This is a genomic window from Nostoc sp., from assembly GCF_036916655.1.
Lineage (GTDB): Bacteria > Cyanobacteriota > Cyanobacteriia > Cyanobacteriales > Nostocaceae > Nostoc.
Genome location: NZ_JBALFY010000066.1, coordinates 1 through 57,671, shown reverse-complemented (window position 1 = coordinate 57,671; position 57,671 = coordinate 1). Strand labels below are relative to the sequence as shown.

Genomic DNA, 57,671 nt, shown 5'->3' with positions numbered 1-57,671 from the left:
GTCGGGGATTTAAGTTTTCACCAATGATTATTCTGACTGTTGTACTTGTATAGGTGCAGATATAAACTTAGGGACTGACAAATCAAAATATCCAATTACAGCAAATTGGAATCAAACGTGCCACAAATAAAAGCAATACTGGGCTTTGTTTTATGATTTATTTTTGTAGCGGGTTTGATCAAAAACTGCTGTAACTCTTGTGGGGTGGGCATCTTGCCCGCCCAGTCCATAAGGTGAACAAGATCCACTCCACAATATTTGGATAATTTATTTCTTGGAGTTCTCTTAATCAAAAAACCTCTCCCTGGTTTTACTACGCAAAACCGTCCCTCTCCGACTCGGAGAGGGACAGACTTGAACTTTAGTTCAAGGCAGGGAGAGGTTCGTCGAACTCACGTTAAATAGATTAGGACTAACATTTCACGAAATTCGCGATCCAAATAATTGCTCTCTAATTCTTTCCCCTCTGCTCCCTTTTGCCTATTGATATTAACCTGAAAGTAGAATTGTATTACATGAAGTTACATTTGTAGGGACAATTCCTGTAGACGCAAAGTAGCTTCCTACAGGATATTGTCTCTACTCTAAAAGCAATCTTTTCGGCTATTGTTTGCGTAAGTCCCATAGATAAATGAGCAGTAATCAGAATAACTTGACTTGTAATAAATTTTTAGGAATTTAGCCTGATACAGGTAGGGAAAACACGTATATGTAAGCAGTATGAGTAGTACTGACTCCAGCTATTGAGTACGAGTACTTGCTCAGAAGGAGATTTGCAAGGAGTCAACACCATTGATCGCATTTTGGAACTAGTAGATCCAGAAGTAGCAGAAATGTTTAAAATGAACTGTTTTTTAAACCTGGAGATGCCATTGAAATAAACGATATTTCTATACTACTAAAACCCCTGTGAGTAATGCGAAATTAAAAGTTTCTCATTTCTCTGCTCTTGTGTTTGGTGAAATGGTATCTTTATTTCTGTCGTTCTTTACTAGTTAATGCGGTCTGCGATTGCCCAAATACCCAATAAAAAGCTTATCCTGCTTTTCTAGCAACAAACATCTACGTAATTAAAGTCTCTCAAATATATAAAATAGCGAGGTAAAAACACACTTAGAAGTAGACAATGAATTAGTTAAATCATGAAAATTTAAAATTCTTTCATGAAAAAAATATAAATTCATTGAGAAAAAGTTTCTAAATAATCATCTTATGGAATCCAAGATGTTTTATTATATGTATGACTAGTAACTAATCTTTCGGTTCCTAGCACGAGCAACAAAACCCTGTGGCTACGCGATTCAGTCGAAATTAATCGCAGCTTTTTGTGTCATATTATTCGTAGAAAAAGATAGATAGGACTTAAATTTAGGAGGAAGAATGAAAATATCATCAAACCTTGATTTAGTCAGAATAGAAAGTATTTAAATAGTGTCCTTTATGCAATCCCGAACACACGATTTTATTCCGAAAGCAAAAAATAGTGATATGATGAGGAACAATATTTGAAAAACAACAGGTATTTTGAAATTGGAATTATTTGCTCTACTTGATGTCTATTATTTTCCTTCAAACCAACAGATGATAATGCCGAGACATCACTGGAGGTTGTGAACGGTATGATAGTTCACAAAGAGCTATGTAGCTCAACCTCTAAATATGGCTACACCTGGTAAGCGATTTATTTTTAGACCACTCCCAATTATTTCTAGTAACCTATGTACTACAAATAATTCGCCAAAGCTGAAAAATCCATCTTTTACTAGTAACAGATATCCCAGATAAACTGCACAAACTAGTTTTTACTCCGAGTCGGCATAGTGCCATAATTAGGTGTAAGCTGTTTGAGATTGTTACTCTTAAAAGACGAAAAAAATCCAGAAAACTGAAAAGCTTTGTAGATTAATTGCAACATAGTTGACTTTTGGGAGATAAACCGCCGTTAAGCTTGATTTGGTGGTATCTGTAATTTTCCGGTTAGATGCAGAGACAGTTATAGTCACAACTACCGAATCTGCTTTTCTACCAGAAAATATGCGAAAATTGTAGTTTGTGCTACCACCGATATCATCGTTATCGCATACTAATATAATCTGAAGTAAAGACAGCCTTCAGCCAGGTGTATACTACTTATTTTCACTCGATTAAAAATTTGTAAACGTGCTATTCAATTGTCTGTAATATGAGTAACGACATAGATCTGATCAAACGTCTTGGCCCCAGTGCGATGGATCAGATCATGCTTTATCTGGCTTTTAGTGCCATGCGGACGAGTGGGCACAGGCATGGGGCATTCTTAGACGCAGCCGCAACAGCAGCAAAGTGTGCAATTTACATGACCTATCTAGAGCAGGGACAAAACCTGCGAATGACAGGGCATCTGCATCACTTAGAGCCGAAACGAGTAAAAATTATTGTAGAAGAAGTCAGACAGGCATTAACAGAAGGCAAGCTGTTAAAAATGCTGGGTTCTGATGAACCCCGCTATCTGATTCAATTACCTTACGTCTGGCTAGAAAAATATCCTTGGCAACCGGGGCGATCGCGCGTTCCTGGTAGCAGTCTGACAAGCGAAGAAAAAAGACAGATAGAGCAGAAACTACCAAGTAATCTACCTGATGCTCAGTTAGTTAGCTCCTTTGAGTTTCTGGATCTGATCGAGTTTTTGCACAAGCGATCGCAAGAAGACTTACCACTCGAACACCAAATGCCTTTAAGTGAAGCTTTGGGTGAGCATATCAAGCGCCGTCTGCTTTACTCAGGAACAGTAACACGCATTGATTCTCCTTGGGGAATGCCCTTCTACGCACTTACCCGTCTTTCTTACACCCCAGCAGACGATCAAGAACGCACTAACATCCTGGTAGAAGATACCGCTCGGTATTTTCGTATGATGAAAAATTGGGCAGAACGGCAACGAAACGCCATGCGCTTACTGGAAGAACTTGATATCCTCCCAGAAAAAATGGAGCAGGCTATGGAAGAATTAGATGAAGTTATCCGTGCCTGGGCAGATAAATATCACCAAGATGGCGGGATTGCAGTCATTTTACAAACAGTTTTTGGCGAAAGAGAAGACTAGTGCAATGTAGCGGAAGTTTGTCTGTCTTTAACAAGGGGCTTAAGCCCCTTGTTTAGTATCGCCTCAATCAATTACAAAAGACTGTAATTTAATTAGTGCGCGGCTGCGTTGGTACAATCGGTTGTGATGGTATAACCGGTTGTGTTGGCACAACTGGTTGCGTTGGAAATGGCGTAGTCTCGATACTCGGACTTGACCCCGCAGGACTTAGAGTCGCAGGTATAGATGAAGATGAAGCGCCAAGAACGCTGTCACTAGCATCGATACAAGTATCTAACACCTGGGTCGGGGGAAGGTCGATTTTACTACGCAACCCAACCACACACTGACCAAAACGCACAGGTAACAAACTACGACCACAGTAATTTAAAGCTTCTGGATTAACTGCTTCTTTAGTAATTGAGCTAACACCGACTACACAAGTAGCTAACTCCTCAGGACGGCGGGCCTTTCCACAAGAAGAAAGCGCATCTGTCGCGGCAATTTGGGTCTGTTTCTCAATTTTAACCACGCAAGCAGCCAAATCCCTGGGACGCAGTGCCTTTGCACAAGCTGGGGATGCCGCTTCTCCCGTGACACCCACACTCAAAAGTCCAGCGGCACAGACACTATAATCATTAGTGTAAGAGGCAGCAACAGCCACATTAGGCAAGATTGTTGTCAACCATCCAGCTACAGCCAAAACTGGTACTATTAAAATCCTAGAGGTGGAATTGCTTTGTTTGTTCTTAGCTTTATTAACCACTTTTTTGCTCATTGACATTGCCAATTCTCCAAACACCCAAAGTTATGCTAACTCAAATCTCTTAAAAATCCTCTGTAATCTAAGAATTTCGGCGGTAGTAAAGTATAGACATAATTAATTATGTCGAAAATTGTGTTAATATAACTGTTTGAAAGATAAGTAGGCAACGTAAAAAGTATTTCAGAGTAAGAATACTGCGTAAACCAATCTGATGATTGAGTAGCCTACGAAACTAAATAAACACAAAAAACTTATTGGCAGGAGTACGGCGGGGCACGTCGGAATTCAAGCTTGGATGCTAGTACGTCGGCTTTACCGACTTAAACAACTGGCGCAAAAAAGATGCCTCTACATTGGTAGGATACGTCATACCAAGGCAAGCAGTCTCAAAAAACCAAGAATCCCCTGATTTTTAATCGGTGGAATGTCAAAATGGAATGTCTGAGTAAAGTTTAAACAGGATTAGATTAAGGAAACTCATGTCCCGATATAGAGGGCCACGCCTCAGAATTGTCCGTCGCTTGGGCGACTTACCAGGATTAACTCGTAAAAGCGCCAGACGCGCTTACCCACCTGGTCAACATGGTCAGAACCGCAAAAAGCGCTCTGAGTATGCCATCCGTTTAGAAGAAAAGCAAAAGCTCCGCTTCAACTACGGTTTGACTGAAAAGCAATTGCTCCGCTATGTACGGAAAGCCAGACGGGTTACTGGTTCTACCGGACAAGTGCTACTGCAATTGCTAGAAATGCGCTTGGATAATACCGTTTTCCGCTTGGGTATAGCCCCGACTATCCCCGCAGCTCGTCAATTGGTAAATCATGGTCACGTAACTGTTAACGGTCGTGTGGTGAATATTGCCAGCTACCAATGCCGTCCTGGTGAAGTAATTGCAGTTAGGGATCGGGCACAATCTAGGAAGTTGGTGGAAGCTAACTTGCAATATCCCGGTTTGGCAAACCTCCCCAGTCATTTGGAGTTTGACAAAAATAAGTTGGTTGGTAAAGTCAACAGCGTTATTGAGCGCGAATGGGTGGCATTACAAGTTAATGAACTACTTGTGGTGGAATACTACTCACGACAAGCGTAATAGTCATTTGTCTTTAGTCATTTGTCCCTAGTTATTTGCAAAGGACAAATGACCAATGACTAACCACCAATTTGCGACATGGTGCGAGTATATGTACCTGTAACGCCAGAATCACGCCCTTTAAAGTTAATTTCTGACTTGATTCCGAGTAAATGTCTGACCTGTTCTTGTAATTGAGCGGTGCTGACACCAGAACGTAGGGCAGTTTTTAAATCTATTTGACCAGTTTCATTTAATAAACAGGGACGCAGCCAGCCATCGGCACTCAGGCGCATCCGGTTACAACGATCGCAAAAACATTCCGACATCTGACTAATAAATCCTAGTGTCCCCTTCGCACCAGGAATTTGAAAGACATCAGCAGGGCCAGCGCCACGAACTTGAGATTCTGTCAAGCCCCAGCGATCGCGAATGCGTTCTCGTAAATCGGCTGAAGATACCCAACCGCGATCGCCAAATAAATGCACATTACCAATAGGCATAAACTCAATAAATCGAACGTGCCACTGTTTATCAATTGTCAGGGCGGCTAAATCCAGAACTTCGTGGTCATTAACACCAGGAATCACCACTACATTTAGCTTCAGGGGGTCGAATCCGACTTGATGGGCAGCCTGAATTCCCTGCCAAACTTGTCGCCAACGAGAACGCCCCTGATTACCAATAATTTGATCAAAAATGTCGGGATCAAGAGAGTCCAGACTAATATTAATTCGTCGCAAGCCAGCATTGTAGAGGTTTTGTGCCATCGGAGCCAGCAAAAAACCGTTGGTAGTCATTGAGATATCTTGAGTTTGGGGGAGAGTTGCGATCGCACCGACTAAATCCACCACACGCGGACGCAATAAGGGTTCACCCCCAGTCAAACGAAACCGATTAAAGCCGACTGGAATAAATACTTCTTGAATTAAGGTGAGTAGTTCTTCATCACTCAATAACTGTTGCTTAAGAATATAGTCCAGTTCTACTCCCTCTGGCATACAGTACTGACAACGAAAATTGCAGCGATCGATTAAGCTAATGCGGAGGTAATCTACCTGGTTCATCGTTTTATTTTTATAAGAAGAATTCAGAACTCAGGAGTCAGAATTCAGTATGAATTTTGTAGGAGTGGGTAATGAATATTGGTTAAAACCGTACAACTCTTAGAGACGCTACCGCGTGTAGCAAGATCCCCGTAGGAGTACGTCCCGCTACGCGCTTTCGCCCCTGCTGGGCGAAAAAAATTAAAATATTCTCGCCTTAAAACTCTATCCCTTTATGGATAGAGAATTCTGAATTCTGAATTCTGAATTCTGACTCCTGTTTTATTGTCTCTGATCAATTAAAGACTTTACAAAGGTGGTTTACCCCTTCTTACTATATTTGTTGTAACTCAAAATACCGTACTCCCCCTTAAGTATGAGTCCACAGATTGTGGCATAATAAGCCGATCGCATCCACTAGTTAGTCATCAATCGTGCAAGACACCGACTCCATTAATGACCTTGCTGCTGCCCTACTACAGCCAGCCGATATCAGCTTTGAACTGCCCGATCCAGAAGATGAACAGATTCTAGAGTCAGATTTTCAACAGCAGCTAGAAATAGCTTGGCAGGTATGCGATCGCTTTGATTTGCAAACTGAAATCTGGCGGGGAAGAATTTTACGGGCGATCCGCGACAGAGAAAAAGTGGGTGGTGACGGACGCGGTACTGGCTTTCTGCGATGGCTAAAAGAGCGGGAAATCAGCAAAAGTCAAGCTTATGCTTGGATTCAATTGGCGAATAGTGCCGATACTCTGATTGAAGACGGTAAACTTGACCCCGGTTCTGTGAACAATTTCAGCAAACGGGCATTTGTTGAAACCTCTAAAGCATCCCCAGAAGTGCAACAGATGGTGAGTGAAGCCGCCCAAAAAGGCGATCGCATCACTAGGCGCGAAGTCCGTCAACTCAGCGATGAATGGACAGCCATGTCCTCAGATTTATTACCAGAAGCAGTTAAAGAAAAAGCCGCAGATAACACCCTTCCCCCGCGCTACATTGCCCCTCTGGTGAAGGAAATGGAAAAACTGCCAGAATCGCATCAAAAGTTTATTCAAAAGGAAATAGCTGCCAATCCCGATGTAGATACCTTGAAACAGGTAACTACCGAAGCGCGTAACTTGGCGAAATATCTCAAAGGGGCGGCTCAAGTTCAAGCGCTGACGAAGGAAGATGTTGATATTGAAACAGCCTTAGAAGAAGCGCAAAGAGTCGGCTGTTTGAGCATTGCTGCTGATTTGGTCAATCAAGCATCACAAATTGAACAAACGATCGCAAAATTGTACATGACTTGGAAACGCATCGGTAATTTAGCAGATCGATTATATGTAGATACTGGCGCAAGTACACCCAACTTGCGATCGCTCCTCACTTGCTTAGAACCTCTGGGTGGTGAAATCATGGAATTGCAACTTAGTGGTGCGACTGAACACACTATTCGTTTGCAAATTCAGGAGACCAGTTAGGGCAATACTGTTCGGTTAAGACAAGAGACGCAATGAATCGCCGTCTTTACTATACTCAGTGCTGTTAGCGGTAGCGGGGCATTTAGCCCGTGCTGAGTAAGAAGAGGAGTACCCAGTACTTTCGCACTTGGGTTTTTGCCCTGCCCCTTGTGGGCGGTCTTTCAACTCAGCACTCAGCACTCGTCACTCAGCACTCTTCATAAGATATCTGGATTTTCCCCTAGTTCTCTTAATCTAGCCGCTAAACGAGCCGCCTGTGCAACTGCGGCTTCTGTCTGTATAGCTGCGGCTTTTGCTTGTGCAATTGCAGCTTCTTCTGGTAACAAAACCAAATTGCCAGCCACATCGTAAAACCGCAACCATATTGCCGTTTCTCTATCTATTGTTCCCTCAATTGTCCCCAACCATAAACCTAAACGCTTAGACCATAGCCATCCGCGATCGTTTGGGGTCAAAGGCTGATACTGCTGGTTATCATCTAAATGCCACCCTTGCAAAGAATTAGGATCAAAGGGATCGTAAACAAAATAATCTGAGGTACGGAAAGTTTGCTCGTAAAGATTTTTCTTAATACCCTTGTCTATTGCTGCCGTAGATGGTGACATTAATTCTACGATGACATCAGGATAACGACCATTTTCTTCCCAGACTACCCAGCCTTGTCTTGAGTTATTGCCGTCAACGTTTAGCACTGCAAAGAAATCTGGGCCTCGGAAATCACGGTTACGAACTTGGGTACTGCTGTAGTAAATAAACATATTGCCCCCAGTGAAGAAATCATTGCGGTCAGCCCAAGCTTGTTGCAATGACCGAATCAACACATTCATAGCAATGCGGTGGCGATTTGATTCCAAGGGTTCACCATCATCAAAAATTAAATCTGTAGGTGGCATGGGGGGTTCCCAGTCCACAATGGCTGCTGGATTTGTCTCAGTAGTCATGAGCGATCGCCTTTCTCAGAAAGCCTTAGATTTCTATCATAATCTGCTGAGAGCTTCCTGAATTAAGGCGCACAGATGGAGAAGAATTCAGGAGTCAGAATTCAGAATACTCTAGCCATGAAGGGATACAGTTTTAACTTGTTGTTTAAAATTCAATCCTAGTTTCGCCCACAAGGGGCGAAAGCGCGTAGCGGGACGTACCCCTACGGGGATCTTGCTACGCGGTAGCGTCTCTAAGAGTTGTACGATTTTAGACCAATATTCATTACCCAGTCGTACAGAATTCATACTGTTAGCGGATAGCTAAGGTTTAGCCCATTCTGACTCCTGAATTCTGAGTTCTGAATTCTTCTTATAAATTATTCTTGACCCAATCTCGAAAATTACGCATAGCTTGACTTCTACCAATTGTTAAACACTGCTGAACATACTCATTGACTAATTCAACAATTGGAATATTAGGAAAATTAGGACTAGATTGAGATTTAATATATTTTCCCTCTTGTAATAATAAAATTTCTAAACCTTGTTGTGTATGTCGCCAAAGTTCAGGAACTCCTAAAATTTCATAATTATCAAATCTAGTGCGAGAAGTAATATCAATTTCGATTGCTAAGTCTGGTGGTGGATCTATATTTAAATCAATGCGATTTTTCCCAATGATTGCAGCTTGATTTTGAATATAAAAACTGGTATCTGGTTCTACTGCTTGCCCCATTCTCTCATTTTTTAGTGTTGTGGAACCAAAAGGCTCAAAATCAATTTGGAGTTTGTCTAATAAAACTCTTACTAACTCACCAATATATTCTTTATCTTTTTCGTGTTCTGGTAGGGGAAGCATAATTTCTAACCAGCCATGACTATAAGAAATACGTGCGGCCCGCCTTTCTCCCATTTCTGTTAAAATATTTTCTAACTGCTGCCAACTAATATCTTGGAGCAACATTTGTTGACCAGGTTTTACAATAATTTGTTGCAGTTTTAAAAGCATATCACCTCAGAGAGTTGATGTAGCAATGATTATATGTATGAGATGGAATTTCCAAATCAACTTTCTTAAAGTATATCGCCTCTGAATATGAGTTTAGTAATTAGCAAAAATCAATAGTTGGAAAAATATTTTTATCATTAATTTTTCCTTGTTAAAGGAATACGGATGGTAAACTCTGTACCATATCCGGGGGTAGAGTCAACTTCAATAGTTCCTGCATGTTTGTCTACAACAATTTGATAGGCGATCGCCATTCCTAATCCGATTCCTTTGCCTACTGGTTTTGTAGTAAACATGTGGTCAAATACCCGATGCTTCACATTCTCGCACATCCCAATACCATTATCGGAAATTTGAACCATCGCGTAATTACTTGATTTGTCAATTTGGGTTTGGATCTTAATTTGATTAGGGTTGGTTTTAAGTTCTTCAATACTCCGTTTTTGGCTAGCTTCTTCCAAGGCATCGATTGCATTTACCAGAACATTCATAAACACCTGATTCAGGCTGCCTGCGTAACATTCTACTAGGGGTAAATCACCGTATTTCTTCACGATCTGAATTTCTGGTAGATTGGGTGTGGCTGTGAGACGACGATTCAGAATCATCAGAGTGTTATCTAATCCTTGATGAATATCTACAAATTTCATATCTGCTTCATCAAGGCGCGAGAAATTACGCAGTGACAGCACAATTTCACGAATCCGCTTAGTTCCCACTTGCATTGATGCCATTAGCTTGGGTAAATCTTCTGCCAGAAACTCAATATCAAGGTCTTGGGAGCGATCGCGAATTTCCGGTGTAGGATTTGGGTAGGTTTGTTCATAAAGCTTTAGTAAATCGAGGATGCCTTGGCTGTATTCATTGGCATGGTTGAGGTTGGCATGAATAAAATTAGCAGGATTATTAATTTCGTGTGCCACCCCAGCAACCAATTGTCCTAGACTAGACATTTTTTCGGTTTGGATGAGTTGAGATTGGGTATTTTGTAATTCTTTCAAGGTTTTGCTGAGTTGCTGCGCCTGCTGGCTAGAAATCAAAGCGCGATCGCGAATCTGTTCATATAGTTGCACCTGTCGCCATGCACCGATCAACCCCACCACCAGCAATCCTCCCAAAACCGTAGCTAACAGGTTCAACGCCTGCAATGGCGATTCAATATTTTCTTGTGGCACAATCAACGCTACTGACCAATTTGCCTCTCTGAGGGGTGTGTAAGCAACATAGCTCCATTTACCATCCAATTGAGTTAATTTAATGTTTGTACGTTTAGCCACCATTTGTTGAGTAATTTCAACTAACTTGGGATTGGGTGAATTGAGAAAACTTTGGGCGGCTTTTTCGGGTGTGCCGATTAGTTCTATATTGGGATGGGCAATAGGAACTCCTTGAGAATTCAGTGCAAAGGCATAGCTACCTTTACCTTGATGTAAATTGCTGATTACCTCAACTACCCGATTAATTTCAATCCCTCCCAACAACACACCTGCTGGCTTTGTACCTGTTTTGGCAAAAATTGGCGAACTAATCTGAACCTGTAACCGATTGCTTGTGCGGCCAATAATTGGATCGGCGGCTACCGTTTCACCCGCCATACTCCGCTGAAAAAATTCTCGATCTTTAACATTGGGACGACCCCCTTGAGTATTAATTAATGCACCATCCCGTGCTATCAAAGCCATGAGCAAAAACGTTTGCAGCCGCTTCACCTCAGATTGCAAGTAAGGTTCCATCACAGACCAATCTAGCGATCGCACCACTGGAGAATTTGCCAAAGTTTTAATTTCTGTCTTCCGAATAGCTAACCAATTATCAATATCATTTTGACCTTGCTGTGTTTTTAACAGTACTTGCTCTTTCAGACTATCAAGCAATAATCCCTTAACAATCTTGTAACTAGTGATTGCGGTGGCGCTAATACTAATGGACAGAATCACCACAATTGATAACAATATTATGCTTCGCGAATGGTATTTCAATGAGTAGTAATCTTTATCAGTTTTATCATACCGTCGTGGCATGATTTCCAACCATACTTTCCGCATTTTAAGTATCATTATTGCTTGATTCCAAGTTAAAATTCAAAAGGCAAAAATCAATAGTGCTGATTAAACCAAAAATTACTTAGCACTGGCTCAACGCCCCGCTACCGCTAACAAAACTCATTACTCATCACTCATTACTCATTACTCATTACTCATTACTCATTACTGTTGTTGAGTAGAGATTTGAATAACAAACTCTGTGCCCTTTCCAAGTTCGGAAGTGCAGGAGAGTGAACCGCCATGTCCTTCCACCACAATTTGACGAGCGATCGCTAATCCTAACCCAGTGCCTTTTCCTACAGGTTTGGTAGTGAATAGATGGTCAAATACTTTTTGTTTAACTTGTGGTGACATTCCTACCCCATTATCAGCAATCTTAATCAAAATGTGCTGACCTGAGTCTGCTAAACGAGTTTCAATGGTGATGCAATTGGGGTTAGCGAGAATCGCTTCCAAACTATGCTCTGAATTGTATTGTTCAAGTGCATCAATGGCATTTGCTAACAAGTTCATAAATACCTGATTAAGTTGTCCAGCAAAGCATTTTACGAGGGGGAGTTTGCCGTAATTCCTAACTACCTCAATTGCCGGACGGTTTTCGTTAGATTTTAAACGGTGTCTGAGAATCAGAATAGTGCTGTCAATACCTTCGTGAATATCAAAGGGAACTTTATAATCCTTATCGGCGCGGGAGAAGGTTCGCAAACTGGTACTAATACTGCGGATACGGCTAACACCCAATTTCATCGAATCTAGCAATTTAGGTAAATCTTCGCGTAAATAATTCAAATCGATGGCATCAATTTCATCTTGAATATCTGAACCAGGATTAGGAAATTTCTCTTGATAAAGGTTAATTAGTCCAAATAAATCTCTAACATAATCTTTAGCTGGTTCTAAGTTGCCAGCAATGAAGCCCACAGGATTATTGATTTCATGGGCAACACCTGCTACCAAATTACCAAGGGCAGACATTTTTTCACCTTGTACCAATTGCAATTGCATTGTTTGGAGTTCTTGCAAAGCTTGTTCTAATTGTTGCTTTTGCTCTTGCAGCAATTGTTGTGCTTCATGACGTTCGGTGATGTCTTCAGACGTGCCAAGGATGCCAAAAATATTTCCTTCTCGATCTCGTAAGGGAATTTTATTTGTATTCGACCATGTTTGTTTTTCGTCGACTTTTTGGATGGTTTCAATAATGTTTAGTTCAGCTTGTCCAGATTCCAAAATGCGGCGATCGCGCTCTACATAATAATCTGATTTTCCCCGAATCCAGGGAAGGTCGTAGTCTGTTTTACCAATAACATTTTCTGGCACTCCTACACCCGAAATTTCAGCAAATTTCTGGTTACATCCTAAATAAACACTATTGCGGTCTTTCCAGAAAACATACTGAGGGATATTGTCGATAATTAACCGCAAGCATTCTTCAGTCTGCCCAAGATTTTCGAGGGTATCTTGTGCTTGCTGATAAAGTCGGGCATTTTCTAGGGAGATTGCAGCTTGAGTACATAACAGATTGAGAATTTCAACGCGATCGCTTGTAAATGCCCCTGTAGTAAGATTATTTTCTAAATATAAAATTCCCAACAGTTTGCCTTGATGCAAAATCGGCGTACACAGCAAGCTTTTGGGTTGCTGACGAATGATGTAGGGGTCAGCTATTAGCACCGGATGCACTGTTGCATTGATGATGACGGTAGGTTGTAGGCTGCGTTTGACGGTGTAAATTAGGCTATGGGGAACGTCTGCGCTATCTTCTACAAAAATGGACTGTAGAACGGTTGATAGTTCCCCAATTTTGGCAGTGGCCTCAATTAGCAATCTATCTTCTTTAAGAAGTAGTAACGCACACTTATCTGCACCTGCATTTTCAATCACCACTTGCAACAGCTTCGTAAGTAATTTATCTAGTTCAATTTCACTAGAAAGAGTCTGAGAAGCTTTGAGAACTGCTGCCAAATCTAGCATTATTGATGCACTACTGCTAGAAGTTACTGATTTATTAATACTTGGGTGTAAGGTAGCAATGCTGTTAACATTTGCGATCGTCTCATTGGGCGTGAATAGCGATAATCTTTCAGAGTCGCTTCGGGAACGCGTCTGTTGTAAGATAGGAGCCAGCAATTGTGGATAACGCTGTTCTAGTTCATCAACTTTAGTTTTAGCGCCCCAGCGAGTGTAACAATAGTAAGCATTAATCAAATATTCTTGGGCAATGCGTTCTTTACCCCATTCTAAATAAAACTTGGCTGCGAGTTCATTGGCGAGAGCTTCTTCGTTGAGGTATTCGTTTTCTTTGGCTTTGGCAATGGCGCGATCGTATGATTCAATTGCATCCATATACTTGCCAGAAATTCTCGCTATTTCGGCAGATAATAATAGATATCGATGTAGAAAGTTTTTTGGGCAATTATTCGCCCAGTTTTTCTGGGTTTGTTGATGCTCTCGAATAATATCCCAATACTGTTTTTTCTTCTCTAATGTTGCATTAGGATAGAGAGCTAACAAGCTGAGGGGATAATAGAAATGATACTGAATAATTGGAAAAAAGCCAGAGTTGACTGCAAGAGTTTTATCAGCTTCTTCTGCCGCTTTCACAGCATCTTCATAACGACCATAAAGGTACGACAATTGAATTTTGAGAAAGCAGTACCAATTAATTCCATGCTCAAAGTTATTCTTCTGTCTCCAAACTTCTATGTAGGGAGTATCATCACTATTGTAATCATCTAATAAATCGGTACTTTGAGATATATCTTGCAAGTTTAGTAGAAACTGCCGTTGTAAAGTAAAAGCATACAGCATATTTGTATCATTTACCTGCTGCACATAGCTCAGATATTTTTCAGTCTCGGCGTAGACATCTGAGAGGCGATCGCCCTTAATTAACATTGCCCAAATCAGAAACGAAACTGCCCAGACACCAAACACCAAATTTCCAGTTTCTTGACATACTTGGAATGATTGCTGAGAAAGTGGCAAATTTGTTTTTAAGTGCTGATTATAAGGATTAATCGTATGTGCAAAGATATTATTCGTCTTAAAAATAAATTGGGTACTATTGAAGTGACGATCGAGTTTTAGTGCTAATGTACCGAACTCATAAGCAGTTTGATAGTTTCCTTGATTTGCCAAATTCATTCCATACAGACAATAAGCAAAACCAGAGCTTTCTGCATTCCCATATTTCAACGATAAACCGATCATTAATAAAGGAGCCAAGCAACTGAGATGTTGATCTCCTCCCATATAAGCGGCTGCCCAAACATCAGCTAAAAGTCCCATGCAGACCTTCTTTTCTGGATCTGTCATCTCAGGCAAATCGAATAAATCTCCTATCTGAACTGTTTGAAGTTTAGTCTTTAATTCTTGAAGTTCAGTTTCGATGGCAGCTTGCTGTTCTTCAAAAGTAACAGGCAAAGGCATCCCCATGATGCTCAAACCTTTCAACCCAGCTTTAAAGCCAGCTTCGATATTTTCGCCCTGAGTCATTTTCAGGTACATCTGAATTCCATAAATATCTGCTTTTTCAAACTTATCTTGGCTATGATTTAAAGCCAGGTTGAATAATGTCTCAGCTTGGTTAAAGTTGCCAGTTAGATATTCACATTCCGCCGATTCTCGATATAATTCAAACGTTAGTTGATAATTAGTTAGCCAACTGTCCTCTATTAGCAATTCTCTGCCTAATGTAAAATATTTCACGGCTGCTCGATAAGCAGTAGAAGCTTTGGCTTTTTTTCCAGCAATTAGATTCAGTTGAGCAAGTTCATATTTCTGGGATTGTTCATCAATTATATCAATTCCCTCATTTAACTGATTAACAATATCAAAAATATTGGCTTCAAGGTCTTCAGTTGGTGTACTGCTTAAGAGTAATTGCCCAATTTTTAGATGAGTTGCTTTTCTTTGTGATTCAGGAATTAAAGAATAGGCAGCTTGCTGAACCCGATCGTGGAGAAATTTGTAAGAGCAGGAATCAGCAAAACTATGTTGCTGAAATTCTGAATTCCGAATCCTGAATTCGGAACTATCTTGATAAAACTTGTAAACTTCATTGGTAGGAATAATCAACCCATCTTGCACAGCCTTCCAAAAGTCTGCGGCTGTTTCTAGCTGGGATTTTTCATAGACGATCGCTAATGCCGCTAAATCAAATTTGTTTCCTACACAAGCTGCTAATTTCAAAACTTCTTGAGTTTCGGTTGATAACTTCTGAAGTTGAATTGCCATAAACTCTACTACATCATCGGTCAAAGCGAGCGATCGCACCTGAGCAATATCACATTCCCACCCCCCTTTACTTCCCCCCTTAGCAAGGGGGGACTGAGGGGGGTTAAATGTAATTAGTTGATCTTGATGTAGCGCTTTGAGAAACTGGGTGCTGAAAAAAGGATTGCCTTTGGTTTTGCTCAACACTAACTCTGTTAACGGTGCAGCTAATGCTAGGGAGCAACTCAATGTATCTGCAACCAAATGATTGATAGAAATCTGCTCAAGGGGAGCTAAAGTAATCGTATTGACTGTAGCATCTAACTTCTGAATCTCTTCTAAAGTCAGCATTAGCGGATGTACTGGGTTGACTTCGTTATCTCGATAAGCACCAATTAAGAGTAGATAGCCGATGTCAACTTCGCTCATTAACAAGTGCATTAACTTTAAAGAAGCAGCATCTACCCATTGCAAGTCATCAATAAAAATTACCAATGGATGCTCTGATGCCGTGAAAACTTGAGTGAATTTCAAGAACAGCAAATTGAAGCGATTTTGTGCCGCACTCCCAGAAAGTTCCGGTGCAGGAGGCTGTTTCCCAATCATACTTTCTAGTTCTGGAATCACCTCAATCATCACTTGTCCGTTCTCACCCAAAGCAGAGAGAATTTTAGATTTCCATTGCTCGAATTGAGCGTCAGTTTCACTCAGCAGTTGCCCAATTAAGTCTCGGAAGGCTTGTACAAAAGCAGAGAAGGGAATGTTGCGCTGGAATTGGTCAAATTTACCTTTAATGAAATAACCCCGTTGCCTGACAATTGGCTTGTGGACTTCGTTAACTACAGCAGTTTTACCAATCCCAGAAAAGCCTGCTATCAGAATAATTTCACTGCTTCCCTGACTGACTCTCTCGAAAGCATCTAATAAACTTTGAACTTCAGCTTGGCGACCGTAGAGTTTTTCTGGGATGATGAAGCGATCGCAAATATCTCTTTGGGCAATCGGGAAACTCTCAATTCTACCCGTGTTCTTCAGTTGCTCCAAACATTTTTCTAAATCATACTTTAGCCCTAATGCACTCTGATAGCGGTCTTCAGCATTTTTCGCCATCAATTTCATCACAATGTCACAAAGAACCTGCGGAATTTCCTCTTCCCTCCCGCCCTCTGCCCCCTGCCCCCTGCCTCCTAATTGATCCGGTTGCTTGGCGATATGACAGTGAACCAACTCCATCGGATCGTGAGACTGAAAGGGTAGGTGTCCAGCCAGCAGTTCAAAGAAGGTAATACCAAGGGAGTAGTAATCACTGCGATAATCAATTCCGCGATTCATCCGCCCGGTTTGTTCCGGGGAAAGGTAAGCGAGAGTACCTTCTAAGACATTAGGACTGTAAATTTCCTGAGTTTCTCTGGGTAAAAGAGAAGCAATGCTAAAGTCAATTAACTTGACTTGCTTGGTTTCTGGGTTAATGAGGATGTTGGCAGGCTTAATGTCTTTGTGGATAATCCGATGATGATAGAGTCCATCAAGAATATTGCTCAGAGCGATCGCAACATCCAAGAACTCTGTCAAAGTATATTGGTTGTCTCCCATTTCCCTGTTCATCCAATCTCTGAGGGAAATGCCGCCAAAATCCTCCATCACCAAAGCATAGCTGTTGCGGTAAGGTTCCAGACTGTAGGGACGAACAATACCAGGTAGATCAATATTTTTAGCGATCGTGTACTGATTACGGAATAACAGCAGTTCGTTGAAGGTGGGATATTCTTGCTGAAATAGTTTGATCACAACCGGAAGTTGATCGGCCTCTCGAATTCCACGGTAAACCAAGGTTCTAGAGCCTGCATAAAGTTGCTCACTAATTCGATAGTTCAAAAGCTTGTCCATCGGCTCAACTGCTTTATTCATAACTCGATCAACTCTTGTGAAATCAGCTATTTATTTAAAGTAGTCTGCCCAAAAACCAGCTTTTTCTAACTCAGTTTTCTTTTAGGCGTTGCATTTAGCCTGCGTGATATATCATCTGTAGCTTCTCAAGCAAAACTCCCACTATTTCCGGTAAAATCAAGTTCTGAGGACTGTGGATTCGGGAGAAACTTGGGGTGCCTACACTTGGCGTTAACATTGACCACATTGCCACCATCCGGCAAGCACGGCGGACGGTAGAACCAGATCCCGTAGCAGCGGCGGTGCTGGCAGAACTAGGCGGTGCAGATGGGATTACAGTACATCTGCGCGAAGATCGGCGGCATATCCAAGATCGGGATGTGCGGATATTGCGGCAAACAGTGCGATCGCATCTGAATTTAGAAATGGCCGCTACAGAAGAAATGCTTGCGATCGCTCTCGATATCAAACCAGATTACGTGACTTTAGTCCCCGAAAAACGCGAAGAAGTCACAACAGAAGGCGGATTAGATATCATCGGGAAAATTGCTAGAATAGGTGAAATCGTCGATAAATTGCAAAGCGCTAATATTCCAGTTAGTTTATTTATCGATGCCGAGCCATCACAAATCGAAGCATCTGTCAAGGTACAGGCGCAGTTTATTGAATTGCACACCGGACAATACGCTGAGGCTAAAGATGAAACAAATCGCCACCGAGAATTAGCCGTATTAGCTAAAGGTTGTGAACAAGCGATTCAAGCTGGATTGCGAGTCAACGCTGGACACGGACTCACCTATTGGAACGTCTATCCCGTGGCTGCGCTTCCAGGCATGGAAGAACTGAATATTGGTCATACCATCATCAGTCGGGCAGCATTAGTAGGTATAGAAAGGGCAGTCCGCGAGATGAAAGAAGCTATAAGGGGGAATGGGGCATAGGGCACAAGAGCAGAGGGGCAGAGGGGCAGAGGGGCAGACGGTAAACTTACTGCAACTTCTCCCCTGCTCCCTAGCTCCCCTGCTCCCCTGCTCCCTAGCTCCCCTGCTCCCCTGCTCCCCTGCTCCCTGTCCCCTGCTCCCTGTCCCCTGCTTTAAAAAGAGGGTTGTCACTGCGAAATCTAGAAATTGGCATCAAATCTTCAGCAAAAACTTCTATGAGCGCAACACAATCTAACAACCTGCCGCTTTGGGTACAGGATCGAGATCAGGTGATAGCAGAAAGCACTGATGTCGAGTGGCGCTATCAGACACCGCCTGATTACTCCCGTTCAAAAGAGAATCTCGCGAAAGAAAGTATCTACAATCACCTTGAAGGTACACTAGAAGCGATCGTGCAAAACTTAGTGCGAACCTTAGAGATGGAGGTATCCTTCAAATCTAACCCACAGCAGTGGTTATCTATTGTGAATGACAAGTTTCGCGTGAGTACCAATGGCGGAGTAGAATATACCGCAGCAGATTTATCAGCCCAAGGTACTTACAATCTATTTATGGCTGATTCAGAGCATTACAAGGCTTCAGAAGAAAGCTTTGAATCATCCGCAAAACTCTTCCACACAACATTTCCCCAAGGATTTCCTTGGGAAGTAATGGAAGTTTACTCAGGGCCACCGAATGTAACATTCAAATGGCGGCATTGGGGACATTTTAAAGGAGAATACAAAGACTATGCACCGACTGGAGAGACAGTAGAAATTATCGGCATGACTATTGCAAAAGTTACCGATGACTTGAAGGTTATTTCCTTAGAACACTACTTTGACAATAGTCTGTTCTTGGAAAAGCTAACATCTGGTGGCAAACAGACAAATGCTGAAAACCAGAAAAGTGCCTGTCCGTTTAGTTCTTGGTTCAAGAAATCCCAAAAAAGTTAGTTTTTAAGGGTGCAGAGTGCAGTACTCTGTACCCTTAATTTATTCACATAGTAACTACAAAGGATGAAAATGCAAACATATTATTACGTTTTGGCTAGTCAACGTTTTCTTCTCCAAGAAGAACCGATACAGGAAGTTCTCAAAGAGCGCACCCGTAACTACCACGAACAAGAAAAACAAATAGATTTTTGGTTAGTTGAGCAACCAGCTTTCTTGGAAGCACCACAATTTAAAGAGCTAAAGGCGAAGTGTCCTCAACCAGCAGTGGCGATTATTTCTACTAATCCCCAATTTATTACTTGGTTAAAACTGCGTTTAGAGTACGTCATCACTGGAGAATTCCAGGCTCCTTCTGAGGCAATACCAGATGCTTTGGCATCGTTGGCTACCGTATCTTAGTGATTGGGCATGGGGCATAGAGAAGAGACAAGGTAGGCAAGGAAGAGGGGGGAGATAAGGGAGAGACTTGTCCCCTTGTCCCCACTCCTCATTCCCTAATTTTATTTTTGAGTAACAAAATATATTTTTTTTGATACTCTTTTTATACCTATACTGAACTAACTAAGTTTTGATCTTTTTTCTTATAAAATCTTCTAAGATACCTTGATTTACATAATCTAACTTTTGTGCATAGATTTCAGACTTTACCAAGTGTTTTAGGATTAGCAATTGCAGGGTTGATTGGTGGCACGAGTTCTGTCTTTGCCCAACAAACCATTCCCCTTTGTCAACCACCAAATCCAGGCGAGTATCTTTTATTAGTAGTCAGTCCTACAGCGAATAATCAAAAGCAGTTACGTAGTGCCTTACCACCTGAACTTAAAACTATCACCTGCAAATATCTCAACGAAACTGTGACGCGAGTAGGTGGCTTTAACAAAATCGATGATGCTAATCGTTGGGCAAGATATGTCAGTAATATTGTTGGCTTGTCTGCCATAATTACCACTCGACCAACAACAGCAGATGTGCAAGCCGTACAACCACAGGCACAGCGACAGCCACAGCCACCTCAGCAGACAGTTAGCTATAATCCTCAAGCTTTAGGAGAGGGTTATGCAGTGTTGGTAGATTATTACAACCGCCCAGAACTCGTAAATAGTGTGCAGCAAGCAGTTGGAGGTAACGTCGGCTTTGTTTCTTATGGACAACGCCCTTACTTGTTGGCAGTTTACACTACTAACCAAAGTGAAGCTTACAACACATTGCAGAAGCTTAACAATGGCGGTTTTGTTGCCAGCATTGTAGATAGTCGTAAGGTGATTCTGCTGCGCTCAACTGTGCGATTGTAGTCATTAGTCATTAGTCATTAGTCATTAGTCATTGGCTAATAAACTGTAGACTATTGACTAATAAGCAGACCTCGCTAACCAATATATGGTTATACCCAAAGCTGCTCCAGCGATTACCTGAACTGGTGTATGTCCGAGTAATTCTTTGAGACGGTCTTGGCTAAAGTCTGGTTTTTCATGAAATAATTCATCAATCATTTGATTGAGAATACGAGCTTGTTTGCCAGCCGCTTGGCGAACTCCGGCTGCATCATACATGACAATAATGGCAAAAATCATCGCAACGGCAAAGTCAGGAGATGCCCAACCCAGTGTTTGCCCGACACCAGCAGCTAGAGCCGTAACTAGAGCCGAATGGGCACTAGGCATACCTCCGGTTGTTACCAAAACACGTATATTCAGTTTGCGATTTTTGATGATTTCGATTACGAGCTTTAATGCTTGAGCAATTAAACAAGCTACCAGAGCAACCAGCAGCACGCGGTTGTCTAAAATGTTGCCTATGTCCTGCATGGTATTTTGGTTAGGTTAGTAAATATTAGCAGCAGTTGTTGGTTGAGGAAACATTTAGATTCAACCCAAAATCCCAAATTAACCTAGTAGTAGATCGCGGTGGAAACAGACCAACTCTTCAAAATCACCTCAAAGCTTAATGGATCAGCTTTTTGAATTTTGAATGAGTAAATTTTGAATTCCGTTGGGCGGTGTCGTACAGCATAGCGTCAATAAACCACCCATTTTCAATCAATGAAACGCTTGTGGTATAGGAATTACGAATTCCCCAAAACGTTACTAGTTATTACGGCTGGTAATAAAATGAGCGATCGCTTGGAGTGGTTTGGCTCTGTCTCCAAACGGTTCCAATTCTACACAAGCTGCTTTAACTAGCTCTTGGGCTTTTAAGCGCGATTCCTCAAGTCCCCAAAGGCTGGGATAGGTCACTTTCTTAGCTTTTTGGTCTTTACCAGCTGTTTTACCTAATTGCTCTTGGGTAGAAGTGATATCCAGAATATCATCGATGATTTGGAATGCTAGCCCAATATTTTGAGCATAACGGGTCAGTCGTTGCACATCTTCGGGTGATGCCTCAGTTATGATCCCACCACAAACTACAGAAGCTTCTAAAAGGGCGGCTGTTTTGTGTTTATGAATAAAATTTAGTGTTTCTAGAGAAATATCAGATTTCCCTTCCGACTCTAAATCGACAACTTGACCGCCGACCAAACCAGCGGCCCCCAGCGCCCGACCAAGACGGACAACTACTTGTAAGACTAGCTCTCTGGGAACACTTTGGGGGGTTTGAAGGGCAACAAATTCAAAAGCGAGAGCCAACAAGCCATCCCCAGCCAAAATCGCGACATCTTCGCCATAGACTTTATGATTCGTCAGCTTCCCACGACGGTAATCGTCATTATCCATCGCTGGGAGGTCGTCATGAATCAACGACATTGTATGGATCATCTCCACAGCACAGGCCGTCGGCATAGCCATCTCGATGGTTCCACCCATCATTTCACAAGTAGCAAGGCAAAGAATGGGACGTACACGCTTACCTCCAGCTAATAACGAGTAGCGCATCGCCTCATAAATCTTTTCTGGATAAATGACTGGGATAGACCGATCCAAAGCATTATCACAAAGCTTTTGCCGCTCTTTGAGATAGGCTGCTAAGTTAAATGCGGTTTCCTCTGGTGGTGTTTTTTGAACGTTATCAGTTGCTACCATGCTTTAATTCCTGACATTTTGGGATTTTTGTCTTATACGTCACAATTTTAAGGTGCTGTGGGGCTGAAAAAAATGAAGAGTTAGGAGTTAGGAGTTAATAACTCTTAACTTTTAATTTTTAACTTTTAACTGATCACTCTCTTTTTTCTTTTGCCGTTCTGACATAGCTAGCAAATGTATTTTCCAACAATATGGCAACAGTCATCGGGCCAACACCGCCAGGAACAGGAGTGATAAATCCTGCTACATCAGCGGTTGATTCAAAATCAACATCGCCAATGAGGCGACTTTTGCCATTAGCATCGGTGACGCGATTCATCCCCACATCTACCACAACTGCGCCCGGTTTCACCATGTCAGCAGAGATTAGTCCAGGACGACCTACTGCTGCAATTAGAATATCAGCATTTTGGGTGATGGTTTTGAGATCGTGCGATCGCGAGTGAGCGATCGTAACTGTGGCATCAGCTTCTAATAGCATCAGCGCCATCGGTTTACCCACCAAAATACTGCGTCCCACCACTACTGCCTGTTTTCCCTGCAAAGGAATCTCATAAGCCTCTAAAAGCCGCATTACACCAGCCGGAGTACAGCTACGTAAACCCGTTTCTCCCCGTACTAGTCGCCCCAAGTTAACTGGGTGCAGTCCATCAGCATCTTTATCGGGATCAATTTGATGCAGCAGAGTCACAGCATCCAAGTGGTTAGGTAAGGGCAACTGTACAAGAATGCCATCCACCCGTTCGTCGTGGTTGAGTGCAGCAATAACCTCTTCTAACTCTCCCAGGGTAGTTTGGGCAGGAAAATGCTTACCAAAAGAAGCGATCCCAACTTTAGCGCAGGCTTTTTCTTTATTACGTACATAAGCGGCTGACGCTGGGTTGTCACCAACCATCAACACTGCTAAACCAGGAGGTCGTCCAATTTTTGGTTGTAATTCTGTAATGGCGACAGAAAGTTCTTGCTGAATTTTGGCAGCTAAAGTTTTACCATCAAGGAGTTTGGCAGTTTTTGTTTCCATAAAAATTCCCAGCTATATTCGCTTGTTGTCCAAAGTCCAAAGTAAAAATATTGATTATTGCATCTTGACTTTCGACTATTATTGTGTTGCTGTTTGATGTCGTAGCGTTTCTCTCACAGTAAATTCATAATGTTTATTTTCTCAGATTAACGGCATCATCTGAAGAATAAAGAATTAGGGAGTGGGGTGAAGAGGCAGGGGAGCAGGGAGCAGGGGGCAAGGGCGAGAATAAGAAAATTATATTGCCTCTGCTCCCTTCCACCTGCCCCTCTGCTTCTTCACAATGCCCAAAATAAATAAATCGGTGGCTTTCATGCAAAAAACGAGAAATTTTCCCCTTTCGTTCTTGTGCGGGCACAGTATTTTTCCTTACCGCTTAGGATTGACTTGTTTCCTCGTAGCGGGACTTTGTAGTTGTGGTAACTTGACATCACCTAGCTTAAGTAAGACTGGCTTAAAATTTGGGACAAATGTCACTCCAATTGGAGAAATTAAACCAAAACAAGACAATCAGGCTATAGTTTACATCCAAGGTCAAGTGGAAAAGCAAGCTCCTCTGATCAAACAGTGGGCTTATGAAATTAATGACTCAACCGGCAAAATTTGGGTTGTCACCAATCAAAAGAATCTGGGTGAGGGTTCACAAGTGGTAATTAAGGGTAAAGTTCGCTACCGAAGTATTCCTTTAGCTGGCAAAGAATTGGGGGAAGTTTACTTAGAAGAAGAATAATCAACAATTAAAAATAAATATATGAACAATCAACAGGTACACGTAGCGATCGCAATTCTCTATCAAAAAAACAAGTTTCTCATGCAGCTACGTGACAATATCCCTGGTATTCTCTACCCTGGTTACTGGGCACTGTTTGGCGGACACATCGAACCTGGTGAAACACCGGATGTAGCAGTAAAACGAGAAATATTAGAAGAAATCGGCTATGATTTACCACCCTTTGTTGAATTTGGCTGTTATCCCAACGAAAGAGTTGTCCGTCATGTCTTTCATGCTCCACTCTTGGTGGAATTAAATCAACTGGTTCTTAACGAGGGTTGGGATATGGCGTTGTTTACCCCAGAAGATATCCGTCAAGGTAACTGTTATTCACAAAATGCTGGCGAAATCCGACCTTTAGGGGCAATGCATCAGAAAATTATGTTGGATTTTATTGAGAAAAATCCAACATAATTTGGGTATTGGGCATGGGGCATTGAAAAGATGCAGAGGTGCGGGGAGTGGAGGGGAAAATTCTTCTCCCTTGCTCCCTGCTCCCCACTCCCCAAACTGCCACAATAAACTTAGAACTCTTATCGGGTCATCACTAATGCAATCAGCAAACAAACTGCCGCGATGGTTAACTATCGGATTGGCATTTCCTATTGCCATTCTCAACGGCTGGCTATTGATCCAGGTTATACAATATTTTCAACCCTTAGTTAGCATTATTGCCGCCGCCATCCTACTGGCTTTTGTCTTGAATTATCCAATCCAGTTTCTTCAGGAACAAGGGGTAAAACCCAACTTAGCGATCGGGGGAGTTTTGCTTTTGACTCTGGTGATTTTAGTAGCTTTAGGCATCACCTTGGTTCCCCTGATTATTCAACAGCTCGTTGAACTGGCTAATATTTTACCCAGTTGGATTGATTCTGGTACTCAGCAGCTACAAGCTTTTCAGGATTGGGCCTTAAGTCAACAGCAACTTCCGATTAATTTAAGTGGTCTATTTACCCAAGTTCTAGAACGATTATCTAACCAGCTTCAGTCCTTCACTGGTAGAATTCTTGGTTTTGCCGTCGATACCATCGGTATTGTCCTCAATGTACTGTTGGCAGTAGTGCTGACTATCTACCTAATATTGAACGGGGAACGTCTTTGGGACGGAATTTTTCAGTGGTTTCCCCCTAACATTGGGTTCAAAGTGCGGGAAGTACTGCGAGAAGATTTCCACAATTACTTCATCGGTCAAGCAACATTGGGAGCTGTGTTAGGGGTGACAATTACGCTGGCGTTTTTAGCGCTGCAAGTCCCCTTGGCTCTACTTTTTGGCATCGGTATTGGCTTATTTTCACTCTTCCCCTTTGGTACGGGAGTTGGTATTACCATAGTAAGTTTGTTAGTAGCGCTGCAAAACTTTTGGTTAGGGGTGGAAGTCTTAGGTGTCGCTGTTGCGATCGACCAAGTTAACTCTAATATTATTGCACCTCGAATTCTCAGCAATTTGACCGGTTTAAATCCTGTATGGGTGGTAATTTCTTTATTACTAGGAGCAAAGTTGGGAGGAGTTTTAGGCTTGTTAGTTGCGATCCCCATTGCCAGTTTTATCAAGGATATAACAGATAGCTGGCGGGCTGGAGAATTTAATAAAATAGATGATATTGAGTCAGAACCTATGGCGATAACAACTGAAAGAGCCGGAACTTACAGCTAAATTTGAATCATCCAAATTAACTAAAAAGCTGGTGATTTTTTCCAGAGATCAACCATAAAATCCTGATTTATGATGCCAACAAACAAGAAGCTATTACTTCTTATGTAACTCACGTTAAATTAATCTTCTAAAATCTGGATTTCATCAAGTTGATTAATCACTACATCTGCACCTCGGACATTATCTGACTTACCTACCCAAGTGATACCAATACAACCTGCGGCTTTAGCATTACGCGCCATTTGCATATCACCAACTGAATCACCCACCATCAATGTAGCGCCTGGTTCGACTCCCAAGGCTTGACAAGCTTGCAAAAATAGCACCGGATCTGGTTTACTCGGCCCTTCATCTACGCCCATTTCTAACTGGATATAATCGCTTAACTGGTGATTGGCTACAAAATTACGTACTTCTTCAGTTGTCGCAGCTGAGAGGATGCCAAGTTTCAAACCCCCTTCTTGTAGATATTTCAACAAGTCTAAGCTACCTACAAACAGTGGTGAAGGAGTTTGTCCAATGTATTTTTCCGCTTCATCCAAAGCTTGACGGGCTATTTTTAAGCACTCAAACCATCCTCTGCCAGTTTCGGCAATATATGCCGCAGCCGCAACTTCTGTTTCACGACGGCTTGCTACTGATACTAAACCTGCGGGATCTAGAAGATTGCCATTGATGCCAAATGCCATTAACAGGGGTTCCCCAGTTCCAGGGATTTGAGCATCTATTAACCTTGCTGCTTTTTGTGCTAGCGATCGCAAATACGTTTCTGAATCTTCTAGAGTACCGTTTTTATCAAACAAAATTGCCTGGATATTATCAAAAGTGATATTTCTACATTTAATGGTTGCCATAATATTTAACTTCTAACTACTGCCAATTCTTTATTTTTACCGATTCTCCACATAAAAAAAGAGGGGAAAACCCTCTTTATAAAATGATTTGATACTCTTACTTAAAAATAAGTAAAACTATAAAAAATCTATTATTCTTCAATAGCTGCTGGAATTTCTTCTTCAGTTTCCGTCGCTGCTGGAATTTCCTTTTCAATTTCCGCAACTACTGAATTTTCTTCTTCAAGTTCTGCTGCTGGTGGAATCTCTTCTTCAAGTTCTGCTGCTGGTGGAATCTCTTCGTCTGCTACAGTTTCCGCAGGTGCGGCAGGTGCAGCAGTAGCACCTTGCTGCTTGGCTAATAGCTGTTCGCGATACTTAGCAGCCATTTCTTCTGCTTTATCATAGACCAAATCCCGGTTCTTAATCATGTCGCCGGGTTCGGGTTCTAGTTGCTTGGTAGATAGGGAAATCCGACCTCTTTCTGCATCCAAGTCAATGATCATAACTTTCACTTCATCATTGACATTGAACACGCTATGAGGTGTATCAATATGTTCGTGAGAAATCTCAGAAATATGTAGTAGACCACTGACGCCGCCAATGTCGATGAAAGCACCGTATGGCTTAATACCACGAACAGTACCAATTACTACTTCGCCGACTTCTAGGCGGTTCATCTTACGCTCAACCAACGCCCGACGGTGAGATAGAACGAGGCGATTACGTTCTTCATCCACCTCTAGGAATTTCAACGGCAGATCCTCGCCGACCAATTCTTCTTTAGGTTTGCGGGTACTAATGTGGGAACCTGGGATAAAGCCACGTAATCCCTCAATCCGTACCAATGCTCCGCCGCGATTGGTTGCAAATACGCCAGAACGTACAGTAGCATCTTCTGCTTGCAACTGTCGCACGCGCTCCCAAGCCCGCATATACTCAATACGGCGAATGGAAAGGGTTAATTGTCCATCTTCGTTTTCATCGGTAAGGATGAAAAATTCCCGCGTTTCGTTTGACTGTAATACTTCTTCCGGGCTATCTACCCGGTTAATAGACATTTCTTGTATAGGTATATATGCTGCGGTTTTAGCACCAATGTCAATCAGAGCGCCGCGCGGCTCTATACTGAAAACTGTTCCTGGGACAACATCGCCAGGGCTAAAATGATAATCGTATTTGTCAAGTAGAGCAGCGAAATCTTCGTGAGTGAATCCAATTTCTGTAGCGGTTAAATTCTGATTGACCATGCTGATTTGTTCCTGGTTCTAGTCTCCGTAAAGGTTGTGCGACAAGGGCGATGTACCATGTAAGCAGTTCTATTGCCAGCCTACACAAAACATCCATTTTCATCCTAGCGCAGAAAAGCTAGTATTAACACATATCTACTCCCAAGATTGGAAATTATATCACAATATGAAAATGATTGGTTATTTACTTAGTAGTTAACGTGCGCCTTCCTTGGAAACTCACGTTAAATTAATGGAACAATGGGCGAGTTTGTAACCAAATTACAGCAGTTTTTATGTATTTGAACCACATCTCTCGTAAGGGCACAGCAATGCTCATTGGTGTCAAATTAACGCGAAATCGCTTGTCCGCCGGAAATTGAAATTCCCGTCTCATAGCTAAAGTCATCTGTTGATGACTAAATATCGCCAAAAATCTTCAGTCTACTTCAAGAGACTTAAGCTATTAGCCCGAAAATAAATTTTCGGGCGGGCATGGAAGCCAACAGATAAGCTATTTCCAGCTTAATTTGACACCAATGAGCAATGCTGTGCCCCTACCGTTTGGTCTATTATTCAGCCATTCTTTAGATATCAAGTAGACATTAAACTAAAATCTATTAAATGTTTGCTTGCTGACGTTGATATAATGACCAATACAAACCCTTTTGTTGCAACAACTGTGAGTGAGTACCACGTTCAGCAATCACACCTTGCTCTAATACCAAAATCAAATCAGCACGTTTGAGGGGGGCAAAGCGGTGAGCAATCAGGAACACGGTACGATTAGCGGAAATTTTTTGCAGGTTTTGCAATACTTGTTGTTCAGTTTCACTATCCAAAGCGCTGGTAGCTTCATCCAAAACTAAAATCGGCGCTTGAGAAAGAAATAGTCTTGCTAGGGCAATACGTTGTCTCTGTCCACCAGATAAAGCAGTACCGCGTTCACCAACATTGGTTTCGTAACCGTAGGGTAATTGACTGATGAAGTCGTGTGCTACTGCTAGTCTTGCCGCCTCTACTACTTGCTCTGCGGTAATGTCGGGACTACCGAGAGTGATATTTTCCAAAATGGAACCGTTGAATAAAAAGTCTTCTTGAAGAACGACACTAACTTGTTGCCGCAGTGAGGCTAAGTCGGCACTTTTTATATCAAAACCGTCAATGAGGATACGTCCTGATTCAATTTGATAGAGGCGTTGCAAAAGTTTAGACAAGGTACTTTTACCAGAACCGCTACGTCCGACAATGCCGACAAATTGCCCTGGTTCGGCATTGAAGGATATTCCCCGCAGAATGGCTTCAAAGTTTGGCCGGTAGCGGAAAAATACTTGCTCGAAGGTGATTTGTCCTTTCAGAGGTGGTAAAACTAGACCAGTTCCCAGTTCTGCTTCTGGGGAGACGTTGAGAATATCACCAATGCGATCTACAGAAAGTAGTACTTGTTGGAGGTTTTGCCACAATTGTACTAAACGCAAAAGTGGGCCTGTGACTCTCCCAGACAGCATTTGAAAGGCAACTAGCTGTCCAATTGTGAGCTTTTGTTCGATGACTAACTTAGCGCCAAACCAGAGAATCAGCATGGTGGACAAATTAGTGAGAAAATCACCAATGTTGCTGCTGATATTGGAGGTAGTGGAGGCTTTAAAACCTGTGCGAATGAAGCGAGCAAATAAGCCTTCCCAGCGATCGCGCGCTACTGGTTCGGCTGCATGGGCTTTAACAGAGTGAATTCCAGTGATTGTCTCTACTAGAAAGGATTGACTATCGGCACTCCGGTTAAAAGTTTCGTTGAGCCAGTTACGCAGAATGGGGGTTGAAACGATAGTTAATGTAGCAAATAGCGGCAGTACTGCTAAGGCAACAAAGGTAAGTGGGACGTTATAGTAAAACATCAATACCAGATACACCACAGTAAAGATGCTATCTAGAATTACTGTTAATGCTGTACCTGTGAGAAACTGACGAATTTGTTCGAGTTCCTGGACTCGTGCTACTGTGTCTCCGACGCGCCGCGACTCAAAATAAGCTAATGGCAGACGCATCAGATGGCGAAATAGCTGTGCTGATAAACTCAAATCCAGCCGCCGAGCTGTATGGGTAAAGATGAATAGGCGCAGAATACCCAATATGGACTCAAATACGGCTACGCATAAAAGTGCGATCGCCATGACATCAAGAGTCGGCAAACTCCCCTGCACCATCACTTTATCAATGACGACTTGCGTAATTAGGGGTGTTGTTAACCCCAAAAGCTGCAAGGTAAAAGATGCCAACAATACTTCTACGAGTAAGCCCTTATACTTCCAAACTGCTGGGGTGAACCAATTAAGGTTAAATTTTTCTTGCCGAGATACAAGTTCTACTTGCCATAATTGTCCATCCCAAGAGGCTTCAACTATCGACTGTGGCAAGCTTTCACAAGTTCTTTCGGGATTGAGAGGATTAGCGATAATTAAGCGATCGCCCTTAACCCCATAAGCCACCACCCAGGATGGACTCTGGGGTGAATCAGAATTCCACAGCAGTAAAGCTGGAAATGACAACTGTCGCAACTCAACCCAACTCACTTGTAATCGCCGCAATACTAACCCTAATTTTTCTGCTGCTTCCACAACCTGTTTTGGGCGTTGTCCTCTGAGTTGGCGTTGCACCCATTCCAGTTGCACAGAATTTTCTAACTGTTGCGCCACCATTGTTAAACAGGCCGCAGCAGTATTCCAACTAGCAACAAAGGGATAATTTGCAACGATCTGATTAGCTGCTGGGAGTCCTTTTTGAGGTTGGAGGCTGTGGGGGCTGGAAGTTCCATCCGATATTGATGATATTACTGAAGGGGTGGAAGAGAAGGAAAATGTCTCCCTTTCTCCTTCTGTCTGTAATGGTAATGCTTGCCAAAACTCTTGAATTTGTGGGTGAGAAAATTCTGTCCAAAGTGCAGTATCCCAACAAATTACTATCACTTCTTTACTAGCAGCTACAGCTTTAAAATCCGCAGACAGCTTTTGTAAGTCGCCAAACCAATCCCCTGCATCTAGGGCAGCTATTGGTTTGCCAATGCCCTCTTCTCGCAAGCGGACTTTTCCAGCCACAATTAAGAATTGATAACCACCGATATCATTTGACCAGATTTTTTCCCCAAGACGATACTGGCGGGTTTGAGATTCATTTTCTAATTGGGATTTTTGTTCGGGAGTCAGCCAGCATAGCGGTGGCTGACTCCAAGGCAAAGAAGCTAGAACTTTTAATCGTAAAGATTCATTATCCAGAATTTTTAACTCACTTGTAACTTGACTGTCAGTTTTTGAATTTTCTCTGCTAGCCATTTTTCAAATAACTCATTTTGTAGTACTTGCTGTAGTTGAGTATCTTCTAAAGACGCTGGCAGAAATTGTTCTACTCGAAACAAACCAAAAGGTCCTTCTCCTTGGGGAGAGTCTTTGCCAACGATTTCTATTGGGCCTACCAATTGTCCTGGACTAGCGACATCAATAGCTGCGCGTAATATATCCGGCATACTGCCTCGGCTGACGATTCCCATCATGCCGTTTACAATTCGGTCATCTGAAAGTGAATACTCTTTGGCTAGTTGCTCAAAACTACCTCCTTCTTCAATTTGGGTATGGAGTTCGTCTGCCAATTCTCGATTATTGACAACAATCCGAGAAAGTACTACCCGATCCAAAAAAATTTTGCGTTCAATGAAATATTCTTGGATTTTTGTTTGGGTTACTACAGCTTTTAGCTTTTCTAACTTGTAACCAAAAGTCACCGATGTGTGAAATGTAGCGTAATCTGTATTGTTGATCTTTAACCATTCTTGAAAACTTTCGGGATCAGTCAGTTGGTTTTTCAGCCGAAAGTCAATAATTGACTGTTCGGTTATTGCTGTGCCAATTTCAATATCGTTTCGTGTTCTGATTTCTTCCTCAATTACGTACTGGCGGAGAATATCCCCAATGAACTGTCCCAACTTTCCAGAGGCTTGCAGGTATTTTACTGCTTCCTCAATAGAAATTATTTGGTCATTAATTGTCAAAAATGATGAAGATTCCATGAACTAATTATGTGAAAATGGTTAAACACTTATAGGACTTTTAATTTAAATCATATAGAAATCATCTGGTTGTTGATGGATAAATATGATAAAGATTCCATGAACTAATTACATCTAAATGGTCAAAAAATTATATAACTAGTGAATAATATAATTTCTCTTGATCTCTTTTACAGTCTGGTGGGGACAAAACAGGATTGAACTGGGGACTGGGGATTGGGGAAGAAGTAAGGGAGCAGGGAGCAGGGAGTAGGGAGAAGAATTTTCCTCTCAGCGAGAGAAGCACCCTGCCCCTCTGAATCTTTTCAATGCCCAATGCCCCACCTAGTTATTTTCACTGATTTACCTAATGAAACTTATCCATGTCAAGGTAAGTAGCACAGAGGCGATCGCACCGATTAATGTATTAAAAATATTTACTACTTCATTGGTCAGCCAGGTATATTTAGATTGCAGTGTTGCACCAATTACACTTTCTAAGTTGGTGGCAATAAATGCTGCTAGCACACACCAAGCTACTCCTAATAGATCAATTAAACCAACTCCCCAACCAATAAATGCGATCGCAACCGAAGCTACAATCCCAGCTAAAGTTCCTTCCAAGCTTATCGCTCCTTCTGTACCCCGTGGCACTGGTTGGAGTGTGGTAATGAGAAAGGTACTTTTACCATAAGCTTTACCAACTTCACTAGCAGTAGTATCAGCCAGCTTGGTACTGAAACTTGCTACATAGGCTAACAATAATAGGGATTGAGGATTGGGTACTAGGGATTGGGGACTAGCTACAAAGAATCCCGAATTTATTAGCCCTACTCCCAAAGCACACAGCGCCCCAGTCAAAGCCGAACCCCAAACATTTTCTGGGCCTCTTGCCCCAGAACGTTTTTCGGCAATTCCTTCTGCTTCCTTCTGCGCCATACCGATGCGGGTAACGCCAGAACCAACCAGAAAATAGAACATTACTACTGCATATCCTTGCCAGCCTAGAGTTACCCAAATTAAGATAGCCAGGAACCAAGCATGAAATAATCCAGCAGGGGTAAGTAGTTTTTTCGGAGAAATCCAAGCTAAACCCAATAAGACTGTGTTTAATACTACTGCTACCAACCAGGGATTTACAGAATTAATTAAGGGTGACATCAGCAATTAATTATGAGTAATTTTTCTGAATATCAACAGAATAGCGAATTTATGATACTTAGTGCTTAATTTCTGAAACCTCTCCAGCTAAAGTAATATGTTTGTATTATTAACTGAGTAGTGTAGGCATTGCCCGGAAAGCTGATTTTTAAATTGACCACAATTAAGACTTAACAGCATAAATTTGTAGATAGCATCAACCACTAGTTTTTTCCACACAAGTTATGAGTCAAACTTTATTCCATCTCGCTTTCCCTGTGACTGATATTGCCCAAACAAAAGCATATTACGTAAATGGCCTGGGTTGCATTCCCGGCCGTGAAAACCGCCATGCTCTAATTCTCAATCTCTACGGACATCAATTAGTGGCTCACATAACCAAAGAACCCTTGCTACCGCAATCCACTATCTATCCCAGACACTTTGGGCTAATTTTTACCCAAGAACGTGACTGGCAAGACTTACTAAAAAGGGCACAACAACAACAGCTACTTTTTCGCGAAGAAACCAAAAATCGCTTTGTTGGTTCCCCTCTTGAGCATCGGACTTTCTTTTTAGAAGATCCTTTTTATAACCTCATGGAGTTTAAGTACTATAGTCACCCAGACGCAATTTTTGGAAGTTACGAATATACGCAAATTGGGGATAGGGCTTAAGAATTAAAAATTAAGAATTAAAAATTAAAAATTAAAGAGATGCAAGTGCAACAAGTATCTTGCCTACTGACTGGATTTTTTATTTAGGAAGGGTTGCTTGATAGGCTCTGCTAAAGCTGTTGTGACTACCGCTAAACTTCTGGAATCTGTTAGCATCCAAGGGTGTAGAGCAACTGGTACTGTTACTTCCCGTCCTACTGGCATTTGTGAACTATTTGCTGGGACAATCATTAAATCATAAGGTGTCCAGATAGACGTAAAATCTATCTGCCCCAACATTACAGCATCAGAATTTAAATCCTTGAGAAAAATGCTGTTGGGGCGCATTTGTATGCAACCAGGACGCCAGGAACCATAAGCAACCACAGTTCCATGATGGGGTGAAGAGATGGTAAGAAATCTCTGCACGCGGTTAAGTCCTTCTAGTCGCTGGACATAGTAACGGCTAACAATTCCTCCCATGCTGAAGCCTACTAAATCTAGGCGTTGTTCTGGTGCAAAGGTAGCTGTAACATAATCGGCTACTTGCTTTGCTAATTCATCAAGACCCAAATCACCATTATTAGGAACCAGATTCAGGCTATATACAGACCAACCCCGTTGTATGAGGTATGCCCTCATTTTATGAAAAACTGCCTCTGTATCGTCAATGCCGTGTATTAATAAAACGGGATTGCGTTGTTGATTTTCAATATTCATTTACAAAATCTGGCTGAATTAAGGGGTGTATTTCACTTTTTAGGTACACACTGCTCTACTAACTGAAGCTATTGCTTTTCGGATTCTTTCTTTATTAAAGATGTTGTTGCAAACAAAACTGAAATGCTTTCAAAAATAGCTTGTATAAAATTTAACGAATTAATCTTGCTATTTGCTATTTGGCTATGACACTCTACCCACTGGTTGAGAGTAAACTGCTTGTTTAACTTCAATTGGGTATTTACCAAACAAAGAAATGTTAATTCTTGTAAAGCTTGCTTTCAGAATCTTGCTCTTAGTTACAGTAAAATTTAATAATTAGTTCTTAGTATATGTAGGTTGCAAATGCTTGCAATAGAACATTTGCCCTGTGATTTTACTACAATGTTAATTATGCACAAGCCTATAAAGGTTGTCACCAGAACGAGGTGACGCAAAGTAGAAAATGTAATATTTTGTCGTAATTTTTAACAATTACGGTAGAGTTCGCAATATAAAAGGTAAAAGGCAGGAGTAATTGTAATGGATTTTATCAAAAAGTTAATTTCGGGTATTCAGGGTTTTCTCGGCGGTATTTTGGGTTTCATTACCGGATTGCTACCAGGGAAGAAAAAAAGCAACGGCTATTTCTTAGAATTGGATGAAGCCAAAGATGCTGCTAAAGAGGTAGCATCGAACGCAAAGAAAGTAGCAGAGACAGTTACATCGACAGTTGCATCGAATGCAAAGAAAGTAGCAGAGACAATTACATCAGAAGCACCAACTCCATCTAAGCCAGATTCATTGAACGGAACAAAAACTGCTGCGGCTAAGACTAAGGCTCAGGAAAAATCAGCTAAAAATCCCAAACCAGCCGATGTTCAGCTAGTCCAGACTGCTGAGGGTCTTAGAGTTGAACCGGGCAAAAATGCAAAAGCCGCAGCAGCCAAAGTACTCAAAGAGCAGCCAACTGAAACCACTTTTGCACCAAAATATCTTGCTCCTTCGGCTACTAGCTCTAATGGTCGTCGTCGTCCAGGGGCGAATATGAGTGCTTATCTAGAACTGGCACGTCAGATTAAAACCCCTAAGAATTAATTAATTTGTAGAGACGCTAAATTGCATTTTGTATCGCAATACTAACGCGTCTCTAACAATTAAATGTGAAGATTTAAGGTTAAGATAATTTTGCCAGTTGTAGATGGAGAAACTCTCCAAAGTAGGAGCGATCGCTTAATTTTCTCCACTACAACTGGATCTTTTAGGGTAGAGGCTTCCTCGTCTAACATTACCCGTTCTACCCGACCTTTCTTGAGGGTAAACTCAAAGACGATTTCACCACTGAAGCCGGAAGGAAAGTTTAGTTGTTGAAGATATTGGGTTAAGTCAGCAATTTCTGTGTCATCCAAGCCAGTTGCGCTGATTACTTCTAACTGATGGTTGATGGCTGGGTCTAAGATTTCATCTTGTTCTATCTCTTCTAAATCAAAGCTCAAAGATATTTCGGCTTCTTTGGCTACTGGAGATGGTGGCGATCGCTTTTGCCGGAGAAAATCTGGAGCTTCTGCTGAGGCTGGTGCTGACAATTTCATTTGAGGCGCAAAACCACCAGCCGGAGCATTACCAAACACTCCTTGATAACTAACGGCTTCAGGCATTTCCACTGGCACTTGCATAGACAAATATTCGCTTCTTGGTTCAACCCGCACGTCATCGCTGACAGCCACAAAAGCGGTGTATTGAGAAAGTAATTGATAAGTTAAGGCTGTTTCTGTAACTGCTTCTACGCCAGCTTTAGTTTCAAAACTTACCATTTGATTCATCAAATCTTTGATACAAGCGCGTCCCCACAACTGCGCCACAGCAAGATTTCCTGTTTCCTCAAATATGAGGTGAAATGTTTTTTCGTAGTGCTTACCACCCGCAGCAATGCCGGAGATTTGCAGATTACCTCTGACTCCATCCTGTTTGCGACCAAATAAAACTAATGGTTGTTCGCTGAATAAATCAGGCGCTACCTTTGGGTAAATCACAGGCGATTCTGTGTCACCTCGCCAAGAGATTTGAATATTCGTAAGTACAGGATTGTTGATTTGCCTGTAAAACTTTTCGGCAACTTCTTCTGTGGGTTCATCATGACGAATAATTGTAGATATTCCCCGGCCAATTTCGGCGATGCGATTTAGTAAAAAACGGTTGACTGAACTACCAACACCGAAACTATAAAGGCGATTTCCTGGTTGTAGGTGCTGTTGTACCTCTGCCAAAATCTCATTTTCGTTACCGATGTAGCCATCGGTTAAGAGTACAACACTGCGTAATCTTCCGACTGGCGTGGGGAAATTTATCGCTGTACGAATGCCACTGAGCATTTCTGTGCTGCTATCAGCTTGTAAATTGTTAATATAAGCGATCGCCTTAGCACGATTTTCTGCTGTATTCGGCAGAGGTTTTGGCGATAACTGTCTGACTCTATCGGAAAAATCGATAATTGTAAAAGTATCGTTGGGATTTAACCCATTGATAAATCGCCGCATCAATTCTTGACACTTTTGCAACGGATCGCCAGATTGAGAACCGGAAGTATCCACCAAAAATACGACATCTTTGGCGACAATCTCATCCGTGGAATATTCCAAAGCTGGAATCAAATATATTGCAAAATGTCCGCCGCGATCGTCGGCTTGGGTTAATACTGTGGATTGAGTTTCATTACTAGAAACTTGATAGCGGAGAATTAAATCTTTGTTGGGAATTGTATCTTCTCCGGCTAATTGAATTCGCACAATTTGACCTGAGTGTTCAATTTTTAATTGATGAGAAGGAGAACGCACTTCAGAAATTGGTAAACCCGCATCAATTTCGACTGTGACATTAATATTGTGACGCGATGTCTGCGACGGGCTACGCCTACGCGTTCCTTCAGAGACTACAGGCGGTGTAATGCGCGAAGCATCAGGAACTTGATCTGTGTCACCGCTACCATCTATCGACGTTCCCGGAATATATCTTGGCCCCACTACCATCGGGAAAACAAATTCGTAATTTCCCGACTCAAATTTTAAACTTTCGGTGTAACGAATTGTGACATCAATTTGTTCGCCAGGTTTGATATTAGCGAGAGATTGGGTAAAGATGTTATCTCGTTCCTGTTTTAGGAGTCCGGCGGTGCGTCCTTCTTTTTTTGCCTTTTCGTAGATGGCTACAGCTTCTTCACGTTTTTTAATATTACCTTTGATGGTGCGATCGCCTATTTTGATTTCCATGTCATCCACCGCTGCCTCATCGGGTAATGGAAAGACATACACTGCTTCTAAAGGCTGCGTAAAGGGATTTTCAAAGCTTTGGATGACCTCAACTCGTGACAAGTTACCTGCAATTTTTGCTATAGCTTCTGTGTGTTTTAGGGGAAAAACTAGCTGTTGTCCTTCAGGGGATTGGACGTATAAACCGCCTAGCTGTTGGTTTTTAGCACTTACTGTACTCATCGGTTTGATAGCTTTCTTTGTGTGGAACGTAACCCCAGAATAACCAAAGCAACAAGTAATGTAACCTAACCACTCTTAGGAGTTTTGTTAGGATATGGGTTAAAAGCTGATACATCCAACAATGACACCAATTCCCCAACCCTTTATGCAAGCTGAAAATGACTGGGATTTAGCAAGTTTGTGCCAAGATATCACCTCTGCCAAACAGCAAATTTCTGGTAAACCCAAACAACTGACACCATTGGAAATAACTTGTCTGAAGGGATTGCTTTGTGGTTATAGTCCTAGTGAAATAGCTACTGCAATCAATCGGGAAGTTAGGGGTTTAAGAGTTGATTTATCTAGAGGATTGTATCGCTACATCGAAGTACTAACTAAGCGACCTTCTAACAGCTTAAAAGACTGGAGAGAAGTTACTGACTGGCTAGCAAAAGCTAACTATAAAACTAGTTCTTCTCATCGTTCTTTGCCAAACAATGATTCGTTAATCAAAATTGTTGATATTTCCCTTGAAGGCTCTGTTAATTCTTGTGTAATTGATTTGAAAGTCCGTAATATTGGCAATCAGGTTGCTTTCTTGAAAAATGCTAAGTTTCTATTTCATAATGCCTGGGTGCTGAAAAGTTGGGTTTTACCTAGACTTGAAATAAATGAGCAGCTAGCTTATGCGCCAGCGCCAGCTATGGAAATGCAGCGGAGTAGAACTGTTCCATCTAGCTGTGACTACCAAATTTCTTTACCATCAGATATAAATTTTAATGTCACTTTACCATTGAATTTTGTTACAGAAAATTATTTAAATATACAACCCGAAATTGTTCATACTGAAAATTTTAAAATTTCCCAGTGCGTGAGTTGTAATGATGTAGATAGATTTACGTTTACTTTATTTTTGCCCAAAAACGAGCAACAAATTTCTAGTAATGAACAGGCATCATATTTGATACGTATATCATATATTTATAACTTTAAACTAGAACTTATTTATGATGAAGATAATAAAAGTATTCAGTCTTCTGATTTAATTATTTTGTTGGAACCAAAATATCCTGAAGATATAAAAACACGGGAATTTTTAATAGAATCTAATTCCAATCTTTCCCCGAATATGAAAAAATGGAGTCAGGATAATTTAGAATTGCTAATGGCAATAGCCAAAATGAAAGGTGTTATGAGTTCATCACTGAATTCTTTAATAAAAAGAGCAGTGTCTTAGCCTAAAATCTAACGTATCCTACGCCGTTGCTTTTTGCCGTTACTCCGATTAAATTCGATTTGGCAAGCAAAATCGAGTATCATGTATAAAGCGCGTCATTTCTATTTATCTACAAATTATTTAACAAACACCAGTCCACTATATAAATGAAAAGCGGAATCCCAATTACTCTGCTCCCGACGAAATAGATTAATGTGAGACTTGATATGACTCAGCATTTCTGTTTGATCTAATGTTGTATCCGCAAAAGATGTGAAATCTGACCATATTTTGACTTGAGGTAGTTGCTGGTTAATCCAACTAGATAAATTATTCCAATTAATTCTAATTGTATTTTGGCTAGCTTGGGGAATGATTTCTAAACCTTGCTGGAATTCATAGCCGTTATCATAAAATCGGAGAATGCAACGTCTACCAGGTATGTGTAAATCACAAAACTGAGCATAATCTTGTGTTTGAGTTTTCCATTCGAGTTTATGGTAGGGATCGACATCTACAACTTGTTCAAAAATAGGTAATAGTCCTACTACTCTGGCTGTGACTTCTGACCAGTCAAAGGTGAGAGAACCGAGTTGATTTGTGTCATTACGGCAAACAATAGTAGCTTGTGGGCTAGATTCTTGGAAATGTTTGACTTGATAAACTTGAATTTGCTGAATTTGAGCTATTGTTGCCCAAAAGCAAGGAATGCCAGCCTGCTGTAACTGTTTTCCATAAAATTTTAGTTCTCCAATTTGACCAGTGCGGTATAACCTCCAGCCACGACTTGGCATTAATAGCCGCGCAGTGTAGGGGTCTAGCTGCATAATCTGGGCGAATTTTCGAGACGCTTCTGTTTTCAGTTCATTACTAAGCGGTTCTAAAACTAGTACGCCAAGTTCGGTGTTATTTGGTTCAGATTTTGCTTGGGAAATGGCTCTTTGTCTTTCTTCTAGTTCCATTTCTTGTAGTCGTCGCAAACCTTGGCGTGCTAGCGCCACTATTTTGGTATTTGTCGTATCTCGCAGTAGTTGCCGATAAATTTTTTCTGCATTTTGACGCTTTCCAGATACTTCATGCAGCCGACCAAGATAAAATTGTACCCAAGGATTTTCGGGTGATTCTTTTTGCAGCTGTTTGAGTAATTTAGCTGCTGTTTGATAGTCTTTATGTTCAAAGGCGATCGCAACTTGCTCAATCATCACTTTAAATACACGCTGGAGTGATGTCTCACCCAAAATTACTTTTGCGTGAGCTATAAATCATTTATACTTCACAAGCTGCGGAAATCAAGGATAATGCTACTACTGGGGCTGTAACTGCTCTTAGGATGCGGCGACCAAGGGAAACAGGTTGAAATCCGGCTGCCTCCGCATTCTCAATTTCTTGTATTGTCCATCCCCCTTCTGGGCCAGTCGCAATGACAATTGTTTCTTGTCCTTTGTCATTGGTCATTTGTCCTTTGTGCTGTAAGCAATGTTTTAAATGGGGAAACTCACCACGCGCTTCACAGATATATTGCTGGCTGTTTGCAAATGACAAATGACCAATGACTAATGACAAGCCCGTATTAAAAGCAACAGGCTCTAAAATTGTCGGCACGAATGAGCGTTCTGATTGTTCAGCAGCTTCGGCAGCAATGCGCCGCCAACGTTCGAGCTTTTGAGGACTAGGATCAAGTAAAGTGCGATCGCTCAATACTGGTGCAATACAAGTTACTCCCAACTCTGTACAACACCGCACTACTTCATCAAATCCATTGCCTTTGGGCAACGCCACCATCAAGGTAATTGCTACAGGTAATTCAGTTTCTACTAAAAGCGGTTCTAAAACCTCTGCTTGTTCGCCTGTAAGCTGCGCTAACCACCATTTTCCTTTACCATCCATTGCAATAAAGCGATCGCCTTCACGCAAGCGCAACACGCGCCCCAAATAATGTTGCTGTTCTTTGGTGAGCAAAATTTGCCCTTGTTGGAGTTGGGAGGGTGCGATCGCAATTCTTTGCAGTTGGGACATTTTTCTTAATAAACTACTGCCCTGCTGTAGATATCTGTTTTCTAACCCAGGTACGGAAAACACGAGTCGCTGCTATCTGTCCAACTTTCTTGCTTTCTTGAATAAATCGGGGAATCTCTGTCACCAGCACAGGTGCAAAAGTTGGACTGCGATCGCTTTGCGAGTATTGTCCACTATTGAGGGTGTAAACGCGCAACACATTTCCGTTATACCGCCAGAATTCTGGGACTCCCATTGAAGCATAAAGGCTTAACTTGTCTATCTTGGGTCTGGAATATTCCACTTCCAGCACTATGTCTGGTGGTGGGTCTGTATTCAGGTCAATATTTTCTTTGTTGCGGACTAACAATTCATTTTGGATATAGTAGCTACTGTCCGGCTCTCCTCCTTGCTCTAAATCATCCCGCGTCATAGTCAAAGAGCCAGCGCTTTTAACTTCTAAACCAAATTCTTCACACAACACAAGAACAAAACCTTCGATGAGACGGTTTGAGTTCTCGTGTGGCATCAGGGGGGTCATAATTTCTACTATTCCGTTGTCATAAGCTAGCCTTTTATTTCGCTCAGATCCCATATCTGCCAGCATAGCTTTGAATGTCTGCCAGCTGATGTTTTGCAGCACATCCCTAGTTTCTGCGAATTTTGCTGTTGTTACCATAGTTCAGTCTTCCTGTGGATGTGTTACCTAACTGTATTAGGATTTACGCGAGAGAGACACAGATGGATTTATCTGTGTCTCTCTTTGATTTCATTATCTTCAATTTTTCGGCTTACGAAAGATTCTGGAAGTAAACCTCTAACGCTTCAGTTACCAACTGAGTCATCGGCTTACCTTGGCTTTCTGCTACTTCCTTCAACTTGCTATAAACTTCTTCTTTCAAGTTCACCCGATGGCGTGATTTACTTGTACCATTGGCTGTTTGGGGTTCGTAGCTAGCAGCAAATTCGCGGATGGCATCAAAACCAACGCGATCACAAAAATCACCGAATTTTTCCTTCGATTTCCGAGATTTCTTAAAGTAAACAAAAATCGGCTCTAAGAAGCTTTCCAAGTCATTATGGTGCAGCTTTTCTGTGTAAGGTTGTGCCAGTCGAGTCTGATTTGGCGAACCCCCTAACCATAGCTGGTAAGATTCGGGAGCGCTACCGACAAAAGCCAATTCTGCTAAATAGGGACGAGCGCACCCGTTAGGGCATCCTGTCATCCTTACCACAAAATGTTCTTTTTGTAAACCTATTTTATCTAATAGAGCGCGAACCCGTTCCAAAATACCTGGTATTGCTCGTTCTGATTCCGTGATTGCCAAGCCGCAAGTAGGCAAAGCCGGACAAGCCATTGCATACCGCACTAAAGGTTCGATTTTACTAGGGTTGTCTCCGACACCGTGACGGCTAAGAATATCTTGAATAGCTTCCTTGCTATCTGGTTCGATATCGTAAAAAATCACATTTTGGTTGGATGTGAGGCGGATGGGTAAGTTGAACTGCTCGACAATTTCCCGCAAGGCGGTTTTCAGTTGAAACGAACCTTCATCCTTGACTCGACCATTTTCAATGGAAATTCCTAAGAATAGCTTGCCATCACCTTGTTCATTCCAGCCGAGGAAGTCGTGATATTTAAACTCTGGCAGTGGTTTGAAGGCTTCAACTGGTTTACCGAAATATTCTTCAACTTGGGCGCGGAATTTCTCTACACCCCATTCGTTGATTAAATATTTTAATCTGGCATGACGACGATCGGTGCGATCGCCATAATCTCTCTGGGTAGCAACAATCGCTTTCACCACGTCGTAAACGTCATCCTTCGCCACATAACCAATGGGGTCTGCCAACCTAGCGAAAGTTTCTTCCTTACCGTGGGTTCTGCCTAAACCACCACCTGCAAAAATATTAAATCCTTCTAATTGTTTCTTCTTGTTGGTAATTACTACCAAAGTCAGGTCTTGGGAATACAAATCTACCGAATTATCCCCTGGCACAGTCACGCAAATTTTAAACTTGCGGGGCATATAGTACGTGCCATAAATCGGTTCTTCGTTGTCATGGATAATTGTGCCATTCCCATTGCGTTGTCGCGCTGCCTTCACCTCTGGGGCTTCTTCAGCACTAATTGCCTTTTCCCCATCTAACCAAATTTCGTAATAAGCGCCTGTTTGCGCTGTCAGCAAGTCAGCAATATTCTGGGCATACTCCCAAGCATACTGATACTCTGGGCGATTCTTAAAGGGGGCTGGTGGTGCCATCACGTTGCGGTTAATGTCGCCGCAAGCTCCCAAAGTCGAACCCAGGTTTTTGACAATGGTGGCAATTGCTGATTTAAGATTCTTCTTTAAAATTCCGTGCAGTTGGAAACCTTGACGGGTAGTTGCTCGTAAGGTGTGGTTGCCATACTCATCAGCGATTTTATCTAAAGCCAGATATAGCTCTGGCGGTACTAAACCACCCGGATTTTTTGTCCGCAGCATAAACTGGTAATCTTTTTCCTGTCCCTTGGTGCGGTTGTCGCGGTTATCCTGCTGGTAAGAACCGTGATACTTCAAAAGCTGTACCGCATTTTCAGTAAAATGGGTAGTATCTTGCAGGATCTCAGTTGCTACAGGTTCACGCAAAAAATTACTATTTTCCTTGATTCCTTCGACTTTGGAAGGCTTACGGCTAGCGATTGGGGAAGGAGCAGATTTAACCATTAGACTTGTATAGGATTCTCAATAAAGCATTAGTAGACGCCGAATCAGCACCCTTCGGCTACTTGATCCCCGGTAATCCGGCCGGAATAATGAGGAATACTTTTATTTTACCACGGCAAAAGCCGGCTTTATCAGTGATCTAACACTTAACAAAACCAGCTTTTAGGAGTAATGAGTTTTGTGTGCTGTTAGCGGTAGCGGGGCGTTTAGCCCGTCCTGAGTACTTAAGTAAAGTATAGAGCGAATGAGGACTCAATAATCTTTTATTTGAAACGATAGCCAATACCACCATTGATGCTAACAGCAGAAGCATCACTATTTTGGTAAGCACCAAGTCCGACTTTGGCATTAGTGTAGACGAGGAAATTGTTAGCAACTTCCGATTCAACGCCAGCACCTAGCACTACTGAATCTCTATTACCTATGGGAGTTGGTGAGCCATCTTTCTCTACAAAAGAATAACCACCAGTTAAATAGGCATTAGTTTTATTAGCGATGGGTACATCCACAGAAAGTTCTGGGATGATAGCACTTGTCTTATCGCTCCAGAGGACATTACCGCGTGCAGAAAACGGCGTATTTCCTAACTTTGCGCGACCTGTGACATTACCGCCAAATGTAGCATCGTCGTTGATACCTTGTCCGCCACTAGTAACGCCAGCTGCAACACCAGCGCCAACATAACTAGCATCAGTACCCTTTTTGGTTTCAGCAGAAGCTTGACCAGCTGATAGAACAAAAGGAGTAACTATTAAGGAAGACAATGCAGAAATTGTCAAGAAAGACTTGAGTAAGCGTTTCATATTTTTGTCCAAAATTTGTATTTTTTACTTGTATATTCCAAGTCGAAAATCGTGTGAGAATGTTCCGAATTTTTTCTAAGCTTTGTTAAATGAATGTTTCTATTGATGCCTATAATTTACAAGCTAACTATCTCTGAAAATAATAAATTAGCTGTTATAATTACATTCAATGTCTTTTAGTCCGAGTTCTTTGTTCCCAAAATAGACGCTTTGAAAACTGGCACAATATTTGGAACTAAAACTTAGTAAGTATCTGGTAAATAAAATACCCGAATAACAATTTTTTGCCGAGATTTTCACAGATGATGAAAAAGTAGGCTGTAACATCTGTTGCAACAAGCTATAGAGGGAATCTATAAAGTTAATTTTGAGCAATTTTTGTGGAGATTGAATAATGCTAACCGCTGCAAAAACGTTGTCTGGTTTGATGGGTTTATGTGTCGGTGATGCGTTGGGTGTGCCAGTAGAGTTTACTAGCCGTGCTGAACGAGTAAAATCTCCAGTGACAACGATGTTGGGTTATGGCACATGGAATCAACCACCAGGAACTTGGTCAGATGATAGTTCCTTAAGCTTTTGCTTGGCGGAATGCCTTTGTAGGGGGTATTCGTTGGATGCCATAGCCAATTCCTTTTGGCGCTGGTACAAGGAGGCTTACTGGACTCCCCGTGGTGATGTCTTTGATATTGGTCAAACTACCCACACAGCAATTATGCGCCTGAAACAGGGAGTTGTTCCCCATCAGGCGGGTGGTAAGGTTGAAAATAGTAATGGCAATGGTTCTTTAATGAGAATCTTGCCGATGGCTTATTGTCATAGAAGCTTAACTTTAGGCGAATTGCTGGCGCGGGTGCATGATGTTTCGGCGATTACTCATGCTCATGCGCGATCGCAAATGGCCTGTGGCATTTATATTAGTATTGCAGTGGCGCTCTTAGAAGGGGCTGACCCGCAAACAGCTTATTTACAAGGATTGCAAGACATCCAAACAATTTATTCTGTTCGAGAATTTTTGTTAGAAAAGCCGCATTTTGGCAGAATTTTCAGTGGTGAGATTGCCAAAGTACCAGTAGAAGAGATTAATTCTGGTGGCTACGTGATTGACACCTTGGAATCGTCCCTATGGTGTTTGTTAAATAGCTCGTCTTATTCGGAAGCGGTACTGAAAGCTGTTAACTTAGGCGGAGATAGCGATACTACTGCTGCTGTTACTGGTGGGTTAGCGGGAATTTACTACGGCGTGGAAAATATTCCCAAACAATGGATGAACCAAATTGCTCGTAGACAAGACATTATTTACTTAGCAGAGCGTTTTGCAAGGGCTGTCTATAGCTAGTTTGGAATGAGGAATTATACCAAGTATTTGATGAGCGCCTTTTCGCAAGTAAAATCAGTAGTAGAAAAGTTTCATACTGGTTGAACAATGCTAACCGATGCAAAAACGTTGTCTGGTTTGATGGGTTTATGTATTGGTGATGCGTTGGGTGTGCCAGTGGAGTTCACCAGCCGCGCTGAACGAGTAAAATCTCCAGTCACATCAATGCTGGGTTATGGAACTTGGGATGTTCCTGCTGGTACGTGGTCAGATGACAGTTCGTTGACCTTTTGTTTGGCAGAATGTCTTTGTGAGGGATTTTCACTAGATGCGATTGCTAATTCCTTCTGGCGCTGGTATCACGAAAGTTACTGGACTGCTCAAGGCGAAGTATTTGATATCGGTAACACCACATTTTTAGCAATTGTCAACTGGAAACAAGGAACTCCACCCCTGAAAGCAGGTGGTAGTAGTGAGAATAGTAATGGCAATGGTTCTTTGATGAGAATCTTGCCGATGGCTTATTGTCACAAAAGTTTATCTCTGGATGAATTGATTGCACGGGTACATCAAGTTTCTTCCATTACCCATGCTCATCTTCGTTCTCAAATGGCCTGCGGCATTTATATTAGTATTGCAGTGGCGCTCTTAGAAGGGGCTGACCCGCAAACAGCTTATTTACAAGGATTGCAAGATATTCAAACAATTTATTCTGTACGGGAATTTTTGTTAGAAAAGCCGCATTTTGGCAGAGTTTTCAGTGGTGAGATTGCCAAGATACCAGTAGAAGAGATTAATTCTGGTGGCTATGTGATTGATACCTTAGAGTCATCCCTGTGGTGTTTATTAAATAGCTCGTCTTATTCTGAAGCGGTACTGAAAGCTGTCAATTTAGGCGGAGATAGCGATACTACTGCTGCTGTTACTGGTGGGTTAGCGGGAATTTACTACGGGGTAGAAAATATTCCCAAACAATGGATGAACCAAATTGCTCGTAGACAAGACATTATCTACTTGGCAGAACGTTTTGCAAGGGCTGTCTACACTTAGAGTTAGGAGTTAAAAGTTAAGAGTTAAGAATTATGAAACTCCTAACTCCTAACTCCTAAACCGTAGACAAAGAATAGACTTGACCATCAATTAACAGTCGTGTGATGCCCTTAGCTTCCAAATGAGTACGAGCCTTATGGAGCATTTTACTATCTGGAACCTTAATCACGCGATCGCGCTTTGTAGAAAAACGCTTGGCGACACGATGGTTATCAAACACCGGCAGAGTTCTTTGCTGAGTTTCCAGGCTGGGAATTTGCCCCAAATCACCAAAGTCTTTCAGAGGTCGGGTAATTAATTCTGAGGAACGGTCAATTACCAAATAGCAAGTTTTCGGCAAATTGGCTACCGACAGAGGTAAAACTTGAACTGATGCTTCACCTGGTCTGCGTTTTGTAACTAAAGGTCTTTCCTCATCCAGGTCATCATCATCAAAGTCTTCTTCCTCAAAGTCGTCATCCTCTAAATCATCATCATCTAAATCATCCAAATCCTCTGATTCGTCTAGCAAATCTTCACCCAGCATGTGCGCGATGACAGCCGCTCCTGGATGTTCAACCTTTAGAGGCGGGATAGAGATGCTGACTATTTCCGGCGGCTTTGGCTCTGGAGTTTCTAATTTCTCAGATGTGACTCGGAGTTTCGGTTTTTCCGCCGCCGAGGGGCGTCGCCGCACCCGTCTGCTAGCGGCAATTGACTCTGCCGTTTCCTCTGAGTAAAGTTCCTGCTCTACACGAATTATCTTACGTGGTAGTGGCTCAACCTTTGGCACTTCCAAAGGTGGGCTTTCAATGGGTGGAACTTCTATCTCCGGCTCAGGTTCAGTCAGCAGTGGTAACTGCTCGTAGCTAACCTGTGCCCTTCCCTCAGGAGTTCTCGCAGCCCGCTTTAAAGAGACTAAGTATTCATACTCATCCTCTGGCAAAGTACTTTTGAGCAGGCGACTAATTGTCGAGTTACTCACACCGTAGCGGTCTGCCAAAGTTGAGGTTGTTTCGGCAGTCTCTCGATATAACTTCAGAATTTCTTGCTTGTCAGAGTCAGTTAATTTTCTCACGGTAGATACCAAAAATCCTTACTAAGCTCGTTTTCTTGTACTGGTACGCCGCGTTCGTCTTAGTGATGCGTCATATTCTAAGGCAGCGCCCATACCAAATAACACTCCACTAAACACCCAAAACACTTCTAATATCTCCCCACTTTGATAATTGGGGCCTTGGGCGTATTTAAACCACATATCTGCAATGTAAAGCGAAAAGGCCGCTGCTGCAATCATTCGCCAAGACTGGGAAACTCTTCCTCCCCAAAAGGCTAGCAGCAGAGTGGTAGCAATAATTAACAGAACCACATCGCTAACTACGTAAAACCAATTCAAAATAGCGACTAGCAGTTCCGGGGATGTTTCCTGTTGCATAGAAATCCACCATGCCAACAAACTACCAAATACTGCAATTGCTAACACAATTAGCCACTGCCATTTTTCCAGATTGATTCGCCTGGAAGCCACAGCTAAAATCATGCCTGCGCCAAGTAATAGATAAGTCAGTACAAAAAATATATCGCCTACAGACACATCCGGTTCATCTTTTAAAACTATCTCGGTATAGCCGAAAATTATCCCTCCAATGAAATAGGAAAGCATACCTAACCCAATTAAGAGCCAAACATTCCGGCCACTGACGATTTGTGGACTCAGCCAGTTCCTCAAGCATAAGATACTGGCAGCCAAATAAGCTAAAGCTTCAAAAATATTTGTGCCAATCACATACCACTCAGCCCGGATTTCTATGCCATCGGCTCCGGGAACTTTGGCACTAAACAATAAAAAGTATAGCAGTGCCAGTACAGCCCAGCCAATATTAGCTAAGACAATGTTCTGAGTGTTGAAAATAGATTTAGAGAGGAACGAATTCTCGTAAGAGTTATTCATAGGACAAGACTTATGTAGATGCACTCTGGCAGTATTTTGAGTTAAATGACTGTATATGTAGCAGTGTGTCTGCCAAGTGATACACAATCGGACACCAAAAGCAAGTTGCCAGTGGCCGGAATTTTCTGAAAAAATTTCCATGCTACTGCCATAGTTTACCCAGTGGCGATTGATTTAGCCAATTGATAAACAGCGCTCGCTCGGCTTCTGGCATATCTTCTAGCTTATAAATTACTTGTTTGGTAAAATTACCATTGCCAAAATAGGCTTTTCCTAATCGATGCAGTTCTTGTAACAGAATAACTACATGATTTTCTTGCCAATCAGGTATTTTGGCTACCGGCAAAGGATTAGTAGACACCAAATATTTAACCGCTTCTAGAGAAGACGCTTGGGGAAATTGCTTCTGCTTTAATACTTCGGCAATATCTTTTTCAAATAATGCAACTTGCCTAGCACCTAAAAACTCTTCAATATCGATAGAAACACCTTGTAACAGCAAAATACTGGCTTGGATTAAAATCGCCGTTTTGCCATGACCACCTGTGTCACTATCCAGCTGCTCTAAACGGATTTTGCCCCAAACACTAAAGCGTTCGGGTTCTTCCAGCAAAACACAGGCTTTACCTCGGTTATCCGTTAATTCTCTCCATAAGGCTCTAGCTTCTTCTTCTTGACTAGCTTTAAAAACACTAATCAAGCGAAAAGTTTGCCCTTGATAACTGAGAATCGGCACTTGCTGATCCTTTTTTGGGTGCTGAATGCTTGATATTTCAACATCCTGCCGTTTGAGAATAAACATGGCACTAGCAAATAACTCCTCACAGGGGCACTCTTAATATGGAATATATAATGGCATTTGGCAGTATCGCCAAGGCTGAAATTACCTAGCATACTGTGAAAATGAGCCTAGCGATCGCCAGATCCTTCCCGAAGGTAGCCGCCCAGAGGACGTTAGCGCTAACGGGCAAATAACCCCTTGACAACACAATATATCTAAACCAATACCCCATCTGTTTCGTTTTCGGTGTAGATTGCACTAACTAGCGACTAGCATCTTAGCCTTGCTAGTGGTAAATCTGCAATTTTTGATTGCTTCTTGGTAGGTGAAGACGATATAATAGTGTAGGTGACTCCTTCAGGAGCCATTGTTTTGTTTTGGGCGCGTAGCTCAGTGGATAGAGCAATTGCCTTCTAAGCAATCGGTCGCAGGTTCGAACCCTGCCGCGCTCGTTTTAACTTAATATGAACCCTCAAGCACCGTTAAGTGATATGATGATTACCTCGGTTGAGGGTTCGTTATTGCTGCATCATACCAAGAACAAGGGCGATATTGCTGCTACGAAAGCGATCGCGGATCTAACGCTTAAAGGATACTTGATTCTCACACCACTTGTTTGTGAGCATTTACCTTTCGATTTTGTTGCTTACAAAGACGATAAATTTTATAAAATCCAAGCTAAATATGCGGGAGACAACAGGGTAGTCAATAAAACTATTTGGGTAGATAAAAATGGGACTCATCAGAAGAAGTACAAAGTAAATGACTTTGACTTTTATGCTGTTTATCTGCCTGACATAGATAAAGTTGTTTATCCATCAGTTCACTTTAATGGTTGCTACATAACTACCCAGATACCTAATTCAGCTACACCGTTTTACTGGTGGGAGGATTTTACAGACTTTACTGAAGTAGCCTCTAAACGAACCTACAAGGAGTTTGGGGTTGATTTAACGACTAGAAAAGTTAACCCAGACTCTAGAATTCACACTAGAAAAGTTGAAAGGCCATCAAAAGAAGAACTAGAAAAACTAGTTTGGGAAAAGCCAACAGCACAAATTGGCAGAGATTTTAGCGTGTCTGATAAAGCTGTAGAAAAATGGTGTAAAGCTTATGGGGTAGAAAAGCCACCTAGAGGGTATTGGGTGAAGAAAGCTTATGTAAAAGTGGAAGAACAGTTAACAGCCCATAACAAGGAGAAAACTCATAACCTTAGCCTGAGTAAGGATGTGAATTTCTGAATACTAAAGCGGTTTAAGTTGGTCTAAAAGTTTAGCATCAAGATATTTTTGTTCTATAACATCCACCGAATTATCACACCATTTTGCAACTACAGCAGTAGGAACACCTTTTGCAATTTGCTCAGAGATGAAAGTATCACGACACGAATATGGGGTGGTTTGACGTTCTACTAATGGGTCTACAATTTTATCCCAAGCTCGACGTGAGAAGTTTCTGTAATGTATTGATACTCCTTCAGGTGATGAAAATATTAAAGATTCCAGCTCAAGATGTTCTGGTTTGATTTTTAAAATTAATTCTTGTAGTCGTTGGTTACAGTTAAAAACCCGCTTTTTATTGTTCTTAGAGCCATTAACCCTTACCCTTTCACCATTTCCTACCTGAACTAATGCGCCTTCAAAGGTAATTTGAGAACAATCAGGTGTAATATGCTTCCATTGCAAACCGATAGCTTCTGATGGTCGGCATCCTGTTAAAAACAAAAACTCTACAAATGGTGAGTAATAGCTGTAGCCTATACCTTTAGATGGTTTGTGATTTTTAAAAGCCTGAATTATTTTTTCTTTCTCCTCTTCACTGAAAGCGTTAGGTTGTGAATTATCCTGCCACTTATGTTTGGGAAGCTCATTGTACATCCCTTCAAAAGGATTAAAAGTTACTAAACCATATTTTATCCCCCATTTACAAGCTGCTGAAAGATACATGAGTACATCTTTGGCTTGTGAGGTAGTCGTTTGTTGCAACAATGCGAGTCTGATTTTTATACCCTCATCCAAATCTTGATATGGACAGCGTTTAATATGTTTTTCTAGTACAGCTAGTTTATCCAGTGTTCTAGGTTTTAGAGATGGGCGCTTGTAATCAATGTACCTATCCCACAAGTCTGAAATTGTTAATATCTTCTGCTGTTCGCCAGGAGTAACTATAGATAAATGTCTCTGTGGCTTGTACTTAGCCAGTGTTTCATCGAAGCTACCAGATGCAATGTCTAACTCTATCTGATGTGCTTTCTGTTCTGCTAGCTGACGATTTTCTGGCGTATCAGCTAAATTCAGAGTCAAATATTTTTGTGTACCTTCGTAAAGTTGTCTTGGCAGTCTCAGACGTAATCGACTTTGAAATGATTCAATACTTAGTGTTCCTTTAGACGCTTTTTGTGTTCTGTCCATTAATTTTGACTATTAAAATAATTTGCTCTATAAAAATCATAGTCAAATCATAGTCAAAAAACAAGCTCATAGCCAAATCATAGTCAAAATTATAGTCAGAATAGCCACAAATGCAAGTAAGAAACTTAGCTTTTGAACATCTAAATCTCTTAATAAGGCTGAAACCCTTGAATTTGGATTGATTGTTTTATAAATTTAAAAAGCCCGTGACGAGGATTGAACTCGTGACCTCACCCTTACCAAGGGTGTGCTCTACCACTGAGCCACACGGGCAAAATATAACTTTGGTTTTTAGTTCTAAGTTACAATGCTGGGAGCTTTGCTCTTAACCCAGTCATTATAACTTATAACTTCGTAAGTGGTGGGCCGGGCTGGATTTGAACCAGCGTAGGCGCAAGCCAACGGATTTACAGTCCGTCTCCATTAACCACTCGGACACCGACCCGATTTGTCTCACGATTTAAAATCTTAGCACCATGTTTTATAAATTGCAAGTGATTAGAAAAAATAACTTGTGGGTAGAGATCGCAACAAAACTGCGTCTCTACCATTTGTATAAAAAATACTGGTTACACGCTCATCTCCAGCATTCGTTGCATTGGTCGCAGTGCAGCCAGCCGAATATCCTCTGACATGGTAATTTCGGGAGTACGATTTTTCATTGCCCAGTAGAGCTTTTCTAGGGTGTTTAACCGCATAAACGGACATTCGTTGCAAGCGCAGTTATTCATCGGCGGGGCAGGGATGAAGTGCTTGTCAGGAGCTAGTTTTTGCATTTGGTGAATGATTCCCGGCTCTGTCGCAACGATAAATTCTTTGGTGGGGCTGCTTTGACAATATTTGAGTAAGGCGGCTGTGGAGCCAATAAAGCTGGCATGGCGCAATACACTACTTTCACATTCTGGGTGTGCGATCGCCTCTGCTTCGGGATGGGCAATTTTTAACTGGACAATTTTCTTTTCCGAGAAGGTTTCATGGACAACACAGCTACCTTGCCATAGCACCAAATCTCGTCCCGTCTGTTCCATGACATACCGCCCCAAATTCCGATCTGGGGCAAAAATAATCGGCTGTTCTTTCGGTATCTGCTGGACAATTTTCACAGCGTTGGAACTGGTGCAAATAATATCGCTCATCGCCTTGATATCAGCAGAACAGTTGATATAAGACACCACCAAATGATTCGGATGCGCTGCTTTAAAAGCTGCGAATTCATCTGCTGGACAACTGTCGGCTAAAGAACAACCAGCGTTCAAATCTGGTAAAAGTACTAATTTATCGGGATTAAGTATCTTTGCTGTTTCTGCCATGAAGTGAACACCAGCAAAGACAATCACATCCGCATTGGTTTTTTCGGCGGCTCTTGCTAGTTGTAATGAATCCCCAATAAAGTCGGCAATATCCTGAATATCTGGCTCTTGATAATAATGCGCCAGGATAACGGCGTTGAGTTCTTTTTTGAGACTCTGAATCGCGGCAAACAAATCTAGTGGTAGTTCACCCAGTTGGGTGTTTTCTCGTTGAGCTAGTGCAGTAGTAAACACAGTTTAGGGGTGCTTTATGTTGCAAATGTATGTCCTGTGGATTCAATTATAGTAGTTTTTACCAAAAATAGTGGACGGTTGATATTTTGGGGTTGTGTCCAAATCGGGCTGAGTTTCATATCCTGGAGATAGACGGCAAGGAAAGTGGCATGACCAGTCAGAAAACTCAATCGATAAACCTCAAAATTGCTGTAGTTGGAGATATTCACGACCAATGGGAAGTGGAAGATGGCGTTGCACTCAAGCATTTGGGTGTTGACTTAGTGCTGTTTGTCGGGGATTTTGGCAATGAATCGGTGGAAGTGGTCAGAGCGATCGCATCTCTCGATATTCCCAAAGCAGCCGTAATGGGCAACCACGATGCCTGGTACACCGCCACCGAATGGGGACGCAAAAAGGCTCCTTATGACCGCTCTAAGGAAGACTGGGTACAGGAACAACTCGATTTATTAGGCCCGTCCCATGTCGGTTACAGTAAGTTGGATTTTCCCGCTTGGAATTTAACTGTAGTGGGGGGTCGTCCCTTTACTTGGGGTGGCCCAGAGTGGAAATTCGCGGAAATCTGTCAAGAACGTTACGGTGTGACAAGTTTGGAAGAATCCGCCGATCGCATCGTGAAAGCGATCAAAAGCGCCGCTTACGAGACAATTATATTTTTAGGTCACAATGGGCCGAGTGGGTTAGGCGATCGCCCCGAAGACCCCTGCGGCAAAGACTGGCACCCAATTGGCGGCGATTTTGGCGATCCAGATTTTGGCGAGGCGATTTCTCATGCCTTGACTGCTGGTAAAACCATTCCTCTGGTGACATTTGGTCACATGCACCGAGATTTACGCCATACCAAGAAGGTGCAGCGCAAACCCATCTTTAGAAGTCCAGAGGGGACAATTTACTTAAATGCGGCTAGTGTCCCCAGGATTGTGGAAAATGATGGCGAGAAGTTGCGTAATTTTTCCATTGTCACCCTAGAGGCGGGTGTGGTTTCGCAAGTTTCCCTAGTTTGGGTAGGGAATGACTTTCAAGTGGCTAAAGGGGAAATTTTGTACGAGCGATCACGTATTGTGTCGTAGACATTCGCATCCAGTAGTGCAATCTGCGTAGATAATAGGGTATAGTATGATCTGTCAAGTTTAGTGCTAATCAACAAAAGCGCCTGAATAGCGTCTGAAACTAGGATCAGCACAAGTTTGACAGATTTACTGGAGAGGTGGCAGAGTGGTCGATTGCGTCCGACTTGAAATCGGATGAGGCTAAAACCTCCGGGAGTTCGAATCTCCCCCTCTCCGTTGAAGAAAAGTTAGATTTTACAAATCTTATTAACGACGTAAGCCATTGATTAGATTTAATCTGAGCAAGGGCTTAACTGTGATTTATTCTTGATAAGTGCCTATTGAATTCTTAAAGTTAGCAAGAGCTTCAAAAAACTTAACTAAAAGAATGCCGACATAGATTCATTGATGGACTCATCTGCTTTTTCATAAAAGCATTAAGGTAATCACGTTGTCGCACGCCTTTAATGTTACTACCTCTCAATAATTGGTGAAATAAGAGTCGAGCAGAATCTTCATGTAAAAGTACATCATTTCCTTCTTGTAATTGTTTTTTTTGTGCAAAATTTCTGGCTTCCATTTTGGCTTGTTCCAAGTAGAATTTGAATAATTTTACGGCTTCCTCTTCATTTCTTATAGGTGAAAGTTGAACTTCATTAGCAAGACGACCTCTAATAGCTGGAAGCATCTCACGGTAACGTTCAAGGGCATCTGTAGTTAAAGCAACCATTAAGAAAAGATATTTAGGTAGTGCATCAATTAAAGCCCGCAGAGCAGATAAATATCTTAAAACAATAGTTTTTGATAAGCTACCATTCTGTTTTTCCAATTCATCAAGAAGAATAAAAATACCCTCTAAAGTCTTCATTTCTGAACCAAAATATACAATGTCTCGCAATGCTCTTGTTTTCGCTTCTACAGTATCTAGACGAAAATTGACTCCCAGTTCAGTTTGATGAGTTTTTCTTACAGGTAATCCTAAAAGCCATTGATATGCTAAAGATAGGCGCTCATTTAGTTTTTCTTCGGAATTAATAACATTCAAAAGAGCCTTAAGCATTATTTTAATTTCGCTCATTCGCACAAATGCTAATAATTTATCAATATCATCTACCTCTTGCTTCCTCTTTGCAAGTGCATCAATTGAGCGACGTAAGTAGTCTTCTCCCAAATTTTCAAATATAGACCTAATGAGTGGATCAAAAAATGGTTCTGGATCTGGAACGTATCTAATAACGAAAAAACCATGTTGAGAAAGTTTTTCACGCAAAGCATTTTCATAAGCATTCAGAAGGTTAGTCTTTCCAATTCCCTGACTAGCAGTTATTGAAATTACATGAGACTTGCGATCTGAATAAAATGTCTTGACCGCAGCATCAACTTGCTTATCTGCTTCTGTTGACATATGCGGATGACCACTGGTTTGCCCAGCACTGGGAAAAGGGTTACTCAACACACCAAACTTTTTATAGAGTAATTTGGGTTGTTCTTCTGGTGCGTTAGCAGTCGCCTCATCTGTAAATAGATTTTCAAGAGGCATTTTTAACTCCTTCTAGCTTGATACGTACAGCAGATGTACCAGGTATAAGAAAATCTCCATGATACAAATAAACTTTTTCTAACTGGGGAAGTCCGTCACTTGTCTTAATTATCCACAAATCGTGCTGTTCAAAACGAGTATCTGGAGTAGATCCTTCAGCATAGACATTCACTAAGTTTTGTTCTTGTGCTTTTTTCACTAGTTTTCTAGCCAATATGGGATGAACAGCATATTTAATAGCTAATTCTTCTAACCAGCGACCAGTAAGTATCCATTCTGTGTCTTCCTGTGAACGAATTAATTTATAAACCTCTACTGCTAAATTAGCAAAATCTGGTATATCAGGTATGTTATCAGTGGCAACAATTTTTTGGTTTTGTATATTCAACCAAGCACAGGCTGCCTCGCCAAGCTTGATGTAGGTTGGTTTCGCTTTATTTGAAATTGGTAATGTGCTATATTCAACACTTCTTTTTTGATTTACATAGTTACATATTGCGTCAAATGATGGTATTTTCTTCAAAGAAGATAAAACTTTTATATGATTTTCGTTCAAGATACTTTCCCATAGAAACTTTAGTAATTCTGTACATATAATTTTATTATCATTAAGCTCAACAAATTTTCCACTATGCAGAAAATTTTTATACAAACTATAGCGAGATTGATGTGTTAAACCCAATTTTTCTTGAGCCTCTTGATTAGTTAGTTCTCCTTTGTCTACTAACAATTTCATTAGTAAGAACATCTGATCTGGACTAAATGCATATGCCTTAGCTATTGCTTCTATATTTTGGCTAGAAATTGCATCAGTCTGATCTTGGCTTTCTATGTCAGTTGATAGCGCAATAGAGGTATTATCTGTTGTTGCAGAGGATGTTCCAGAGTTAAAATTTCCCCAAAGAAGATCATCTTTGACGTGAAGTGGTTGCCAAGTATATTCCCCAGGTATGCCCCATAGCTCTAATGACTCGTTAGTGTTGTAATTTTGCAAGCGCAGGCAACCAAAAGATACAGCTAATTCCCAAAGAACATCTGTTAGTGGTACTGTATATATTTTTTGACTGAAAGGATGAAAAAGAGAGCCAGTGAGTTTTCTACCATCAAATTTAGGAAAAGAACGAGATTCAAAAAAGAACACATCCATTCCTTCAGCCATCGTCATTCTGGCTAGACCCTGATCGCTAGTTAGAAGAGCTAGGGCATGATCCGGGCGAACTTGAGTTTGAAAGCGTCGTGCAGTTTCTAAAATCAGACGATCAGCAAAACTCCTAACAATCTCTTGTAGTTTAAGATTACCATCTTCAGGATCGCTACTCGGTGTCACAATACCCCGCAGAGGATCTGCACCCAGGGCAAACGCATCTTATTTACTAATAAAAACTAAGGGAGATTCTAAAATGACATAGATAATTGTAAAACTTGATAGAATGATAAATAAAAT

The 57,671-nt window shown here is 41.6% G+C and carries 48 protein-coding genes and 4 tRNA genes; 19 read left to right on the top strand and 33 right to left on the bottom strand.

The annotated features are described in order from the left end of the window. The first annotated feature begins 2,182 nt into the window (after positions 1 to 2,182). Positions 2,183 to 3,082, top strand: a complete 900-nt coding sequence (gene hetR / locus V7L31_RS17570; RefSeq protein WP_179065514.1) for a heterocyst differentiation master regulator HetR — start codon at positions 2,183 to 2,185, stop codon at positions 3,080 to 3,082. A gap of 88 nt (positions 3,083 to 3,170) precedes the next feature. On the opposite strand, the gene V7L31_RS17565 is transcribed toward hetR, so the two are convergent. Then, a complete protein-coding gene (locus V7L31_RS17565; protein ID WP_334697423.1) occupies positions 3,171 to 3,845 on the bottom strand; it encodes a hypothetical protein in 675 nt (224 codons plus the stop codon). Between the two features lie 461 nt (positions 3,846 to 4,306). Between V7L31_RS17565 and rpsD the strand changes: the two genes are divergently transcribed. After that, positions 4,307 to 4,915: a 30S ribosomal protein S4 gene (gene rpsD, locus V7L31_RS17560; protein ID WP_012408407.1), complete on the top strand. Its 609-nt coding sequence runs from the start codon at positions 4,307 to 4,309 to the stop codon at positions 4,913 to 4,915. 59 nt (positions 4,916 to 4,974) lie between these two features. Here rpsD and moaA read toward each other — a convergent pair whose 3' ends face one another. Further along, entirely contained in the window at positions 4,975 to 5,961 is a 987-nt protein-coding gene (gene moaA, locus V7L31_RS17555) for a GTP 3',8-cyclase MoaA (RefSeq protein ID WP_334697422.1), read from the bottom strand. A 413-nt stretch (positions 5,962 to 6,374) separates the two neighbouring features. On the opposite strand from moaA, the gene V7L31_RS17550 reads away from it, so the two are divergent. After that, the gene (locus V7L31_RS17550; RefSeq protein WP_292719938.1) at positions 6,375 to 7,406 is read left to right on the top strand and encodes a hypothetical protein; all 1,032 of its coding nucleotides are present in this window, start codon (positions 6,375 to 6,377) and stop codon (positions 7,404 to 7,406) included. A gap of 197 nt (positions 7,407 to 7,603) precedes the next feature. On the opposite strand, the gene V7L31_RS17545 is transcribed toward V7L31_RS17550, so the two are convergent. From V7L31_RS17545 to V7L31_RS17525, 5 genes are all read right to left on the bottom strand, one after another. Beyond that, a complete protein-coding gene (locus V7L31_RS17545; RefSeq protein WP_334697421.1) occupies positions 7,604 to 8,347 on the bottom strand; it encodes a Uma2 family endonuclease in 744 nt (247 codons plus the stop codon). A gap of 111 nt (positions 8,348 to 8,458) precedes the next feature. Then, positions 8,459 to 8,635 carry a hypothetical protein gene (locus tag V7L31_RS17540; RefSeq protein WP_334697420.1) on the bottom strand — a complete coding sequence of 59 codons (177 nt, stop codon included), beginning with the start codon at positions 8,633 to 8,635 and terminating at the stop codon, positions 8,459 to 8,461. A 64-nt stretch (positions 8,636 to 8,699) separates the two neighbouring features. Then, positions 8,700 to 9,338 (bottom strand): Uma2 family endonuclease, encoded by a 639-nt coding sequence (locus tag V7L31_RS17535; RefSeq protein ID WP_334697419.1) that lies wholly within the window; start codon positions 9,336 to 9,338, stop codon positions 8,700 to 8,702. A gap of 137 nt (positions 9,339 to 9,475) precedes the next feature. After that, positions 9,476 to 11,359, bottom strand: coding sequence for a sensor histidine kinase (locus V7L31_RS17530; protein WP_334697418.1), 1,884 nt, complete (start codon positions 11,357 to 11,359; stop codon positions 9,476 to 9,478). A gap of 186 nt (positions 11,360 to 11,545) precedes the next feature. Further along, on the bottom strand, positions 11,546 to 17,506 hold the full coding sequence (locus tag V7L31_RS17525) for a trifunctional serine/threonine-protein kinase/ATP-binding protein/sensor histidine kinase (protein ID WP_334697417.1): 5,961 nt from the start codon (positions 17,504 to 17,506) through the stop codon (positions 11,546 to 11,548). 194 nt (positions 17,507 to 17,700) lie between these two features. Between V7L31_RS17525 and V7L31_RS17520 the strand changes: the two genes are divergently transcribed. From V7L31_RS17520 to V7L31_RS17505, 4 genes are all read left to right on the top strand, one after another. Next, on the top strand, positions 17,701 to 18,426 hold the full coding sequence (locus V7L31_RS17520; protein WP_334697416.1) for a pyridoxine 5'-phosphate synthase: 726 nt from the start codon (positions 17,701 to 17,703) through the stop codon (positions 18,424 to 18,426). 215 nt (positions 18,427 to 18,641) lie between these two features. Then, positions 18,642 to 19,361 (top strand): SnoaL-like polyketide cyclase, encoded by a 720-nt coding sequence (locus V7L31_RS17515; protein ID WP_334697415.1) that lies wholly within the window; start codon positions 18,642 to 18,644, stop codon positions 19,359 to 19,361. A 69-nt stretch (positions 19,362 to 19,430) separates the two neighbouring features. Next, a complete protein-coding gene (locus tag V7L31_RS17510; RefSeq protein WP_334697414.1) occupies positions 19,431 to 19,760 on the top strand; it encodes an MgPME-cyclase complex family protein in 330 nt (109 codons plus the stop codon). A 227-nt stretch (positions 19,761 to 19,987) separates the two neighbouring features. Next, on the top strand, positions 19,988 to 20,653 hold the full coding sequence (locus V7L31_RS17505; protein WP_334697413.1) for a hypothetical protein: 666 nt from the start codon (positions 19,988 to 19,990) through the stop codon (positions 20,651 to 20,653). Between the two features lie 57 nt (positions 20,654 to 20,710). On the opposite strand, the gene V7L31_RS17500 is transcribed toward V7L31_RS17505, so the two are convergent. The 3 genes from V7L31_RS17500 to folD all read right to left on the bottom strand — a co-directional run bounded on the left by V7L31_RS17500 (position 20,711) and on the right by folD (position 23,399). Continuing rightward, positions 20,711 to 21,166, bottom strand: coding sequence for a divergent PAP2 family protein (locus V7L31_RS17500; RefSeq protein WP_292849622.1), 456 nt, complete (start codon positions 21,164 to 21,166; stop codon positions 20,711 to 20,713). Positions 21,167 to 21,445: 279 nt separating this feature from the next. Next, entirely contained in the window at positions 21,446 to 22,378 is a 933-nt protein-coding gene (gene crtE, locus V7L31_RS17495) for a geranylgeranyl diphosphate synthase CrtE (RefSeq protein ID WP_334697412.1), read from the bottom strand. Between the two features lie 133 nt (positions 22,379 to 22,511). Further along, entirely contained in the window at positions 22,512 to 23,399 is an 888-nt protein-coding gene (folD, locus tag V7L31_RS17490; RefSeq protein ID WP_334697411.1) for a bifunctional methylenetetrahydrofolate dehydrogenase/methenyltetrahydrofolate cyclohydrolase FolD, read from the bottom strand. 313 nt (positions 23,400 to 23,712) lie between these two features. Here folD and V7L31_RS17485 point away from each other — a divergent pair, with 313 nt between their 5' ends. The 3 genes from V7L31_RS17485 (at position 23,713) to V7L31_RS17475 (ending at position 25,825) form a co-directional block, all read left to right on the top strand. Then, positions 23,713 to 24,129, top strand: coding sequence for a hypothetical protein (locus V7L31_RS17485; RefSeq protein WP_334697410.1), 417 nt, complete (start codon positions 23,713 to 23,715; stop codon positions 24,127 to 24,129). A 21-nt stretch (positions 24,130 to 24,150) separates the two neighbouring features. After that, positions 24,151 to 24,585 (top strand): NUDIX hydrolase, encoded by a 435-nt coding sequence (locus V7L31_RS17480; protein WP_292849615.1) that lies wholly within the window; start codon positions 24,151 to 24,153, stop codon positions 24,583 to 24,585. A 136-nt stretch (positions 24,586 to 24,721) separates the two neighbouring features. Then, positions 24,722 to 25,825, top strand: coding sequence for an AI-2E family transporter (locus V7L31_RS17475; protein ID WP_334697409.1), 1,104 nt, complete (start codon positions 24,722 to 24,724; stop codon positions 25,823 to 25,825). Between the two features lie 119 nt (positions 25,826 to 25,944). On the opposite strand, the gene V7L31_RS17470 is transcribed toward V7L31_RS17475, so the two are convergent. The 6 genes from V7L31_RS17470 to V7L31_RS17445 form a co-directional block, all read right to left on the bottom strand. Beyond that, positions 25,945 to 26,679 carry an HAD family hydrolase gene (locus tag V7L31_RS17470; protein WP_334697408.1) on the bottom strand — a complete coding sequence of 245 codons (735 nt, stop codon included), beginning with the start codon at positions 26,677 to 26,679 and terminating at the stop codon, positions 25,945 to 25,947. A 131-nt stretch (positions 26,680 to 26,810) separates the two neighbouring features. Next, the gene (locus V7L31_RS17465; RefSeq protein WP_334697407.1) at positions 26,811 to 27,908 is read right to left on the bottom strand and encodes a 30S ribosomal protein S1; all 1,098 of its coding nucleotides are present in this window, start codon (positions 27,906 to 27,908) and stop codon (positions 26,811 to 26,813) included. Positions 27,909 to 28,137: 229 nt separating this feature from the next. Beyond that, entirely contained in the window at positions 28,138 to 28,320 is a 183-nt protein-coding gene (locus V7L31_RS17460) for a hypothetical protein (RefSeq protein ID WP_334697406.1), read from the bottom strand. Between the two features lie 187 nt (positions 28,321 to 28,507). Continuing rightward, a complete protein-coding gene (locus tag V7L31_RS17455; RefSeq protein ID WP_334697405.1) occupies positions 28,508 to 31,213 on the bottom strand; it encodes a type I secretion system permease/ATPase in 2,706 nt (901 codons plus the stop codon). Next, entirely contained in the window at positions 31,162 to 31,944 is a 783-nt protein-coding gene (locus V7L31_RS17450; RefSeq protein ID WP_334697404.1) for a peptidylprolyl isomerase, read from the bottom strand. The genes V7L31_RS17455 and V7L31_RS17450 overlap by 52 nt, the downstream gene beginning before the upstream one ends. A gap of 342 nt (positions 31,945 to 32,286) precedes the next feature. Continuing rightward, entirely contained in the window at positions 32,287 to 33,084 is a 798-nt protein-coding gene (locus tag V7L31_RS17445; protein ID WP_334697403.1) for a TIGR00297 family protein, read from the bottom strand. A 224-nt stretch (positions 33,085 to 33,308) separates the two neighbouring features. Here V7L31_RS17445 and V7L31_RS17440 point away from each other — a divergent pair, with 224 nt between their 5' ends. Beyond that, positions 33,309 to 33,740: a VOC family protein gene (locus V7L31_RS17440; RefSeq protein ID WP_334697402.1), complete on the top strand. Its 432-nt coding sequence runs from the start codon at positions 33,309 to 33,311 to the stop codon at positions 33,738 to 33,740. Between the two features lie 63 nt (positions 33,741 to 33,803). On the opposite strand, the gene V7L31_RS17435 is transcribed toward V7L31_RS17440, so the two are convergent. Then, positions 33,804 to 34,439, bottom strand: coding sequence for an esterase/lipase family protein (locus V7L31_RS17435; protein WP_334697401.1), 636 nt, complete (start codon positions 34,437 to 34,439; stop codon positions 33,804 to 33,806). Between the two features lie 522 nt (positions 34,440 to 34,961). On the opposite strand from V7L31_RS17435, the gene V7L31_RS17430 reads away from it, so the two are divergent. Continuing rightward, entirely contained in the window at positions 34,962 to 35,516 is a 555-nt protein-coding gene (locus tag V7L31_RS17430; protein ID WP_334697400.1) for a hypothetical protein, read from the top strand. A gap of 59 nt (positions 35,517 to 35,575) precedes the next feature. Here V7L31_RS17430 and V7L31_RS17425 read toward each other — a convergent pair whose 3' ends face one another. Next, positions 35,576 to 37,906 carry a VIT domain-containing protein gene (locus V7L31_RS17425; protein ID WP_334697399.1) on the bottom strand — a complete coding sequence of 777 codons (2,331 nt, stop codon included), beginning with the start codon at positions 37,904 to 37,906 and terminating at the stop codon, positions 35,576 to 35,578. A 145-nt stretch (positions 37,907 to 38,051) separates the two neighbouring features. On the opposite strand from V7L31_RS17425, the gene V7L31_RS17420 reads away from it, so the two are divergent. Further along, positions 38,052 to 39,122: a hypothetical protein gene (locus tag V7L31_RS17420; RefSeq protein WP_334697398.1), complete on the top strand. Its 1,071-nt coding sequence runs from the start codon at positions 38,052 to 38,054 to the stop codon at positions 39,120 to 39,122. Positions 39,123 to 39,238: 116 nt separating this feature from the next. Here the strand turns inward: V7L31_RS17420 and V7L31_RS17415 are convergent, their stop codons facing one another. The 5 genes from V7L31_RS17415 to V7L31_RS17395 form a co-directional block, all read right to left on the bottom strand. Then, complete coding sequence (locus tag V7L31_RS17415) at positions 39,239 to 40,303, bottom strand: tetratricopeptide repeat protein (protein WP_334697521.1); 1,065 nt, start codon at positions 40,301 to 40,303, stop codon at positions 39,239 to 39,241. Between the two features lie 64 nt (positions 40,304 to 40,367). Continuing rightward, positions 40,368 to 41,117, bottom strand: a complete 750-nt coding sequence (locus V7L31_RS17410) for a 16S rRNA (uracil(1498)-N(3))-methyltransferase (protein ID WP_334697397.1) — start codon at positions 41,115 to 41,117, stop codon at positions 40,368 to 40,370. 13 nt (positions 41,118 to 41,130) lie between these two features. Beyond that, positions 41,131 to 41,775, bottom strand: a complete 645-nt coding sequence (locus V7L31_RS17405) for a Uma2 family endonuclease (RefSeq protein ID WP_334697396.1) — start codon at positions 41,773 to 41,775, stop codon at positions 41,131 to 41,133. A gap of 112 nt (positions 41,776 to 41,887) precedes the next feature. After that, positions 41,888 to 43,804, bottom strand: a complete 1,917-nt coding sequence (gene sir / locus V7L31_RS17400) for a sulfite reductase, ferredoxin dependent (protein WP_334697395.1) — start codon at positions 43,802 to 43,804, stop codon at positions 41,888 to 41,890. Between the two features lie 263 nt (positions 43,805 to 44,067). After that, positions 44,068 to 44,607: a hypothetical protein gene (locus tag V7L31_RS17395; protein ID WP_334697394.1), complete on the bottom strand. Its 540-nt coding sequence runs from the start codon at positions 44,605 to 44,607 to the stop codon at positions 44,068 to 44,070. A gap of 394 nt (positions 44,608 to 45,001) precedes the next feature. Between V7L31_RS17395 and V7L31_RS17390 the strand changes: the two genes are divergently transcribed. Together V7L31_RS17390 and V7L31_RS17385 are read left to right on the top strand one after the other, a co-directional pair. Beyond that, entirely contained in the window at positions 45,002 to 45,943 is a 942-nt protein-coding gene (locus V7L31_RS17390) for an ADP-ribosylglycohydrolase family protein (protein ID WP_334697393.1), read from the top strand. Between the two features lie 87 nt (positions 45,944 to 46,030). Next, positions 46,031 to 46,972, top strand: coding sequence for an ADP-ribosylglycohydrolase family protein (locus V7L31_RS17385; protein ID WP_334697392.1), 942 nt, complete (start codon positions 46,031 to 46,033; stop codon positions 46,970 to 46,972). A 55-nt stretch (positions 46,973 to 47,027) separates the two neighbouring features. Here the strand turns inward: V7L31_RS17385 and V7L31_RS17380 are convergent, their stop codons facing one another. The 3 genes from V7L31_RS17380 to V7L31_RS17370 form a co-directional block, all read right to left on the bottom strand. Continuing rightward, the gene (locus V7L31_RS17380; protein WP_334697391.1) at positions 47,028 to 48,029 is read right to left on the bottom strand and encodes a transposase; all 1,002 of its coding nucleotides are present in this window, start codon (positions 48,027 to 48,029) and stop codon (positions 47,028 to 47,030) included. Between the two features lie 21 nt (positions 48,030 to 48,050). Continuing rightward, a complete protein-coding gene (locus tag V7L31_RS17375; protein WP_334697390.1) occupies positions 48,051 to 48,902 on the bottom strand; it encodes a hypothetical protein in 852 nt (283 codons plus the stop codon). Between the two features lie 142 nt (positions 48,903 to 49,044). Next, positions 49,045 to 49,704: an Npun_F0813 family protein gene (locus tag V7L31_RS17370; protein ID WP_292849581.1), complete on the bottom strand. Its 660-nt coding sequence runs from the start codon at positions 49,702 to 49,704 to the stop codon at positions 49,045 to 49,047. Between the two features lie 358 nt (positions 49,705 to 50,062). On the opposite strand from V7L31_RS17370, the gene V7L31_RS17365 reads away from it, so the two are divergent. Together V7L31_RS17365 and V7L31_RS17360 are read left to right on the top strand one after the other, a co-directional pair. Then, positions 50,063 to 50,135: transfer RNA gene (locus tag V7L31_RS17365), tRNA-Arg, on the top strand. Positions 50,136 to 50,147: 12 nt separating this feature from the next. Further along, the gene (locus tag V7L31_RS17360; RefSeq protein WP_334697389.1) at positions 50,148 to 50,924 is read left to right on the top strand and encodes a group I intron-associated PD-(D/E)XK endonuclease; all 777 of its coding nucleotides are present in this window, start codon (positions 50,148 to 50,150) and stop codon (positions 50,922 to 50,924) included. Positions 50,925 to 50,927: 3 nt separating this feature from the next. Here V7L31_RS17360 and V7L31_RS17355 read toward each other — a convergent pair whose 3' ends face one another. From V7L31_RS17355 to V7L31_RS17335, 5 genes are all read right to left on the bottom strand, one after another. After that, a complete protein-coding gene (locus tag V7L31_RS17355) occupies positions 50,928 to 52,094 on the bottom strand; it encodes an Arm DNA-binding domain-containing protein (protein ID WP_334697388.1) in 1,167 nt (388 codons plus the stop codon). A 201-nt stretch (positions 52,095 to 52,295) separates the two neighbouring features. Then, a tRNA-Thr gene (locus tag V7L31_RS17350) sits at positions 52,296 to 52,367 on the bottom strand. An 86-nt stretch (positions 52,368 to 52,453) separates the two neighbouring features. Further along, positions 52,454 to 52,539: transfer RNA gene (locus tag V7L31_RS17345), tRNA-Tyr, on the bottom strand. 124 nt (positions 52,540 to 52,663) lie between these two features. Then, positions 52,664 to 53,638 (bottom strand): quinolinate synthase NadA, encoded by a 975-nt coding sequence (gene nadA / locus V7L31_RS17340; protein WP_334697387.1) that lies wholly within the window; start codon positions 53,636 to 53,638, stop codon positions 52,664 to 52,666. Positions 53,639 to 53,652: 14 nt separating this feature from the next. Further along, positions 53,653 to 53,808, bottom strand: coding sequence for a hypothetical protein (locus V7L31_RS17335; RefSeq protein ID WP_163937771.1), 156 nt, complete (start codon positions 53,806 to 53,808; stop codon positions 53,653 to 53,655). On the opposite strand from V7L31_RS17335, the gene V7L31_RS17330 reads away from it, so the two are divergent. Both V7L31_RS17330 and V7L31_RS17325 read left to right on the top strand, forming a co-directional pair. Continuing rightward, positions 53,788 to 54,708 carry a TIGR04168 family protein gene (locus V7L31_RS17330; RefSeq protein WP_334697386.1) on the top strand — a complete coding sequence of 307 codons (921 nt, stop codon included), beginning with the start codon at positions 53,788 to 53,790 and terminating at the stop codon, positions 54,706 to 54,708. The two genes, V7L31_RS17335 and V7L31_RS17330, sit on opposite strands and share 21 nt — an antisense overlap. Positions 54,709 to 54,839: 131 nt before the next feature. Beyond that, positions 54,840 to 54,924: transfer RNA gene (locus tag V7L31_RS17325), tRNA-Ser, on the top strand. 139 nt (positions 54,925 to 55,063) lie between these two features. Here the strand turns inward: V7L31_RS17325 and V7L31_RS17320 are convergent. Continuing rightward, a complete protein-coding gene (locus V7L31_RS17320; RefSeq protein WP_334697385.1) occupies positions 55,064 to 56,227 on the bottom strand; it encodes a P-loop NTPase fold protein in 1,164 nt (387 codons plus the stop codon). Next, positions 56,217 to 57,554 (bottom strand): hypothetical protein, encoded by a 1,338-nt coding sequence (locus tag V7L31_RS17315; protein WP_334697384.1) that lies wholly within the window; start codon positions 57,552 to 57,554, stop codon positions 56,217 to 56,219. The genes V7L31_RS17320 and V7L31_RS17315 overlap by 11 nt, the downstream gene beginning before the upstream one ends. Positions 57,555 to 57,671 lie beyond the last annotated feature (117 nt).

Excerpts from the sequence above, each read along its gene's own strand:
- V7L31_RS17535 (WP_334697419.1), bottom strand. The coding sequence starts at position 9,338 with ATGCTTTTAAAACTGCAACAAATTATTGTAAAACCTGGTCAACAAATG.
- V7L31_RS17395 (WP_334697394.1), bottom strand. The coding sequence starts at position 44,607 with ATGAAACGCTTACTCAAGTCTTTCTTGACAATTTCTGCATTGTCTTCC.
- V7L31_RS17455 (WP_334697405.1), bottom strand. The coding sequence starts at position 31,213 with ATGGCTAGCAGAGAAAATTCAAAAACTGACAGTCAAGTTACAAGTGAG.
- V7L31_RS17500 (WP_292849622.1), bottom strand. The coding sequence starts at position 21,166 with ATGCAGGACATAGGCAACATTTTAGACAACCGCGTGCTGCTGGTTGCT.
- V7L31_RS17450 (WP_334697404.1), bottom strand. The coding sequence starts at position 31,944 with ATGGAATCTTCATCATTTTTGACAATTAATGACCAAATAATTTCTATT.
- V7L31_RS17510 (WP_334697414.1), top strand. The coding sequence starts at position 19,431 with ATGCAAACATATTATTACGTTTTGGCTAGTCAACGTTTTCTTCTCCAA.
- V7L31_RS17415 (WP_334697521.1), bottom strand. The coding sequence starts at position 40,303 with ATGATTGAGCAAGTTGCGATCGCCTTTGAACATAAAGACTATCAAACA.
- V7L31_RS17355 (WP_334697388.1), bottom strand. The coding sequence starts at position 52,094 with ATGGACAGAACACAAAAAGCGTCTAAAGGAACACTAAGTATTGAATCA.
- V7L31_RS17370 (WP_292849581.1), bottom strand. The coding sequence starts at position 49,704 with ATGTTTATTCTCAAACGGCAGGATGTTGAAATATCAAGCATTCAGCAC.
- V7L31_RS17385 (WP_334697392.1), top strand. The coding sequence starts at position 46,031 with ATGCTAACCGATGCAAAAACGTTGTCTGGTTTGATGGGTTTATGTATT.
- V7L31_RS17465 (WP_334697407.1), bottom strand. The coding sequence starts at position 27,908 with ATGGTCAATCAGAATTTAACCGCTACAGAAATTGGATTCACTCACGAA.
- folD (WP_334697411.1), bottom strand. The coding sequence starts at position 23,399 with ATGGAAACAAAAACTGCCAAACTCCTTGATGGTAAAACTTTAGCTGCC.
- V7L31_RS17530 (WP_334697418.1), bottom strand. The coding sequence starts at position 11,359 with ATGCCACGACGGTATGATAAAACTGATAAAGATTACTACTCATTGAAA.
- V7L31_RS17475 (WP_334697409.1), top strand. The coding sequence starts at position 24,722 with ATGCAATCAGCAAACAAACTGCCGCGATGGTTAACTATCGGATTGGCA.
- V7L31_RS17360 (WP_334697389.1), top strand. The coding sequence starts at position 50,148 with ATGAACCCTCAAGCACCGTTAAGTGATATGATGATTACCTCGGTTGAG.
- V7L31_RS17390 (WP_334697393.1), top strand. The coding sequence starts at position 45,002 with ATGCTAACCGCTGCAAAAACGTTGTCTGGTTTGATGGGTTTATGTGTC.
- V7L31_RS17405 (WP_334697396.1), bottom strand. The coding sequence starts at position 41,775 with ATGGTAACAACAGCAAAATTCGCAGAAACTAGGGATGTGCTGCAAAAC.
- rpsD (WP_012408407.1), top strand. The coding sequence starts at position 4,307 with ATGTCCCGATATAGAGGGCCACGCCTCAGAATTGTCCGTCGCTTGGGC.
- V7L31_RS17410 (WP_334697397.1), bottom strand. The coding sequence starts at position 41,117 with ATGTCCCAACTGCAAAGAATTGCGATCGCACCCTCCCAACTCCAACAA.
- V7L31_RS17440 (WP_334697402.1), top strand. The coding sequence starts at position 33,309 with ATGAGTCAAACTTTATTCCATCTCGCTTTCCCTGTGACTGATATTGCC.
- V7L31_RS17420 (WP_334697398.1), top strand. The coding sequence starts at position 38,052 with ATGCAAGCTGAAAATGACTGGGATTTAGCAAGTTTGTGCCAAGATATC.
- V7L31_RS17540 (WP_334697420.1), bottom strand. The coding sequence starts at position 8,635 with ATGAATTCTGTACGACTGGGTAATGAATATTGGTCTAAAATCGTACAA.
- V7L31_RS17525 (WP_334697417.1), bottom strand. The coding sequence starts at position 17,506 with ATGAATAAAGCAGTTGAGCCGATGGACAAGCTTTTGAACTATCGAATT.
- hetR (WP_179065514.1), top strand. The coding sequence starts at position 2,183 with ATGAGTAACGACATAGATCTGATCAAACGTCTTGGCCCCAGTGCGATG.
- V7L31_RS17430 (WP_334697400.1), top strand. The coding sequence starts at position 34,962 with ATGGATTTTATCAAAAAGTTAATTTCGGGTATTCAGGGTTTTCTCGGC.
- V7L31_RS17375 (WP_334697390.1), bottom strand. The coding sequence starts at position 48,902 with ATGAATAACTCTTACGAGAATTCGTTCCTCTCTAAATCTATTTTCAAC.
- V7L31_RS17515 (WP_334697415.1), top strand. The coding sequence starts at position 18,642 with ATGAGCGCAACACAATCTAACAACCTGCCGCTTTGGGTACAGGATCGA.
- V7L31_RS17425 (WP_334697399.1), bottom strand. The coding sequence starts at position 37,906 with ATGAGTACAGTAAGTGCTAAAAACCAACAGCTAGGCGGTTTATACGTC.
- moaA (WP_334697422.1), bottom strand. The coding sequence starts at position 5,961 with ATGAACCAGGTAGATTACCTCCGCATTAGCTTAATCGATCGCTGCAAT.
- V7L31_RS17480 (WP_292849615.1), top strand. The coding sequence starts at position 24,151 with ATGAACAATCAACAGGTACACGTAGCGATCGCAATTCTCTATCAAAAA.
- V7L31_RS17445 (WP_334697403.1), bottom strand. The coding sequence starts at position 33,084 with ATGTCACCCTTAATTAATTCTGTAAATCCCTGGTTGGTAGCAGTAGTA.
- crtE (WP_334697412.1), bottom strand. The coding sequence starts at position 22,378 with ATGGTAGCAACTGATAACGTTCAAAAAACACCACCAGAGGAAACCGCA.
- V7L31_RS17435 (WP_334697401.1), bottom strand. The coding sequence starts at position 34,439 with ATGAATATTGAAAATCAACAACGCAATCCCGTTTTATTAATACACGGC.
- V7L31_RS17545 (WP_334697421.1), bottom strand. The coding sequence starts at position 8,347 with ATGACTACTGAGACAAATCCAGCAGCCATTGTGGACTGGGAACCCCCC.
- V7L31_RS17470 (WP_334697408.1), bottom strand. The coding sequence starts at position 26,679 with ATGGCAACCATTAAATGTAGAAATATCACTTTTGATAATATCCAGGCA.
- V7L31_RS17565 (WP_334697423.1), bottom strand. The coding sequence starts at position 3,845 with ATGTCAATGAGCAAAAAAGTGGTTAATAAAGCTAAGAACAAACAAAGC.
- V7L31_RS17485 (WP_334697410.1), top strand. The coding sequence starts at position 23,713 with ATGCAAAAAACGAGAAATTTTCCCCTTTCGTTCTTGTGCGGGCACAGT.
- V7L31_RS17330 (WP_334697386.1), top strand. The coding sequence starts at position 53,788 with ATGACCAGTCAGAAAACTCAATCGATAAACCTCAAAATTGCTGTAGTT.
- V7L31_RS17320 (WP_334697385.1), bottom strand. The coding sequence starts at position 56,227 with ATGCCTCTTGAAAATCTATTTACAGATGAGGCGACTGCTAACGCACCA.
- sir (WP_334697395.1), bottom strand. The coding sequence starts at position 43,804 with ATGGTTAAATCTGCTCCTTCCCCAATCGCTAGCCGTAAGCCTTCCAAA.